Below are 56,902 nucleotides of genomic sequence, written 5' to 3'. Positions count from 1 at the left end.
CGAGTTAGATTTCCGATGTCCCGGCCGAGTACCGGGCGGGGGAAGGGAGACAGCGGTGAACGACCCGAACGGGAAGCGGATCGCGGAGCAGTTCCGCGCAGCCCTCGAACGCAAGAATCAGCACGCCCGCCACGGCACGGACCATCTCGACGGGAGGGCCAAGGCGCAGGCGCCGCACGGCAGCGCCGACCACCGCCGCAATTTCCGGCGCAAGAGCGGATGACGAGTACAGAACGACGAAGGTCCCTGCCGATCCGTGGATCGGCAGGGACCTTCGCGTGGTAGCCCCGACGGGATTTGAACCCGCGCTACCGCCTTGAGAGGGCGGCGTCCTAGGCCGCTAGACGACGGGGCCAGGAACTTTCACTGCTCGGAGAAGAACACCCTTCGACCTCGCGATCGAAGGATCTTCCGTGGTAGCCCCGACGGGATTTGAACCCGCGCTACCGCCTTGAGAGGGCGGCGTCCTAGGCCGCTAGACGACGGGGCCAGGAACTTTCACTGCTCGGAGAAGAACACCCTTCGACCTCGCGATCGAAGGATCTTCCGTGGTAGCCCCGACGGGATTTGAACCCGCGCTACCGCCTTGAGAGGGCGGCGTCCTAGGCCGCTAGACGACGGGGCCAGGAACTTTCACTGCTCGGAGAAGAACACCCTTCGACCTCGCGATCGAAGGATCTTCCGTGGTAGCCCCGACGGGATTTGAACCCGCGCTACCGCCTTGAGAGGGCGGCGTCCTAGGCCGCTAGACGACGGGGCCAGGAACTTCTTCTCCGTGCTCCCCCACCTTGCGGCGGAGGCTCAGCCAGCTTAACCGGCCGAGGCTCGGTGACAAAATCACCGGGCAGACGCTGGGGTACCAGGACTCGAACCTAGAATGGCTGAACCAGAATCAGCTGTGTTGCCAATTACACCATACCCCAATGGCTTGTTCCGGAGACCCGCCTCGCGGCGCTGCGGCCTCCGTTCCGAACCGAGAAGAAGGTTAGCACCATCGGTGCCCCCAATAACAAATCGCCTGGTCAAGCCGGGTGATGTGCCACCTGAGCCGGCCGCGGGAGGGCTCGCGGCCGGCCCGTGCACGACTCAGGCCGTGCGAGCGCGGGCGGCACGAAGCCGTGCCAGCGAGACGTCCCGGCCGAGCAGTTCCATCGACTCGTACAGCGGCGGACTGATGTGCGATCCCGTGAGGGCCACGCGCACCGGCGCGAAGGCCTTGCGGGGCTTGAGGCCGAGCTCGTCGATCAGCGCGGCCTTGAGGGCCTCTTCGAGGGCCGCCGCCTTCCACTCGGTCACGCCGCCGGCCGCAGCGATCGTCGCATCGAGCACGGGTGCGGCGTCGGGGCCGAGGTTCTTGGCTGCGGCCGCCTCGTCGAGGACGAAGTCGGCCTCGTCGACGTAGAGGAACTTCAGCAGGTCCCACGCGTCCGACAACACCACGATGCGGGTCTGGACCAGCTCGGCCGCCTCCGCGAACCGGGCGCTGTCGACATCCGCGCCGATGCGGCCGTGCTCCACGAGGAACGACTTCAGCCGTGCCGTGAAGTCGGCCGGTTCGAGCAGCCGGATGTGCTCGGCGTTGATGGCGTCTGCCTTCTTCTGGTCGAACCGCGCCGGGTTCGAGTTGACCTTGCCGATGTCGAAGGCGGCCACCATCTCGTCGAGCGAGAAGACGTCACGGTCGTCGGCCAGTCCCCAGCCGAGGAGCGCGAGGTAGTTGAGGAGCCCCTCGGCGATGAAGCCGCGGTCGCGGTGGATGAACAGATTGGACTCGGGGTCGCGCTTGGAGAGCTTCTTGTTGCCCTGCCCCATCACGAACGGCAGGTGACCGAACTCGGGCGTGAAATCGGTCACGCCGATGCGCTGCAGCGCCTCGTAGAGGGCGAGCTGACGCGGCGTCGACGAGAGCAGGTCTTCGCCGCGCAGCACGTGGGTGATCCGCATGAGGGCATCGTCCACGGGGTTGACCAGCGTGTAGAGCGGGATGCCGTTGCCGCGGGTCAGCGCGAAGTCGGGCACGGTGCCGGCCTTGAACGTGGTCTCACCGCGCACCAGATCGTTCCAGGCCAGGTCGTGATCGGGCATGCGCAGGCGCACCACGGGCTTACGCCCCTCCTCGCGGTACGCCTGCCGCTGCTCGGCGGTCAGATCGCGGTCGTAGTTGTCGTAGCCGAGCTTCGGGTCGCGGCCGGCAGCGCGGTGGCGTGCCTCGACCTCCTCCGGCGTGGAGAACGACTCGTACGCCTCGCCTGCGTCGAGCAGCCGGGCGACGACGTCGAGGTGCAGGTCGCGCCGCTGCGACTGCCGGTACGGCTCGTACGGGCCGCCCACCTCGGGGCCCTCGTCCCAGTCGAGCCCGAGCCACCGGAGCGCGTCGAGGATCGCCTGGTACGACTCCTCGGTGTCGCGGGCGGCGTCGGTGTCCTCGATGCGGAACACGAAGGTGCCGCCGTGGTGACGGGCGAAAGCCCAGTTGAACAGGGCGGTGCGCACGAGGCCCACGTGCGGGGTTCCGGTCGGGGACGGACAGAAACGAACGCGTACTTCGCTGTTGGTCATGGCTCACTCGGGTCGAGGGATCGAAAAGACCCCTCCAGGCTAGTCCCGACCGGTCGCGAAGCCGCGGCCTACCTGCGCTTGGCGGTCACCGGGTTCGTCAGCGTGCCGATGCCCTCGACGGTGATCGAGACGGTGTCGCCGTCGACGATCGGTCCGACGCCCTCCGGGGTGCCGGTGAGGATCACATCGCCCGGCAACAGGGTCATCACCGCCGAGACCCACTCGATCAGCTTCGGAATGTCGTGCACCATCAACGACGTTCGGCTGCGCTGACGCGTCTGTCCGTCGACCTGCGCGGTGATCTCGAGATCCGTGGGATCGATGTCCGTCTCGATCCAGGGCCCGAGGGGGCAGAACGTGTCGTGTCCCTTGGCTCGCGTCCACTGTCCGTCCTGCTGCTGATGGTCACGCGCCGAGACGTCGTTGGCCACCGTGTAGCCGAGGACCACGTCTTGCGCCTTCGCAGCCGGAACGTCCTTGCAGGGACGGCCGATGACGACGGCGAGTTCGGCCTCGTGGTGGACGAGGTTGCTGCTCGGTGGGAGCACGATCGGCGCCCCCGGGCCGACGATGGAGGTGTTCGGCTTGAGGAAGATCACCGGCTCGTCGGGGACGTCGTTGCCGGACTCGGCCGCGTGGGCGGCGTAGTTGCGGCCGACGCAGACCACCTTGCTCGCCAGGATCGGCGCAAGGAGCCGGACGTCGGCGAGCGGCCAGCTGCGGCCGGTGAAGGTCGGGGTGCCGAAAGGATGTTCGGCGATCTCCTTCGCGATCGCGGCGTCCCCCTCCCCCTCGATGCTGACGAAGGCGACACCGTCCGGGCTGGCAATTCGACCAAGGCGCATGCCGGGGAGTCTATCCGTGCGGCCGCCCGCGGCCCTGCGGACCACGTCGCGCAGGTATAGGCTCCCACGCAGAAGTTCATTCTACGGGATTTTCGTTTCAGATAGTGAGACAACATGACGGTTCGGGACATCGGCGCGCGGCGCTGGGTCATCCTGGCGCTCGGCGTGTTCGCGCAGGCGGCTCAGGCGGTCCTCGTCAACGGCGCCGCCTTCCTCATCCCCACGCTCCACGAGGATTGGGGCCTCACGCTTGCGCAAGCCGGAACACTTTCCGCTGCACCGATATTCGGAGTCGTCTTCAGTCTCGTTGCATGGGGCGCCCTTGCCGACCGGTACGGCGAGCGGCGGGTCCTGGCCGCAGGACTCGCCCTGGCCGCGGCGGCTGCGGCGGCGGCCGGTGTCAGCGGGACAGCGCCGATGCTCGCGCTCATGCTGGCCCTCGGCGGCGCCGCCGCAGCGAGTGCCAACGCCGCGAGCGGTCGCGTCGTCGTCGGCTGGTTCCCACCGCACCAGCGCGGTCTCGCCATGGGGATCCGGCAGATGTCGTTACCCCTCGGCGTCGCCGTCGCCGCGCTGACAATTCCCCCGCTCGCACGCGACCACGGGATCGGCGCTGCGCTGGCCTTCTCCGCGGTGGTCTGCGCCGCCGCGGCGGTCGCGTGCGCGATCGGCATCGTCGATCCACCGCGGCCGGAACGCGGCCGGGCCGCCGAACTCGGCCTGCTCGACAACCCCTATCGGGCCGGGCGGTCGCTGCAGCGGATACACGCGGCGTCGGTGCTGCTGGTGGTGCCGCAGTACGTGGTGTGGACCTACGCGCTGGTGTGGCTGATCTCCGAGCGCGGCTGGGCCGAGTCCGCGGCGGGCCTGGTCATCACCGCCGCGCAGTTTCTCGGTGCACTCGGCCGTGTCGGCGCGGGGATGTGGTCCGACCGGGCCGGCAGCCGCCTGCGGCCGCTGCGCATCGTGGCGCTGTCGGTGGTGCTGTCCATGGCCGTGTTCGCCGCCGCCGCACTCACCGATTCGGCGGTGGCCGTCGCGCTCCTGATCGTGGCTTCGGTGACGACGGTGGCGCCGAACGGGCTGGCTTTCACCGCGGTCGCCGAGATCGCGGGACCGTTCTGGGGCGGCCGCGCGCTCGGCATCCAGAACACCGGCCAGTTCGTTGCAGCGGCGTGCGTGGGACCCGCTTTCGGCGGACTCATCGCGCTGGCCGGCTTCCCCGCGGCGTTCGCGCTGGCCGCGCTGATCCCCGCCGCCGCGGTACCGCTGGTCCCCCGCACCTGAGCCGGTGCGGCCTTCCGGGCTCTCCGGGAGGCCGCACCGGGACGGGGTCAGAGGGCGGCAGCGATGCGGTCGCCGACCTCCGTCGTCACGATCGGACCCGTGCCGCGGGCGGCGAGGTCCGCCTCGACCGCACGCTCGACCCGGGTCGCCTCGTCCGCCCGGCCGAGGTGGCGCAGCAGCAGGGCGACCGACAGGATCGCCGCGGTCGGGTCGGCGATGCCCTTGCCCGCGATGTCCGGGGCGCTGCCGTGGACCGGCTCGAACATCGACGGGTTGGTGCCCGAGGCGTCGATGTTGCCGCTGGCCGCCAGCCCGATGCCACCGGTGACCGCACCGGCGAGATCGGTGACGATGTCGCCGAACAGGTTGTCGGTCACGATCACGTCGAACCGGCCCGGGTCGTCGACCATGTAGATGGTGGCGGCGTCGATGTGGCAGTAGGCCGTCTCGACGTCCGGGTACTGCGCACCCACCGTCTCGACCGCACGCGTCCAGATGGCACCGGCGTTGGAAAGCACGTTGGTCTTGTGGATCAGGGTCAGGTGCTTGCGGCGACTCTGTGCGAGCTCGAAGGCGTAACGCACGACGCGTTCGGCTCCGAACCAGGTGTTGATCGAGACCTCGGTGGCGATCTCGTGGGGGGTGCCGACGCGGATGGCACCGCCGTTGCCGGTGTAGGGGCCCTCGGTGCCCTCCCGCACCACGACGAAGTCGATTTCCGGCTGCGCCGCGAGCGGCGACTTCGCCCCCGGGTACAACCGCGACGGCCGCAGATTGACATGGTGATCGAGCGCGAACCGCATGTTCAGCAGCAGCCCCCGCTCCAGCACGCCCGGGGTGACGGAGGGGTCGCCGATGGCGCCGAGCAGGATTGCGTCGTGCGCGCGGATCGCCGCCAGGTCGGCGTCCGGGAGCAGTTCCCCGGTGGCGTTGTACCGCCGGGCACCGAGGTCGTACTCGGTGGTCTCGAGGTCGGGGACCAGCCTTCCGAGGACCTTGAGGGCCTCTGCCGTGACCTCGACACCGATGCCGTCACCGGGGATGACCGCTAGCTTCATGGACACACTCTCTTCCTCTTCGCGACGATGGCCGCGACCGTGTTCGACGATCGCGGCCATCGGGTACAGCGGGGGTGGTTCAGGACAGGTCGACCTGCGCGACGCGGGCGTCGAGCTGCTCCACGATCTGCGCGATCTCGGCGTCGCCGACGACCCGGTCGACCCGCAGGATCACCGTGGCGCCGGGTCCTTCGACGTCCTGGCTCAAGGCCGCCGCCTGGATGTCGATCCCGGCGTTGCCGAGGACCGTGCCGAGGACCCCGAGCACGCCCGGGCGGTCCTCGTAGTGGACGACGAGGTTGTGGCCCTCGGCACGCAGGTCGAAGCTGCGGCCGTTGATGTTGACGATCTTCTCGATCTGCTGCAGGCCGGTCAGCGCACCGGTGACCGTGGTGACGAGTCCGTCGGCGGCCACGGCGCGGACCTCCACGGCGCTGCGGTGCGTCGAGGCCTCGCTGTGCTTGTCGACCTCCACACTCACGCCGCGCTGTTCGGCGAGGGCGGGGGCGTTGACGAAGGTGACCGGCTCGTCGCTGCTGGCGGAGAACAGCCCGCGCAGTGCCGCAAGGCCCAGGATCTCGACGTTCTCTGCGGACAGCTCACCGCTGGCGACGACCTGCACGTTCTGCACGGCCTCGGGCGACAGCGTGCCGGCGATCAGACCCAGCTTGCGCACGAGCTCGAGCCACGGTGCGACCTCCTCGCCGACCGGGCCGCCGGAGACGTTCACGGCGTCCGGGACGAACTCGCCGGCCAGGGCCAGCAGCACACTCTTGGCGACGTCGGTGCCGGCGCGGTCCTGGGCCTCGGTCGTGGAGGCGCCGAGGTGCGGGGTGACGACGGTGTTGTCGAGGTCGAACAGCTTCGAGTCCGTGCAGGGTTCGGAGTGGAAGACGTCGAGGCCGGCGGCGCGAACCTTGCCGGAGACGAGGGCGTCGTGGAGGGCGTCCTCGTCGATGAGGCCACCGCGGGCGGCGTTGACGATGATGACGCCGTCCTTGGCCCGCGCGAGCCGCTCGGCGTTGATCAGGCCTGCCGTCTCCTTGGTCTTGGGCAGGTGCACGGAGATGAAGTCGGCGCGCTCGATCAGCTCGTCGATGTCGACCAGTTCGATCCCGAGCTGGGCGGCGCGGGCCGGCGGCAGATAGGGGTCGTAGGCGATGACGTGGGTCTCGAAGGCGGCGAGGCGCTGCGCGAACAGCTGTCCGATCCGGCCCAGGCCGACGACGCCGACGGTCTTGCCCAGGATCTCGGTGCCGTTGAAGCTCGACCGCTTCCAGGTGCGCTCACGCAGCGTGCGGTCGGCGGCAGGGATCTGCCGCGCCGTGGCCATCAGCAGCGCCACGGCGTGCTCGGCGGCCGAATGGATGTTCGACGTCGGAGCGTTGACGACCATCACACCGCGTTCGGTGGCGGCCGGGATGTCGACGTTGTCGAGGCCGACGCCGGCGCGACCGACGATCTTCAGCTTCGTGGCGGCGGCGAGGACCTCGGCGTCGACCGTGGTCGCCGAACGGACCAGCAGGGCGTCCGCCTCGGGCACCGCCGCGAGCAGCGCGGGACGGTCCGGGCCGTCGACCCAGCGCACCTCGACGCCGTCACCGAGCGCATCGACGGTCGACTGCGCCAGCTTGTCGGCGATCAGGACAACGGGACGGCCATTCTGGCTCACGTGCGAACTCCCCTGTGGTTGGTTTGTCTGACGGGTCGTCGACGGCGCCGCACCCCGAGGTGCGCGAAGCGGCCGTGACCCGGCTCAGTTTAGTGCGTACGTGTCGCTTCCGGACCGCCACCCTGCGAGCCGCAGTGGATTTCGCGGCGGACGCGCCGCCGCCGGGAACGCCCGATCGGCGGCGCGCGCCGGCCGGCACCGGCCCCGGGGGCTCAGCGCCGGCGATTCCTCCTGCGCGGCAGCGACTTCGGCGCCCGACCGGTGGTGTGATCAGGGTTACCGCGCGGCGCGGATCCCGGGGACGGCGACGACGCGCAGTGCCGGAACGCGACGACCGCTGTCCGCACAGTGGGATAGAAGCGGTCGGGGGTGAACCGGTCCCCCACTCCGAACTGCACGAGCCGGTCCTTGATGGGGCCTTTCATGGCGGCGAAGGCCAGGTGGATCTTCTTGCCGGCCAGGTATCGGTCCAGGTCGACGAGTTCGTCGACGGCGGTGGTGTCGAGCCCGGTGATCGGTTCGGCAGCGATCACGACCCATTCGACCGGCTCGGGCGATTTCGCAACCAGCGAGCGGACGTAGTCGTCGAAGATCGAACCGTTGGCGAAGAACAGCGGGGCGTCGAACCGCACGAGCAGCAGACCGGGGATGCGATGCCCTTCGGGGTGACGGTTGATGTCGTGGAAGCCCGCGACGCGGGTCAGCTCGACGAGCTCGGTGCGGTACGGCGACCATGCGTGCCACACGACGGCGACGAACGAGAGCCCGATGGCGACGAGAATCCCCTCCAGGACCCCGACGAGCGCCACCCCGAGGAAGGCTGCCGCCGCGAGACCGGCCTCGAGCCGGCTCATCCGCCACATGCGGATCACCCCGCGCACGTCGATGAGGGCCGACGCCGCGACCAGCACGACCGCCGCGAGTGTCGCCTCGGGCAGATAGGCGGTCACGCCGGGCGCGAGCAGCACGAACAGCAGGACAGCGACGGCACCGACCACCCCGACGAGCTGGGTGCGGGCGCCGTTCTGCTCGGCGACGGGCGTGCGGGACGAGCTGGCCGAGATGGGGAATCCCCCGAGCAGACCGGTCGCGACGTTGGCGGCGCCGATGGCCTTCATCTCGGTACTGCCGTCCACGTCGTCGCCGCGGCGGGCCGCGAAGGTCCGCGACAGCACCCCCGTGTCCGCGAACGCGATGAGCGCGATGCCGGCTGCCGGGCCGAGCAGCGCGAGCACGTCTTCCCAGCTCACCGCGGCCACGGCAGGTGCCGGCAACCCGGACGGCAGCGCGCCGACCATGGCGATCTGCTCCGGTAGGCCGAGCAGCGAGGACACCACACACGCTCCGGCCACCGCGACCAGGACACCCGGGATGCGCACCCGCAGGAGTCGGAACGCCACGATCACCGCCAGGGACACCACACCGACGGCGGTGGCGACGGGGTCGACGTCACCCGCGGCGACCGCCCGGACGATCGCGGCGAGGTCCTGAGCCAGCCCCGGTTCGTCGATCGCGAAGCCGAACAGTGTCGGCAGCTGCCCGACCACGACGACCAGCGCGATGCCGTTGAGGTAACCGAGCCTGATGGGTTTGGACAGCAGTTCGGTGACGAAACCGAGCCGCAGGAAGCCGGCGACGACGAGGATCACGCCCACGAGCAGGGCCAGGACTCCAGCGAGGGCAAGGGCTTCCTGCGGATCGCCCGTCGCGGCGAGCGGGAGCACCGCCGCGGCGATGAGCGGGGTGAGGGCCGAATCGGGGCCGAGCACAAGCACTTTCGACGGCCCCAGCAGGGCGTACACCAGCATCGGGACGATCGTGGCGTACAACCCGGCGTAGGCGGGCAACCCGGCCGCCGTCGCGTAACCCATGCCCGCGGGAACGAGCAGCGCGGTGAGCGCCAGGCCGGCGGTGAAGTCGGGGCGCAGCCACTCCCGCCGGTAGGTGCGGGCCGCGACGACCCCCGGCAGCTTTCCCAGACCCCAGGACATCAGGGCATTATCCACCCTCGAACGCCGACGGCCCGGCACCACAGCGGTGCCGGGCCGTCGAAGCGGCGGGATCCGATCAGGCGGTCTCGGTGATCGGCCGGTCCACCCAGCTCATCAGGTCGCGCAGCTGCTTGCCGACGACCTCGATGCCGTGCTCGGCGTTCTTCTTGCGCAGGCCCTCGAGCTCCTTGTTGCCACCCTCGACGTTGGCGACGAGACGCTTGACGAAGGTGCCGTCCTGGATGTCCTTCAGGATCTCCTTCATGCGCTCCTTGGTGCCGGCGTCGATGACGCGCGGGCCGGAGAGGTAGCCACCGAACTCCGCGGTGTCGGACACCGAGTAGTTCATGCGGGCGATGCCACCCTCGTACATGAGGTCGACGATGAGCTTGAGCTCGTGGAGAACCTCGAAGTACGCCATCTCGGGGGCGTAGCCCGCCTCGACCATGACGTCGAAGCCGGTCTTGACCAGTTCCTCGGTGCCACCGCAGAGGACGGCCTGCTCACCGAACAGGTCGGTCTCGGTCTCTTCCTTGAAGGTGGTCTTGATGACGCCGGCGCGGGTGCCGCCGATGCCCTTGGCGTAGGACAGCGCCAGCGCCTGGCCCTCGCCCTTCGGGTCCTGGTGCACGGCGATGAGCGCGGGCACACCCTTGCCGTCGACGAACTGCCGGCGCACGAGGTGGCCGGGGCCCTTGGGGGCGACCATGGCGACCGTGACGTTCTCCGGCGCCTCGATGAGACCGAAGTGGATGTTGAGGCCGTGGCCGAAGAACAGCGCGTCGCCGTCCTTCAGGTTGGGCTCGATGTCGTTCTTGAAGATCGACGCCTGCGCGGTGTCGGGCGCGAGCACCATGATGACGTCGGCCCACTCCGAGACCTCGGCGGGGGTACCGACGGCGAGGCCGGCCTCCTCGGCCTTGGCCCGCGACTTCGAGCCTTCCTTCAGGCCGATGCGCACCTCGACGCCGGAGTCGCGCAGGCTCAGCGAGTGCGCGTGTCCCTGGCTGCCGTAGCCGATCACCGCGACCTTGCGGCCCTGGATGATCGACAGATCGGCGTCGTCGTCGTAGAACATCTCGACTGCCACAGTTGTTACCTCTCTCAGCAAATAAGGGTGTGTTCAGGCTAACGGGTGGCCGTGATCGACTTCGGACCGCGTCCGACCGCGACGACCCCGGACTGCACGATCTCGCGGATGCCGTAGGGCTCGAGCATCCGCAGCAGGGCGTCGAGCTTGGAGCGGGTACCGGTGGCCTCGATGGTGAGCGATTCGGGTGAGACGTCGATCACCTTGGCGCGGAACAGATTCACCGTCTCGATGACCTGCGTGCGCACGCTCGCGTCCGCCCGCACCTTGATCAGCAGCAGCTCGCGGGCGACCGAGGCATCCTCTTCCTGCTCGACGATCTTGATGACATTGACGAGCTTGTTGAGCTGCTTGGTCACCTGCTCGAGCGGAAACTCCTCGACGGTCACGACGATCGTCATCCGGGAGATCTCCGGGATCTCGGTGCCGCCCACCGCGAGGGACTCGATGTTGAACCCGCGGCGGGAGAACAGGCTCGCCACGCGGGCCAGCACGCCCGGCTTGTCCTCGACGAGAACGCTGAGGGTGTGACTGGTGCTCACTGACGATCCTCTCCTGGTGCTGCGGCACCGCGCTGTTCCGGGTGCCGCTCGTGCTCGAGTGCCTCGTGGATGACGGCCGGCTCCGCGGCGGCCTCGTCCTCGTCGAAGAGCGGACGGATGCCCCGCGCCGCCATGATCTCGTCGTTGCTGGTACCGGCGGCGACCATCGGCCACACCTGGGCGTCCTGACCGACGATGAAGTCGATGACGACCGGCCGGTCGTCGATGGACTGCGCCCGGCGGATCGCCTCCTCGACGTCCTCCTCGCGCTCGACCCGGATGCCGACACAGCCGAGCGCCTCGGCCAGCTTGACGAAGTCGGGGATGCGCAGGGTGTGGGTGGACAGATCGGTGTTCGAGTACCGCTCCTCGTAGAACAGCGTCTGCCACTGCCGGACCATGCCGAGGTTGCCGTTGTTGATGAGCGCGACCTTGATCGGCACTCCCTCGACCGCGCAGGTCGCCAGCTCCTGGTTCGTCATCTGGAAGCAACCGTCACCGTCGATGGCCCACACCTCGGCGTCGGGCACGCCCATCTTGGCGCCCATGGCCGCCGGCACGGCGTAGCCCATGGTGCCCAACCCACCGGAGTTGAGCCAGGTGCGCGGCTTCTCGTAGTCGATGAACTGCGCAGCCCACATCTGGTGCTGCCCGACGCCGGCGCAGTAGATGGCGTCCGGTCCGGCGAGCTTGCCGACCATCTGGATCACGTACTCCGGCGAGAGCATGCCGTCGGCCGGCCGGTCGTAGCTGAGCGGGTAGGTGCGCCGGATCCCGTCGAGGTACTCCCACCACTGGGCGTAGTCGAGCGTCGTACCCGTCGCGAGATCCGCCCGGATCGCCTCGATCAGCTCGACGATCACTTCCTTGCAGTCACCCACGATCGGCACGTCGGCGTGCCGGTTCTTGCCGATCTCGGCCGGGTCGATGTCCGCGTGGATGACCTTCGCGTCGGGCGCGAACGAGTCGAGCTGACCGGTGACGCGGTCGTCGAACCGCGCACCGAGCGTGATCAGCAGATCGGATCGCTGGAGGGCGGCAACCGCCGCGACGGTGCCGTGCATGCCGGGCATGCCGCAGTTGAGCTGATGGGTGTCGGGGAAGGCGCCGCGGGCCATCAGGGTCGTGACGACCGGGATGCCGGTGAGCTCGGCCAACTCGAGCAGCTCCGGAGAGGCCTCCGCCTTGATGACGCCGCCGCCGATGTACAGCACGGGCGACTTCGCCTCGGCGATCAGACGGGCAGCCTCACGGACCTGCTTGCCGTGCGGCTTGGTGACGGGACGGTAGCCGGGCAGGTGCATCTCCGGCGGCCAGCTGAAGGTGGTCTGGGCCTGCAGGATGTCCTTCGGGATGTCCACCAGGACGGCACCGGGACGGCCGGAGGCGGCGAGGTAGAACGCCTCGGCGAGGACGCGGGGGATCTCGGCGCCGTCGGTCACGAGGAAGTTGTGCTTGGTGACGGGCATGGTGATGCCCGAGATGTCGGCTTCCTGGAAGGCGTCGGTGCCGATCAGACCGCGGCCGACCTGACCCGTGATCGCCACGACGGGAACGGAGTCCATCTGCGCGTCGGCGAGCGGCGTGACGAGGTTCGTGGCGCCGGGGCCGGAGGTGGCCATGCACACGCCGACCTTGCCGGAGGCCTGGGCGTATCCGGTCGCGGCGTGGCCGGCGCCCTGTTCGTGGCGGACCAGCACGTGCCGGACCTTCCGCGAGTCGAACAGCGGATCGTAGACGGGAAGGATCGCACCGCCCGGAATGCCGAAGACCGTGTCGACGTCGAGCTCCTCGAGGGCTCGGACCACCGACTGGGCGCCGGTGACCCGCTCGGGGGCGACCTGGCGTCGGGTACCGGGCTGGGCGGCCGCGGCCGCGGGCGACGGGGCTGCGGCCCCGGGCTTGCGCGGCGACGGTTGAGGCCTTGCGGTTGGTGCGCTCACTGCGATTCCTCTGGTTCTGGCTCCGGGCAACAAAAAACCCCCGTCAGCAGTATCTGCTGTACGAGGGTGGCGCGTCGTGGGCGAGTTGCGAGAAGCGGCTCAGGCGACGACGCGCCGGCCGATTACGAGCAACCCATTCTGATTCACGCGCTCGACGGTAGGCGCGCGAACGTCCGACAGTCAACTTGGTTCGGTCACCTGTCCCAGAATGTGAGATGCCTCGGCTGCAATGGGAAGATGGTGAGGTGTCATCTCCACAGCAGCCCGTGCCACCACGCCCATCATCCCATACGGCGGAACAGCAGCCGCAGGTCATCCAGATTTCCCGGCTCGCGCTGCTCGCGTGCGGGTTCGTGCTGCTCGGAGTGGCCTCCCCGGCCCTGGCCTGGCCCGCCGCGTTCGGCTGGATGGTGGTGATCCCGTTCCTCGTCGCCGCATGGGTGCTGCGGGTGCGCACCGTCGTCGGCCCCGAAGGCATCACGGCCCGATCCGCGTTCTCCACCCGGACGCTCGCCTGGGACGAGCTCGACGGCCTGCGGTTCCCCAAGCGGGGCTGGGCACGCGCCCGCCGCACCGACGGCACCGAGGTCCCCCTCCCGGTCGTCACGTTCGGCCGCCTCCCCCAGCTCGCCGCCGGCAGCGGCGGTCGCATCACCGACCCGTACGCCGCCGCGCACGACGCCCAGGCGCGGGAACAGGCCACAGACACCGAGCCGGACGCGGACGTCGAGTCGAAATAGCACACGGGTAGATTCGACGTCGCCCAGGCCTGCTCCCGCCCCGCCCGGGGGAGCCCGGCCCCCGGTGTCGCCGCGCCCGCGCAGCATGCAGCCCGAAGAGCCCTAGCCCCCGAGGAATCCGATGCCCCCGTTGAGGTCACGCACCACCACCGCCGGACGCAATGCCGCCGGGGCTCGCGCCCTGTGGCGTGCCACCGGCATGACCGACTCCGACTTCGGCAAACCGATCGTCGCGATCGCGAACTCCTACACGCAGTTCGTGCCCGGCCACGTGCACCTCAAGGACGTCGGCGACATCGTCGCCGAGGCGGTCCGGGCCGCGGGCGGTGTGCCGCGCGAGTTCCACACCATCGCCGTCGACGACGGCATCGCCATGGGGCACGGCGGCATGCTGTACTCCCTGCCCAGCCGCGAGATCATCGCCGATTCGGTGGAATACATGGTCAATGCGCACACCGCCGACGCGCTGGTGTGCATCTCCAACTGCGACAAGATCACCCCGGGCATGCTCAACGCTGCGATGCGCCTGAACATCCCGACGGTGTTCGTCTCGGGCGGTCCGATGGAGGCGGGCAAGGCGGTGGTCGTCGGCGGTGTCGCGCAGGCCCCCACCGACCTGATCACGGCGATCTCGGCGTCGGCCAACGACGCCGTCACCGACGAGGGCCTCGACGAGGTCGAGCGCAGCGCCTGCCCGACGTGCGGGTCGTGCTCGGGCATGTTCACCGCGAACTCGATGAACTGCCTGACCGAGGCGCTCGGACTGGCACTGCCCGGCAACGGCTCGACGCTGGCCACCCACGCGGCACGCCGCGCGCTGTTCGAGCGGGCCGGGACCACGGTCGTCGAGGCGGCGTTGCGCTGGTACCGGGACGAGGACGCGTCGGTCCTGCCGCGCAACATCGCCTCCCCCGCCGCGTTCCGGAACGCCATGGCGCTCGACGTCGCGATGGGCGGCTCGACCAACACCGTGCTGCACACGCTCGCCGCCGCGCAGGAGGGCGAGGTCGACTTCGACCTCACCACGATCGACGCGATCAGCCGCAAGGTGCCGTGCCTGTCGAAGGTCTCCCCGAACTCGGACTACCACATGGAGGACGTCCACCGGGCCGGCGGCATCCCGGCGATCCTCGGCGAGCTGCGCCGCGGCGGCCTGCTCGAGACGGACGTGACCACGGTCCACACCGCGAGCTTCGACGAGTGGCTCGACACGTGGGACATCCGTTCCGGTAAGGCCTCCGACGAGGCGATCGAGCTGTTCCACGCGGCGCCCGGCGGCGTCCGCACGACCGAGCCCTTCTCCACCGACAACCGCTGGTCGTCGCTGGACACCGACGCCGCAGGCGGCTGCATCCGGGACGTCGAGCACGCCTACACCGTCGAGGGTGGACTCGTCGTCCTGCGCGGCAACCTCGCCCCGGACGGTGCGATCCTCAAGACCGCCGGCATCGACGAGGATCTGTTCACCTTCGAGGGCCCGGCGCTCGTCGTCGAGTCGCAGGAGGAGGCCGTCTCGGTGATCCTCGGCAAGAAGGTGCAGCCCGGTGACGTGGTGGTGGTCCGCTACGAGGGACCCGCCGGCGGCCCCGGCATGCAGGAGATGCTGCACCCCACCGCATTCCTCAAGGGCGCGGGCCTGGGCAAGCAGTGCGCCCTGATCACCGACGGCCGCTTCTCCGGTGGCACCTCGGGGCTGTCGATCGGGCACATCTCGCCCGAAGCTGCGTCCGGTGGTGTGATCGGTCTGCTCGAGAACGGCGACCGGATCCGGATCGACGTTCCCTCCCGCACCCTCGAGGTCCTCGTCGACGAGGCCGTTCTCGCCGAGCGGCGCGCCAAGATGGAGGCGTCGGAGCGGCCGTGGCAGCCGGTCGACCGGCAGCGCACGGTCACCACCGCGCTGCGCGCCTACGCGGCGTTGGCCACCTCGGCCGACAAGGGCGCCGTCCGCCAGGTGCCGTAGGCACCGGTGTGTCCTTCGGGCTGCCGGGGCAACCCGAAGGACACACCGGCCGCGTCAGCGGCCGAACAGCCAGAGGCAGACCCCGCCGGCGACGCCGAGCAGCAGTGCGACGAAGGAGCCGAGGAACGGCCGGGTCGCCCAGCCGCGGGTGCCGTCGATCGCGATGCGGCCCGGGCCGGTCAGGACGATCACCGCCGCGGTGGCCGCGAGCAGGGTCTCGTACTCGACCCCGTCCGGTGCGAAGTACTGCAGTCCCGGCTCGGCGGACTGCCGGAACAGCCACGCGTTGATCATGATCGCCAGCACGGCGGCGGCGGCGAGCGGGGTGAGCAGGCCGAGGATCAGCAGCGCTCCGGCCGCCACCTCCCCCACCGCACCGAGCACCGCGAGCAGAGCCGGACGCTGGTAGCCGGCGTCGGCGAGCATCGCCTCGAACCCGTCCATACCGGGACCGCCCCACAGCCCGGTCAGCTTCTGCAGCCCGTGCACCACCATGGTGGCGCCGACGACCAGCCGCAGCACGAGCAGCCCCAGGTCCAGGCTGCCGCGACGCGCCTTCGCCGGACCGGTCGAGGCCCCCTCCTCCACGCCGACGGCAGCCGCGGTCGCGCCGCCCGGCTCGTACCGGTACAGCTGTTCGGTGGGCGCGACGCCGGAGTCGTCGTAGCCGTACTGCGCCGGTCGGTCGAAGGCGGAGTTGTCGAGGTCGAGGTCGTCGTCGGATTCGAGCATCGACGAACGGGGACGCCGCAGCTCCAGCGTGGGTTCGTCGTAGGGACTCGACACCGGCTCCGCGGCATTGTGCGGCGTCGGCTCCGGAAGGTGGTCTTTCGCCTTGTCGGTCACCGGACCAGGGTAGGTCGACCGGGAGGGCCGACCCGGGAACCGAGGCGGGGCGCGCCGCCCCGGTAACGTCATGGACATGACGAGGCGCGCGAGAGTCGGTGGGTCGCGACGGATGCGAACGGCGGTCGCGTCGATCGTGGGTCTGCTCGCCCTCACCACGTCGTGCGCCCGGTTCGACGACGCAACCACCACGCCGTTCACCCCGGAACCGAGTTTCGACGCGGGCGCCGAACTCGAACCGCTCGAACCCCCGACGGCAACCACGACGACGGGCGCACCGCCCACACCGCCGGGCCCGTGCCAGGACCCCGACCCCGCGGTGGTCGCCACCTGTCTCGATACCACGGGCGGGCTGGTCACCCTGCCCGACGGCGGCTCCGCGCTCGTCGCGGAGCGGCGCACCGGCCGGATCCTGCGGGTGGCGCCGCGAACGGAGCCGGTGGAGGTGGCGACCGTGCCGGTCGACGGATCCGGCGACGGTGGGCTCCTCGATCTCGCACTGTCGCCGACCTACGACGAGGACCGGCTGCTCTACGCCTACATCACCACCCCCACCGACAACCGCGTCGTGCGGCTCGCCGCGGGCGACGTCCCGAAGCCGGTGTTCACCGGCATCCCGCGGGGAGCGAGCGGGAACGCGGGGGCGCTCGAGTTCACCTCCCCCACCGACCTGGTGGTGCTGACCGGCAATGCCGGAGACGCGGCCGCGGCGGCCGATCCGGCCTCGCTCGCCGGAAAGCTGCTGCGCATGCCCGTGCCGGCGCCCGGTGCGGCTGCCGCGCCGTCGGTCGTGCTGTCCGGGATCGGGACGGCGGGCGACGTGTGCCGGGACCCCGCCGGGAACCTGTGGATCACCGACCGCACCGTCCTCGAGGACCGGCTGCAGCGTGTCGACGTGGACGGCGCGGTGAGCACATCCCCGGCGTGGACGTGGCCCGAACGTCCGGGCGTGGCCGGATGCGCGGCCGGTGCGGACGCGGTCGCGGTGTCGCTGACGGACGGCAAGGCGGTGGCGGTGGTCGCCGTCGACCCCGGAACCGGGGCGGTGACGGCCGCGCCCGTGACGGCCGTACAGGACCGCTACGGCCGACTCGGCGGCGCGGCGGTGGGCGGCGACGGGCAGCTGTGGGTGTCCACCGTCAACAAGTCCGGTGGCGACCCGGGCCCGAACGACGATCGGGTCGTGCTGATCCAGTTCCCCGCAGGCGGCGGCGGATTCGACTAGCCGGAACCGTCCGGCACGGGTCCTTCACGACAGCGTGAAGGGCGGCTCGGCCGCATCGGTGAACGCGCCGCTCACGTTGCCCAGCAGACCCGGTTTCGCCAGGTCGAGCCTGCGGCAGGTCGAGAAGTCCATGTCGGCCGACCGGGTCCACACGATGTTCGGGCTGAACGACGACTCGAACATGTACAGCCCCTCGGTGAGGTCCGTCAGCGTGCGCCAGATCGTCATCGAGATGTTCGGCCGCTGCGGATCCGGCTCGCCGAAAGGCTGTGCAACGTTGCGCATGACGCTCAGCAGCGCCGCATACGCGCGGGTCGGCGTCTCCACGGCGGGCAACCGGTCGAGGTAGTAGCCGGCCCGGACGAAGCGGTCGGACGCTTCCGTCGTGCCCGGCAGCGGCTCGGATCCCCCGAAGCCGGTGAAGTTCTTCCGGAGTTCGATCTGTTCGTCGTAGGGCGGCGAGTTGGTCATCACGGTGTGCGCGCGGTCGTGGTGCACCCGCAGCGTTCCCCCGATGTGCTCGAGGATCAGGGAGTCGCCGTTCGCGTCCTCGAGGGCCAGATGCACGGTTGCGGGACGCCGGGACCGCGGTTCGATCAGCGGACGGACCTGGAAGGGCCGGTCGGCCATCAGCGCGAGGCACTCGTCGACGGTCCCGCACAGGTCCAGGAAGATCTGCGGCCACAGGGACACGGCGAGCGCGGGAACATCCGGGTTCCGTTCCCCGAAATCGGCTTCCGCCAGCCACAGCACGTGGGCGGCCAGCCCGGCCTCGTTGATCCCGTCGCTCGTGGCGTTGTCCCAGACGGTGGCCACCAGGCTGCCGTAGCGGGCCGTCCAGGTCATGGGGTCGGGATCACGGTCGTGCCCGATCCGGCCGGCCCCGCGCGGCAGCGACCACAGGTTCGTGTCCATCTCCTCGCGCCAGTCCATGTTCCGGCCGACGAGAACGCCGTGCCCGCTTCCGGTCCACATCGCCCGAGTGCACATCGATCCTCCAGAATGCCCGAGGGGAAATCCGGCCGTCCGTGCCGTGAGCATCGACATGCCGCCCGCGACGGGAACGACGATACGGACATTTCGGTCCGATTCGAGCGTTTTCGCGAACCAATCGACCGGAACGGCGCCGATCCCGTTCCGCGCACACGACTTGCACTGTGCTGCAATGACTTCGGTTCTACGCCCACCTCCCGCGCGGGCCGGTGCGACAATATCGCCGATCGGTCCGACGCAGTGGTACGCCCGAGGGGGGCCCGAAATGACCACACGACTGAACCCGTACATCAGTTTTCGCGACAATGCCCGCCAGGCCATGGAGTTCTACCGGTCCGTGTTCGGCGGAGAACTGAACGTGAGCACGTTCGCAGAGATGCACGCGAGCGACGACCCGTCCGAGCAGGACAAGGTCATGCACTCGATGCTGTCGAGTCCGAACGGACTCGTCCTGATGGCGGCGGACACCCCCAGCCAGATGAGTTACAGCCCGGGGGACAACATCTCGATATCCCTCAGCGGCGACGACGAGACCGAGCTGCGTGGCTACTGGGACAAGCTCAGCGACGGCGGAACCGTCGCCATGCCGCTCGAGCGAGCACCGTGGGGCGACCACTTCGGCATGTGCACCGACAGGTTCGGCATCCAGTGGATGGTGAACATCGCCGGCGAATCGCAGTAGGCACACGCGAGGGGGCGGCTACCGTACCGGCGGGCCGCCCCCGACGAACTCAGCTGCAGGCAGCGAGGACGAGCTCCTTGACCAGGGCCGGGTCGGCCTGGCCGCGGGTGGCCTTCATCACGTCGCCGACGATCTTGCCGGCTGCCTGGACCTTGCCGCTGCGGATCTTGTCGGCGATGTCGGGGTTGGCGGCCAGCGCCTTCTCCACCTCCGACTTGATCAGCGAGTCGTCGCGCACGACCACCAGCTCGGGGTGGGCAGCGAGGATCTGCTTCGGGTCGCCCTCTCCGGCGAGCACGTAGTCGACGACCTTGCGCGCGAGCTTGTTGGTGAGCGTGCCGTCGGCGACGAGGGCGATCACCTCTGCGACCTGCGCCGGGGTGATGGGCAGCTCGCCGAGCTCGACGCCGCGGCTGTTGGCCTGCTGCGCCAGGTAGGCGACCCACCAGGACCGGGACTCCGAGGCCGGGGCCCCGGCCTCGGTGGTGGCGATGATCAGGTCCAGGGCGCCGGCGTTGACGAGGTCACGCATCTCCTCGTCGGAGATGCCCCACTCGGCCTGGATCCGGGCGCGCCGCAGCCACGGCAGCTCGGGCAGGGTCGCGCGCAGTTCCTCGACCCACTCCGTGCTCGGAGCGATCGGTTCGAGGTCCGGTTCCGGGAAGTAGCGGTAGTCCTCCGCGGTCTCCTTGCGCCGGCCCGGGGAGGTGGTACCGTCCGCCTCCTGGAAGTGCCGGGTCTCCTGCACCACGGTGTCACCCGCGGTCAGAACCGCGGCCTGGCGGCGCATCTCGTACCGCACGGCGACCTCGACCGACTTCAGGGAGTTGACGTTCTTCGTCTCGGTCCGGGTGCCGAACTCCGCCGCTCCGATCGGATTGAGCGAGACGTTGGCGTCGCACCGCATCGAGCCCTGGTCCATGCGCACGTCGGACACGTCGAGAGCCTTCAGCAGGTCCCGCAGTGCGGTGACGTAGGCGCGGGCGACCTCGGGGGCGCGCTCGCCGGCACCGACGATCGGCTTGGTGACGATCTCGATGAGCGGCACCCCCGCCCGGTTGTAGTCGAGCAGCGAGTGACTCGCCCCGTGGATGCGGCCCGTGGCGCCACCCACGTGCAACGACTTGCCGGTGTCCTCCTCCATGTGGGCGCGCTCGATCTCCACCCGCCACGTGGTGCCGTCGTCGAGGACCACGTCCAGGTGGCCGTCCGTGGCGATCGGCTCGTCGTACTGCGAGATCTGGTAGTTCTTCGGCTGGTCCGGGTAGAAGTAGTTCTTCCGCGCGAACCGGCCCCACGGCGTGATCGAGCAGTTGAGCGCCAGCCCGATGCGGATCGCCGACTCCACCGCCGCCTGGTTGACCACGGGCAGCGAACCGGGCAGACCGAGGCACACCGGGCACACCTGGGTGTTCGGTTCGGCTCCGAACGTGGTGGGGCACGGGCAGAACATCTTGGTGGCGGTGTGCAGTTCGACGTGCACCTCCATGCCCATCACGGGCTCGAACTTCGCGAGCACCTCGTCGTAGGCGAGCAGATCATCGGACATGGCGGCAGTCATGGGCTCGATTTTAGACGGTGCCGACATCCGGCGATCCGGCGCTCACGCCCGGCGTGAGCTCACCCGAAGATGATCCGCATCTCCTCGTAGCGGTCCTTCGGCACCCGCTTGTGGTTGGCGAGCGCCTCGTCGAAACCGACCCGGACGATGTCGGTTCCGTGCAGCGCCACCATGTGGCCCCACTCCTCGTCGGCGACGAGATCGGTGACCGCCATGCCCAGGCGGGTGGCGAGTACCCGATCGAAGGCCGTGGGCACGCCGCCCCGCTGGATGTAGCCGAGGATCGTGGCACGGGTCTGGATGCCCGTGCGCTCCTCGATCATCGGGGCGAGGACGTCGGCGATGCCGCCGAGCCGCGGCCGGTCGAACTCGTCGCGTCCCTTGTCGGAGTACGCCTCGGCCATGTCCGGCAGGGTGAATCCCTCCGCGACCACCACCATCGGGGCGCGGCCGCGGTCCCGGACACTGGTGACCCATTCGCAGATCTGTTCGATGCTCTCGGGTTGTTCGGGGATGAGGATGGCGTGGGCGCCCCCGGCGGTGCCGGAGTGCAGCGCGATCCACCCCGCCTCCCGGCCCATCACCTCGAGGACCATGCAGCGCTTGTGCGAGTTGCCGGTGGTGCGCAGCCGGTCGATCGCCTCGGTGGCGATCTCGACGGCGGTGTCGAATCCGAAGGTGTAGTCGGTTCGGCCGAGATCGTTGTCGATGGTCTTGGGTACCCCGACGATCCGGATGCCCTCCTCGAACAGCCGCTTGGACGCGGCGGCCGTGCCCTCGCCGCCGATGGCGATCACGGCGTCGACGCCCATGCGCTCGAGCGTGCGGGCGATGTTCTGCGCGCCGCCGTCCGGTCCCTGATAGGGGCCGAACCGGCTGGTGCCGAGGATGGTGCCGCCCTGATGCGACAATCCGCGAACTTTGCTGCGGTCCAAGGGGATTGCATCGCCTTCCACCAATCCGCGCCAGCCGTCGAGGAACCCGACGAATTCCTGGTCGTAGACGGTCCTGCCCTTGAGGACCGCTCCGCGGATCACCGCGTTCAGGCCGGGGCAGTCCCCGCCGCTGGTGAGAATGCCGATGCGCGTCATTCGTTCCTCCGTGCAGGTTGTCGGTGGTCCTCCCGGCAATACTGCCCCGGCACGGCGCCCGCGGCATCCCGATCGCCGGCGTCGCTCACCCCGGCACGACCAGTCCGGACTCGTATGCCAGCACCACCGCCTGTGCCCGGTCCCGCAGGTGCAACTTCCCGAACACCTTCCCCACGTGCGTCTTGACCGTCTGCTCGGCGACGAACAGGTGAGCGGCGATCTCCTGATTCGACAGTCCTCGGGCAATCAGCTCGAGCACCTCACGTTCGCGCGGGGTGAGCACGTCGAGTGCCCGGTCGCGGCCGCGGCGCGGCGATCGCCGGCGGGTGACGTCCGCGATGAGCCGGCGTGTGACGGTCGGGGCGAGCAGCGCCTGGCCGTCGGCGACGACGCGGACCGCCCGGACCAGTTCCTCGGCGGGCGCGTCCTTGAGCAGGAACCCGCTGGCGCCGAGGCTCAGCGCCTCGTAGACGTAGTCGTCGATGTCGAACGTGGTGAGCATCAGTACCCGCGTGGGCGGATCGGCCCGCCCGCCCAGGATGTGCCGGGCCGCGTCGAGTCCGTTCATCTCGGGCATCCGGACGTCCATCAGGACGACGTCGGGCCGCAGGCGGGCCGCCTCCGCGACGGCCCGCCGGCCGTCCGGAGCGTCGCCGACGACGCTGATGTCGGGTTGGGCGGCGAGCAGCGCGCCGAAGCCCTGCCGAACCATGGCCTGGTCGTCGGCGATCAACACGGTGATGGGGCTCGGGTCCGTCACGGCCTCAGCCTAGGCTGCCGGGACGCGCGGCAGCTGCGCTCGCACCTCGAAGCCACCGCCCGGGGCGGGATGGGCGACGAGGTGGCCTCCGACCGCCAGGGCCCGGTCGACCATGCCGCGGATGCCGTTGCCGCCGCTGCGGTCCCCCGGCCCGGGCCCCGCCTGCCCGGGGCCGTTGCACACGGTCACGCTCACCTCGTCCGGCCCGTAGCCCACGCGGACCCGCACCGGCGCACCGGAGGCGTGGCGGGCGGCATTGGCGAGCGATTCCTGCAGGATGCGGTACACCGTCAGGGCCGTGGCGTCCGAGACGCCGGACGGATCACCGTTCTCCGCGATGGACAGGACCATGCCGGCGCGCCGCGCCCCCTCGAACAGGTCCCCGAGCCGGTCCAGGCCGGGCTGCGGATCCTGCACCCGTTCGTCGTCGGCGCCCCTGTCGTCGGGGAGGCTGTCGCTCCGGAGCACCCCGAGCATGCCGCGCACCTCGTTCAGCGCCTCGCGCGCGGTCGCCCCGATGGAGTCGAACTCGGCGCGTACCGGCTCGGAGACGCCCGGCAGACGGTACGGGGCGCTCTGCGCCTGCACGACGACGAGGGACATGTGGTGCGCGACGATGTCGTGCAGGTCTCGGGCGATGCGGGCCTTCTCCTCGAGGATCGCCCGGCGGGCCCGTTCGAGTTCGCTGACCTCCTCCTGCCGGGCGAGCTGGCGGCGGGACAGCACGAGCCACCGCACGAGCAGGCCGAACACCGCCATCGCGGTCAGGCCGAGTGCCCACCCCCAGCCGTCCTGCCCCGGCACGTGAGTGAAGAACAGGACCACGGTGGCCGCCCACACGAGCCCGGCGACCTGCAGGGAAGCGCGCATGCTCACCGCGACGAGAAGCGCGCACAGCACGAGGATGTGCACCACCTGCCAGGGGTAGTCGTAGCCGGGGACGAGGTCGAAGGCGCGGGGGATGGCCAGCGCGGCCCCGGCCGAAACCGCCCAGCCGAGGGCGGGATCGGTCCGGATCGCCACGAACGGCCAGGCCGCGAGCGCCGCGACGACGGGCATCAGCGCGACGGGCACCTCGTGAGTGAGGTGCAGGGTGGGCCACGCGACCGCATACAGGATCAGGGTCACCGCCACGATCGCGATCGTCCCCCAACGGCCGCGGCCGTGTTCTCTCGTCCAGCGCACGGCACCACGGTAGGTCCGGGGCGTGTGCACTGTCGTCATACCGGGGAGTGAGATCCGCCTGGCCCCGTGGCGGCAGACGCTCGTGGCCGGACCGCTCCGTCGCGGGATCTCCGGCAGTCCCCGCCGTCCCTAACGTCCGCCACATGCGCAGACCACCCATGACAGCACTACTGGGCACGGCCGCAGCGCTGTGTCTGGGAACCACGTGGGCACAGCCCGCTCCGCCGACGCGGCCGGATCCGGACACCGTGACTGCGACAGTGGCGGCACTGTCCGAGGGCGACACCGCGGCGGCACTCGACACCTTCCCGGACGGCTTCGAGCCGGCGATACACTATCGACCGGTCACAGAGGACGGGATCCTGGTGGACCCGCTCGGCGGCTGCTCCTCCCCCGTCCCCCTGCCGGACTTCTTCGAAACTCCTTGCCGGGAGCACGATCTCGGATACGACCTGTTGCGGTACGCGCGGTCGTCGGGACACGAACCGGGTCCGCAGGCGCGGCGCGGCCTGGACGCCCGGCTGAGCCGGCAGCTGCACGAGGCGTGCCGCGCGACGGCGCCCGGCGACGACTGGTGCGACGTCACCGCGACTGTGACTTCGTTTGCAGTACGGGTGAATTCGTGGCGGCAACGCGACGGAGTCCCGATCCCCGAGTCACCGCTTCCGTACGCGGCCGCGGTGTGGGGGCTGGTTGCAGCGGCGCGATGGACGCCCCGATGAGGGGGCGCGCGACGTCGCAGGACTCGGGGTTCGACGCCCTCGCAGGGCGCTGCCCGCGGGTGGCGACGACCGCAGCCGTGACGGTGGCCGTGTGGGTCTCGCTCGCGCCGTCGCTGCTGCCCCGTCCGGCCCTGGCGCAGGCCGCGGTCTCCGGATGCGCCGCCGCAGCCGCGGCGGGAGCCGCCGGCCTGTGCCGCCGGCGGAACGCGGGATCCGCGTGCCCCGCAGCGCGGCTGGTGGCGCTGCTCGCCGCAGCCGTCGCGCTGGGGTGGACGGTTCTCGCTGCAGCGCAGTGGCAGGACGGGTTGCGGGCCGCGATGGGGCGGCCCCCGACGGGCCCGGCGCACTGGATCGTCGTGTGCGTGTGCTCCTCGTGCGTACTCGGCGCGGTGCGGGTGCTCGGCCGGGTTCGGGAGACGTGGCGGCGGGCGGGTGTCCGCGCGGCCGCCGCCACGGCCGTCGCGGTGATGCTGGGAGCGGTCGCCGCGGTCGCTCCCGTCGGGGCCGGGCAGGTGTATCCGGACGCGGCGCCCGTCGCCGCCACCACGGCCGGGGGTCCGTCGTCGCTGGTGGCGTGGCAGTCCCTGGGCGACGAGGGTCGCCGTTTCGTAAGCGCCGACGCGCGAGCGATCCGCACATACGTGGGGCTCGAATCCGCGCCGGACGTCCGTTCGCGCGCAGCGCTCGCCGTCCGCGAACTCGAGCGCGCGGGCGGGTTCGCACGCGCCCATGTCGTAGTGGTGGTGCCCACCGGCTCGGGGTGGGTCGACCCCGCCGCGATGCGGGGGTTCACCTCGCTGTTCGGCGGCGACGTCGCGCTCGTCGCGCAGCAGTACTCGGCCGCACCCAGCTGGGTGACCTTCCTGTTCGACCGGAACGCGGCGGCGGAGTCGGCCCGCGCCCTGCTCACGTCCGTGCGTTCCCGCATCGATGCCCTGGACCCGGTCCGGCGTCCACAGGTGCACGTGTACGGGCAGAGCCTCGGCTCGATCGGGGGCAGCGCCGCCCTCGCGGCGACCGTGACGGGTCCGTGCACGGCGATCTGGGCCGGTCCACCGGCAGGCGCGGTGCGCACGGACGGGGCGGTCGTCACCGCGAACACGTCGGATCCGGTGGTGTGGTGGCAACCGTCGCTGCTGTGGTCACCGCCCGACCTGTCCCGTGCGCGGCGCGACGCGCCCGTGCCGCGGTGGCTGCCGGTGGTCAGCTTCGTGCAGGCGACGCTGGATCTGCCGGTGGCGCTGGACGCACCTCCCGGGCACGGGCACCGCTACGGCCCGGACCAGGCCCGGTGCGACCGCCCCTGACGCGGCGGTCGCACCGGGAGCCGGACTCAGGCGACGATCGGGCCGCGGGCGGCCTCGAACGCGGCGCCGACGCGGTAGAGCCGCTCGTCGGCGAGGGCCGGGGCCATGATCTGCAGACCGACGGGCAGCCCGTCGTCGGCGGACAGCCCGGACGGAACGGACATCGCGCAGTGCCCGGCAAGGTTGGTCGGGAGCGTGCACAGGTCCGACAGGTACATCGCCAGCGGATCGTCGACCTTCTCGCCGATCTTCCACGGCGTGAAGGGACTGGTCGGCGAGACGAGGACGTCGACCTGCTCGTACGCCTTCTCGAAGTCCCGCGCGATGAGGCTGCGGACCTTGAGCGCCTGCCCGTAGTAGGCCTCGTAGTAGCCGGAGGACAACGCGTAGGTCCCGATCATGATGCGGCGCTTGACCTCCTTGCCGAACCCGGCGGCCCGGGTGGCGGCCATGACCTGCTCGGCGCTCATCGTGCCGTCGTCGACGCGCAGGCCGTAGCGCATGGCGTCGAAGCGGGCCAGGTTGGACGAGACCTCGGACGGCAGGATGAGGTAGTACGAGGCGAGCGCGTATTCGAAGTGCGGGCAGGAGACCTCGACGACCTCGGCGCCGAGCGCGGTCAGTTCGGCCACGGCCGCGTCGAACGACGCCAGCACGCCCGGCTGGTAGCTGTCCGAGTGCAGTTCCTTGACGACCCCGATGCGCAGCCCCTTCAGGTCGCCCTGCGCGCCCTGGCGGGCGGCCTCGACGACGGGCCGGACGGGCGCGTCCACCGACGTGGAGTCGCGCGGGTCGTGGCCGGCGATCACCTCGTGCAGCAACGCGGTGTCGAGCACGGTGCGGCCGCACGGGCCGCCCTGGTCGAGGGACGACGCGCACGCGACGAGACCGAACCGGGAGACCGTGCCGTAGGTGGGTTTGGTGCCGACCGTGGCGGTGACGGCGGCCGGCTGGCGGATCGACCCGCCGGTGTCGGTGCCGATCGCCAGCGGCGCCTGGTAGGAGGCCAGCGCGGCGGCCGAACCGCCACCGGACCCACCGGGGATGCGGGTGGTGTCCCACGGGTTGCGGGTGGGGCCGTACGCGGAGTTCTCGGTGGACGAGCCCATGGCGAACTCGTCCATGTTGGTCTTGCCCAGGATCGGGATGCCCGCCTGCCGCAGCTTCGTCGTCAGGGTCGCGTCGTACGGCGACATCCAGCCCTCGAGGATCTTCGAGGCACACGTGGTGGGCATGTCGGTCGTGGTGAACACGTCCTTGAGGGCGATCGGGACCCCGGCGAGCGGCGAGGCCGGGCTCTCCCCCGCCGCGACCACGCGGTCCACCTCGGCTGCCGCGGCCAGCGCCTGGTCGCCCGCCACGTGCAGGAAGGCGTGGTACTCGCCGTCGACCTCGGCGATGCGGTCGAGGTGCGCACGAGTCACCTCGACCGACGACAGGTCGCCGGAGTGGATGCGTTCGGCGAGATCGGCCGCGGACAGCCGGGTGAGGTCGGTGCTCATTCGCCCTCCCCCAGGATCTGCGGGACGGAGAAGCGGCCGTCCTCGACCAGCGGGGCAGCGGCGAGCGCCTGCTCCGGGGTCAGGCCCGGGTGCACCTCGTCGGGGCGGGTCACGTTGGTCACCGCGTTCGGGTTGGCCATCGGCGCCACATCGTCCGCGGCCACCTCCGACACAGCCTTGACGTGGCTGAGGATCGTATCCAGCTGGCCGGCGAACTCGTCGAGTTCGGCGTCGGTCAGCGCGAGCCGGGACAACCGGGCGAGGTGCGCGACCTCGTCACGGGAGATGGCAGGCACCTTCGGTGACCCCTTTCCGATGAAGAAACGAACGTGCCGTCCAGGGTAGTGCGTGCCGAACGGCACGGTTTCGCCGGTTCCCCGGACCGTCGCCGGCCGCCGGCCGTGTTGCAGTTCGGAGAAACACCTGTGTCGTTCGTGTGACAAGGGGCGCGTGACCGGCGGTTTCCCGGCAGGTCTCGGCGCCGCTGTGCCGGAGCGGCGTCCGGTAGGGGTTCGGGGGTGAAAAGATGGTGTCCGTCGCAGGCCGGCCGCCTCGGCCGTGACTTCGGAACCGGGAAAGGACGCTCGTGTCGTACCTGTTACGCGTCCAGCTTCCCGATCGCCCGGGCAGCCTCGGCTCACTCGCCGTCGCGCTCGGGTCGGTCGGTGCGGACATCCTCTCGCTCGACGTCGTCGAGCGCGGCGCCGGCTTCGCGATCGACGATCTCGTCGTCGACGTCGATGCCGGTTCGCTGCCGGACACGCTCATCACGGCCGCCGAACGCCTCGAGGGCGTGACGGTGGACTCGATCCGGCCCTATGCGGGAATCCTCGACACCCACCGCGAACTCGAGCTGATCGACCAGGTTGCCACCGCACGCCACGACCGGTTGCAGGTGCTCGTCGACGGCGCACCCCGGGTGCTGCGGGTCGGCTGGGCGACCGTCGTGGACACCGGCCCGCACGGCGCGTACCGGGTGGTGGGCAGTTCCGGTGCCCCCGAGACCCGGCCGGCGGAGGTGCCGTGGATGCCGCTCGAGAAGCCCATGCTGCTCGACCACGAGGGCGAGTGGGTGCCCGACCTGTGGCGGACGATGAACACGACTCTGGCGGCGGCGCCGCTGGGCACCCACGGGCGGGTGCTGATGCTCGGCCGGCCCGGCGGCCCGGAGTTCCGCCCGTCCGAGGTGGCCCGGCTCGGCTACCTGGCCGGCATCATCGGCACGGTCCTCGGCTGACCGGACGGCTCAGACCAGTTCGCGTACCAGGGTGGTCAGCTCCACGCCGGGCACCGGCGCCCAGTCGCGCTCGGTGACCGGGACGAATCCGTTGCGGTCGTAGATGCGGCGCGCCTCGACCATGTCCGGCTGGGTGGAGAGCACCACCGCGCGGTCACCGCGGTCGTAGGCGGTGTCGAGGACGTGCCGCACCAGCGCCGACCCGACACCGCGCCCGCGCGCCGACGCCGCGACGGCCAGCATCCGGAACTCGAGTTCGCCCTTCTCGGCGACGTTCGCGAAGCGCGATGCCGGCTCGGCCAGCGTCACCGACCCGACGATCTCGCCGTCGACGAGCGCGATCACCACCTCGGCGTGTTCGTCGCGGGCGGCGGTGTCGCGCAGACGCACGGCGTACGGGTCGTCGGGCTCGACGAATCCGCCGCCGACGTACACGTCGACGGTGAGGGCGCCGACGGCGTCGTACTCGTCCGGGCTCACGCGTCTGATCTCGATCACTCGAGGACTATCGCAGTGCCCACCCCTTCCGCCCAAACGGTTCCCGAGCGATCCTCGTCACACCGGCACCGGCCGCCGGTCAGCTCTCGAGCTCGCCGAACTCCTCCTCGATCGCGTCGGTGCCCTCCGTGACGCCGGCCGGGCCGAGCTCGAGCAGGCGGCGGAACCCCTCCTCGTCGAGGACAGGGACGCCCAGCTCGGCCGCCTTGTCGGCCTTCGTTCCCGGCGCGTCCCCGACGACGACGAACGCGGTCTTCTTCGACACCGAGCCGGCCGCCTTGCCACCGCGGAGCAGGATCGCCTCCTTGGCCTGGTCCCGGGAGAACCCCTCGAGCGAGCCGGTGACGACGATCGACAGGCCCTCGAGGGTGCGTTCGACGGATTCGTCGCGCTCGTCGAGCATGCGCACCCCCGCCGCGCGCCACTTCTCGACGATCGCGACGTGCCAGTCGACCGCGAACCATTCGCCCAGCGCCGCTGCGATGGTCGGTCCGACCCCCTCCACTGCGGCGAGCTCGTCGACGGACGCCTCCCGGATCCGGTCGAGGCTGCCGAACTCGGTGGCCAGCGCCCGCGCGGCGGTCGGACCGACGTGCCGGATCGACAGCGCGACCAGCACCCGCCACAGCGGCTTGTCCTTGGCCGCACGAAGATTCGTGAGCAGCCGGGCGCCGTTGGCGGACAGCGCCCCGGCCTTGGTGCGGAAGAGCGACGTGCGCAGCAGGTCGTCGGCGGTCAGGTCGAACAGGTCGCCCTCGTCGGCGATGACCCCGGCCTCGAGCAGCGCGGTGGCCGCCTCGTACCCGAGGGCCTCGATGTCGAACGCGCCGCGGCCCGCGACGTGGAAGACCCGCTCGCGCAGCTGCGCCGGGCAGTACCGCTGGTTGGGGCAGCGCAGGTCCACGTCGCCTTCCTTGGCGGGGGCGAGCGGTGTCCCGCACTCGGGGCATTCGGTGGGCATGACGAACTCGCGTTCGGTGCCGTCGCGCAGGTCCACGACCGGCCCGAGCACCTCGGGGATGACGTCACCGGCCTTGCGCAGCACCACGGTGTCGCCGATCAGCACCCCCTTGCGTGCGACCTCCGACGCGTTGTGCAACGTGGCGAGGGAGACGGTCGATCCGGCGACCGTGACCGGTTCCATGTAGGCGAACGGGGTGACCCGGCCGGTACGGCCGACGCTGACCCGGATGTCGAGCAACTTGGTGGTCACCTCCTCCGGCGGGTACTTGTAGGCGATCGCCCACCGGGGCGCGCGCGAGGTGCTGCCGAGCCGCCGCTGCAGGGACACCTCGTCGATCTTGACCACGAGCCCGTCGATCTCGTGCTCGACGTCGTGGCGGTGCTCACCCCAGTACCGCATCCGGGCGAGGACCTCGTCGACGCCGACGACGCGGGCGGTGTGCCCGGAGACGGGCAGCCCCCAGGCGGCGAGGGCGGCGTAGGACTGCGACAGCGACACCGGCTCGAATCCCTCGACGTGGCCGAGCCCGTGGCAGATCATCCCGAGGCGCCGCCGCGCGGTCACCGCAGGGTTCTTCTGCCGCAGCGATCCGGCCGCCGTGTTGCGCGGATTGGCGAACGGGGCCTTGCCCTCGGCGACGAGGGCGGCGTTGAGCGCGTGGAAGTCCTCGAGCCGGAAGTACACCTCACCCCGCACCTCGAGCACGCGCGGAATCGGGAATTCGTCTGTCGCGGTGAGCCTTTCGGGGATGTCGTCGATCGTGAGGGCGTTGAGCGTGACCTCCTCGCCGGTGCGGCCGTCGCCGCGGGTGGCGGCCCGGCGCAGCCGGCCGTCCTCGTACACCAGGCTCAGCGCGACGCCGTCGATCTTCACCTCGCACAGGTAGTGCAGGTCCGGGCCGGTCTCGGCTTCCACGCGGGAGGCCCAGGCCCGCAACTCGTCCTCGGTGAAGACGTTGTCGAGGCTGAGCATCCGTTCGAGGTGGTCGACGGCGGTGAAGTCGGTGGCGAAGCCACCCCCGACGAGCTGGGTCGGGGAATCGGGGACGCGCAGGTCGGGGTAGTCGTCCTCGAGCTGCTTCAGCGTGCCGAGCAACTGGTCGAAGGCACCGTCGGAGATGATCGGCGCATCGCGCACGTAGTAACGGAACTGGTGCTCGCGCACCTCCTCCGCGAGTTGCTGCCAGCGCTCGCGCACCTCGGGCGGAGCTTGGGTGGGCGCGTCCGTCGATTCACTCACGCCGGAAAGACTAGTCGAGCGATACGACGTTCCCGGCCGCTCCGGACCGCAGCGAGTCGGGATCGTCGGTGAATGCGGCGGCGATGTCGCGGGCGAGGCGCAGCGCCCGCCGCGCCCATGTGGGATCGGCGCCGGCCAGGCCGCAGCGCGGGGTGACCCCGACCGAGCGCAAGGTGGCACGGCCGAAGCCCAGCCGATCGATCAGCGCGGTCGCGGGGTCGGCGAGCTCACGCCAGGTGGGAACGGCGGAGTCGGGCGCGGTGGAGGGCACGAGCCCGAGCAGGAGGGTCGTTCCGGCGTCGATCAGCTCACCGATGCCGTCGAGGTCGGCGGCGGTGAGCTGGGCGACGTCGAGTGCGACGGCGTCGACACCGCTGCGACGCAGCATCCCGGCCGGTACGCCCGGGGCGCAGCAGTGCACCGCGACGGGCCGCCCGATCGCCGCCAGTGTGGTCTCGAGGAGGTGCTGCGCCTCCGGCTCGGGGAGCGCGGGCACCGACTCGAGGGTCGTGCGCCCGGTCAGGGTTCCGGCCAGGACGGCGGGCAGCGCGGGCTCGTCCAGCTGCACCACCACGTCCGCGCCGAGACGACGAGTCAGTTCCGCGGCGTGCCGCGCCAGACCCTCACCGAGGGACTCTGCGACGTCGCGCACGGCGCCGGCATCGGTGAGCACGCGCCGGCCCCCGGCCAGCTCGGTGTACGCGGCGAGGGTGAAAGGTCCGGCGGCCTGCACCTTCAGAGTCCGGCCCGGACCGAGTCCTGCTGTCTCCCAAGCCTCTTCGAGTGCATCGAGATCTCGGCGCAGCAGATCGCCGGCGCGGGCGGCGACCACGCCGCGACGACCGCCGAGCCGGTATCCGGTGGTGGACGTGTCGAGATGCAGGTCGACCAGCAGCGCGCCGGTACGGCCGACGAGATCGGCCCCGAGGCCCCGGGCCGGCAGCTCGACCAGGTGCGGCAGCGCCTCGAGCTCGCCGAGCACGGTCGCCGCCGACTCCCGGGCGTCGACGCCGGGCCACGAGCCGATGCCGGTGGCGACACCGGACCAGGATTCCGCACTCACCGGGCTGTCGCCGTACCGGTGCCGGCGATGGTGCCGCTGCCGAGGACGATGTCGCCGGCCGCGTCGGGCCGGTACAGCACCACGGCCTGTCCGGTGGCCACGCCCGTGAGGGGTTCGCGCAGGGTCACCTCGAGTCCGGTGCCGACGGTCTCGGCGACGGCCGCGGCGACACCGCCGTGGGCGCGCACCTGCACGACGCATTCGAGCGGTCCGGCCGGCGCGGTGCCGCTGGTCCAGACCGCACGCTCGGCGCGGATCGTCCACACCTTCAGGTCCTCCGCGGAGCCCACTTTCACGGTGCCGGTGTCCGGCTCGATCGCGGTGACGTAACGGGGGCGGCCGTCCGCGCCGGGGCCGGCGATGCCCAGGCCCTTGCGCTGCCCGACCGTGAAACCGTGCACCCCTTCGTGTTCGGCGAGCACGGCGCCGGACCGTGCGTCGACGACCCGGCCGGGACGCACCCCGATGCGGGCGCCGAGGAAGGCGCGGGTGTCACCGGAGGGAATGAAGCAGATGTCGTGGCTGTCGGGCTTGTCCGCCACCGCGAGACCCCGCTCGGCCGCTTCGGCGCGGATCCGTTCCTTGGGGGTGTCCCCGACGGGGAACATCGCACGCGCGAGCTGATCCGCCGTCAGCACGCCGAGCACGTACGACTGGTCCTTGCCGGCGTCGACCGCGCGTCGCAGGACGCCGTCCTCGAGCCGGGCGTAGTGACCGGTGGCGACCGCGTCGAAGCCGAGGGCCACGGCCCGGTCGGCGAGGGCCGCGAACTTGATCTTCTCGTTGCAGCGCAGGCACGGATTCGGGGTGTGGCCGGCGGCATAGGACTCGACGAAGTCGTCGATGACCTCTTCCTTGAACCGGTCGGCGAAATCCCAGACGTAGAACGGGATTCCGAGCACGTCAGCGGCCCGGCGGGCGTCGCCGGCATCCTCCTTCGAGCAGCAGCCCCGCGACCCGGTCCGCAGCGTCCCCGGCGCCGTGGACAGCGCCAGGTGCACGCCGACGACGTCGTGGCCGGCATCGACCGCGCGGGCCGCGGCCACCGCCGAGTCCACGCCACCGCTCATCGCCGCGAGCACCCTCATCGATGTCACCTCTCTCGACTACCGGCGCCGGCCAGTCCGGCGGCCCGCGCCCGTCCCACCACCTGCGGCAGTGCCGCTACGACGGCCTCCACGTCGGCACGAGTCGACGTGTGGCCCAAGGAGAATCGCAACGACCCGCGGGCCGTGCGGGGGTCCGCACCCATCGCGACCAGCACGTGGCTGGGCCTGGCCACGCCGGCGGTGCAGGCCGAACCGGTCGAGCACTCGATCCCGGCCGCATCCAGCAGCATGAGCAGCGAATCACCCTCGCAGCCGGGGAAGGTGAAGTGCGCGTTGCCGGGCAGGCGGTCCGCACCGCGCGGGCCGTTGAGGATCGCGTCCGGTACCACGCCCGTCACGCCGGCGATCAGGTCGTCACGCAGCGCCGTGAGGACGGCGGCGCGTTCGCCGAGTTGGGCCGTCGCATCGCGCAGCGCCGCGGCCATGCCGGCGATTCCGGCCGTGTCGTGCGTTCCCGACCGGACGTCGCGCTCGTGCCCGCCGCCGTGCGTCAGCGGCACGCACGGCACCTGCCGGCCCAGCAGCAGGGCACCGACGCCCTGGGGACCACCGAACTTGTGCGCGGCGATCGTCATGGCGGCGAGCCCGCTCGCGGCGAAGTCCACCGGCAGATGACCTGCCGCCTGCACGGCGTCGCTGTGCACCGGAACCCCGTACTCGGCGGCGACGGCGGTGAGTTCGGCGACGGGCATCACGGTGCCCACCTCGTTGTTGGCCCACATCACCGACACGAGGGCCGTCTCGTCGGCGTGCTCGGCCAGGACCCGGCGCAGCGCATCCGGTTCGACCCGCCCGTCGGCCTCGACAGGCAGCCAGGTGACCTCGGCATCCTCGTGGGCGACGAGCCATTCGACGGCATCGAGCACCGCGTGGTGCTCGACGGCGCTCGCGATCACCCGGCGACGGCGCGGATCGGCGTCGCGGCGCGCCCAGTAGATGCCCTTGACCGCGAGGTTGTCACCCTCGGTACCACCCGAGGTGAAGACGACCTCCGAGGGACGGGCGCCGAGGTCGGCGGCGACGGACTCCCGGGCCTCCTCGACGCGGCGGCGCGCCGCGCGTCCCGACCCGTGAAGGGAGGAGGCGTTGCCGACCGTCGCGAAGACCTCCGTCATCGCCGACACGGCCGCGGGCAGCATCGGCGTGGTCGCGGCGTGATCGAGGTAGACGGTCTTCGAGGTGCCGGAGGCTCCGGCGGGGTTCGAGGTCATGACCGGACCAGGATAGCGGGTCGGGCTCCGCGCCCGCCGACCTCACCGTCCGGCCCGGAGTTCCTCACGACCGGCGATGTCGTGGACGGCGCGACCGAGCCCGGCGAGTTCGGCGTCGTCGTTCCGCCGCACGGCCCGTTCGCACCGTGCGGCGAGGTCTCGTCGATCGGAGCCGGGCCGCTCGAGCGGGGCGAGCACCACTTCCACCACGACGCCCCGGTGCCGCAGCAGCCGCCGCAACGAGGCGCCCATCGTCTCGTCGCCGACGAACGCCGGGACGGTGGCGATCGTCCCGGCGGCGTCGGCGTACCGGAGCCCGACCGGTTGCACCGGGCGCTGGGCGTCGATCGCGGCCTGGAACAGCGCCGGACGGAATCCGCCGTACGCCCTGCCGCACCACGTCGTGCCCTCCGGGAACGCCGCGACCTTCTCCTCCGCCACGAGACGGTCACGGATTCGTGAGACCACGACGGGCAGCTCTCGCAGGCGCTCGCGCTCGATGGGAATGATCCGCATCCGCCGGGCCAGCGTGCCGAGGAGTCCCCACTCCAGCAGGTCGCTGCGGGCGACGAACCCCGCGGGGGCGACGGCGGTGAGCACGAGCACGTCGGTCCAGGACACGTGCGGGGCGACGACGAGCACGCCCCCGCCCTCGTCACCCCGGTCCCGCAGGTCGGTCACCGTCAGCCGCAGCCCGGCGCACCGCAGCAGCACCCGGGCGAACGCGCGCTGGGTGGCGAGGCGCCCGCGGCGGGGCAGGAGCCGGCCGGCAGTAAGGAACGGGGCGGTCACCAGCACCGCCACGACGAGCATCCACCGGCCGGCCGCCGTGACGAAATTCACGCGCCTCGGATCGGCCGGGAGGCAGCCCGCGCCGCAGGGACTGGCCGGCATCCAGGCGTGAGCGCGGGTGTTCACGGCTGTCCTCCCGCGGCGTTCACGGCTGTCCTCCCGCGGCGTTCACGCCCGTGCTCCCGCGGCGTTCACGCCCGTGCTCCGGCGGCCGCCTCGGCGTTCTCGGCGGCGTTCCGCAGCCTGTCGAGGTAGCGCGCGTCGGCGCCGGCGAGGCTCTGCAGCGCCACGAAGTCGGCCACGCCGAACTCGGGGTCGTGGGCGGGTTCGCCGCAGATGCGGGCACCGAGCCGCAGATATCCGCGCAGCAACGGCGGCAGCACCGGTCGCGCGGGTGGGGCAATCTCCTCGAGGGTGCGGCCGTCGAGGACGACCGGGTTCCGGGGAAGCACCCGCCGGACCGGCTCGACGGCGTGCCGGGCGAGCAGCACGTCGCGCACTGCCCGTACGTTGGCGCCGGGCACGTCGGCCGGGTGGGTGCGGATCGGAACCGACACGCACCCCATCACCCAGTTGTGCCCGGTGAGCTGCAGGTAGCGCAGGATCCCGGCCCACATCAGCGACAGGACCGAACCGGAACGGTGGGCGGGGTCGACGCAGGCGCGCCCCATCTCCACCGCCCGCAGTCCGTCGGGATCGAGGGCGGTCAGGTCGAATTCGGTGGCGGTGTAGTAGCCCCCGGCGGCGCGGGCGGCATCCGGCGGCAGCATCCGGTAGCAACCCACCACCGCGCCGGTACGGTTCTCGCGCACCAGCAGGTGGTCGCAGTACTCGTCGAAACGGTCGGCGTCGATGCCCGGCGGCATGCCTGCGGGAAGGCGGAACCCCGGTTCTGCGGCGAAGACGCGGTAACGCAGCCTCTGGGCGGCCTCGCGGTGTTCGCGGTCGGCGGACACGAGAAGGGAGTAACGCGGCCCCGACAGCATCGCCTCCGGCTTCGGGTTCCGGGCCGGCGCCAGCAAAGTGGTCATGGCGCAATGTGTATCGAGCCGGTACGTCGCGGCAGGGGCGGCACGGTGTCGCCTCCGTGCACGTCCGGTGAACATGCCCCGGCACGCGCGCGGCCCCGCACCCGGACGGGTGCGGGGCCGCGGCAGGACCTCGGCGATCAGCCCTTGTGCTTCTTGATCTCCTCGGTCAGCTGCGGAGCGACGTTGAACAGGTCGCCCACGACGCCGTAGTCCGCGATCTCGAAGATCGGGGCCTCTTCGTCCTTGTTGACCGCGACGATCGTCTTCGACGTCTGCATGCCGGCCCGGTGCTGGATGGCGCCGGAGATGCCCAGCGCCACGTACAGCTGCGGCGAGACCGTCTTGCCGGTCTGACCGACCTGGAACTGGCCCGGGTAGTACCCGGAGTCCACGGCGGCGCGGGAGGCACCGACGGCCGCACCGAGCGAGTCGGCGAGCTCCTCGACGACGGTGAACTTGTCGGCGCTGCCGACGCCGCGGCCGCCGGAGACGACGATCGACGCCTCGGTCAGCTCGGGACGGTCGCCGCCCACGATCGGGTTGCGTGCGGTGACCTTGACCGCGTTCTCCTCCTGCGCCGGAACCTCGACGTCCACGCGCTCGGCGGCGCCGGCCTGCGGCTGTGCCTCGACGGCACCGGGGCGCACGGAGACGACGGGCACCTCACCGTTGGCCTTGGCGTCGACGGTGTACGCGCCACCGAAGATCGAGTGCACGGCCGAACCGTCGGACTTGACGTCGATGACGTCGCAGAGCAGGCCGGAACCGATACGCGCGGCGAGGCGGCCCGACACCTCCTTGCCCTCGACGCTGGCGGCGGTGATCACCGCGGCGGGGCTGGCGGACTCCACGAGCGAAGCCAGCACGTCGACCTTCGGGGTCACCAGGTAGCCGTCGATGTCGTCGGACTCGGCAACGTAGACCTTGGCGGCGCCGGCGGCGGCGAGCGCGTCCTGCAGCTTGTCGGCGGTGCCGGCCGGGCCGGTCACGACCGCGGCGGGCTCACCCAGTGCACGGGCGGCGGTGATCAGCTCGGTGCTGACCTTCTTCAGCGCACCCTCGGCGTGCTCGACGAGCACGAGTACTTCTGCCATTGCTCTTTCTCTCCCTTGGTATGTCTGCGGTGTCGCGTGGGTGCGATCAGATGATCTTCTGGCCGACGAGGTACGCGGCGATCTTGCTGCCGCCGTCACCCTCGTCCGCGACGCGCTCACCAGCGGTACGCGGGGGCTTCGGGCTGACACCGGTGACGGTGCTGCCGGCGTTGGCCACGCCGAAGATCTCGGGATCGAGCCCGATGTCGGCGAGAGTGAGGGCCTGAACTTCCTTCTTCTTCGCGGCCATGATGCCCTTGAAGGACGGGAAGCGGGGCTCGTTGATCTTCTCGGTGACCGAGACGATGGCCGGGAGCGCGGCCTCGAGGGTGAAGACACCCTCGTCGGTCTCGCGCTCGCCGCTGACCTTGCCGTCGGCGACGTTGAGCTTGCGCATGTGGGTCAGCTGCGGCAGGCCGAGGTACTCGGCGATGATCGCCGGCACGGCACCCATCCGGCCGTCGGTGGCCTCGTTGCCGGCGATGACCAGGTCGACGCCCTCGATCTGGCCGAGAGCCGCCGCGAGCGCGTACGCGGTCTGGATCGCGTCGGAGCCGTGGATGGCCGGGTCGTTGAGGTGGATTGCCTTGTCGGCACCCATGGACAGCGCCTTGCGGATCGCGTCGGTGGCGCGGTCCGGACCGGCGGTGAGCACGGTGACCTCCCCGCCGTCGCGCTCCTTGATGAGCAGGGCTTCCTCGACGGCGCGCTCGTTGATCTCGTCGAGCACCGCGTCGGCGGCCTCGCGATCGAGCGTGAAGTCGCCGTCGCTGAGCTTGCGCTCGGACCACGTGTCGGGGACCTGCTTGATCAAAACGACGATGTTCGTCATGGGTCTACGTCGACCTCCTGTGTATGACTTCCTTGGATCGGCGAGGCGCAACGCCTTGACCGAGCTCTCGTGCTTCGCACGGGGGTGTGCGATAGATTACCTCACGCTAAGTTACCCGCTGGTAACTTGGATGGAAACCTCGTCCACCATAACCACACGAAGGGAACCGCACGGCTGTGATCTGGACCACCGACGCCGAGGTCGACAAAGGTGGGGCTAATGTCGGGGCGGTGAGCGAATCCACCGTCCCCGCCGGCGACGCCCCTCGACTGCCCCTCACCGGTGAACGCACCGTTCCCGGCATCGCAGAGGAGAACTACTGGTTCCGCCGCCACGAGGTGGTCTACCGCGACCTGCTCCCCCGGTGTGCGGGCCGCACCGTGCTCGAGGCGGGCGCCGGCGAGGGCTACGGCGCCGACATGATCGCGGAGGTCGCGACCGCCGTCGTCGGACTCGACTACGACGAGAGTGCCGTCGCGCACGTGCGTGCCCGCTACCCGCGCGTGGACATGCGGCACGCCAACCTCGTCGAACTGCCGCTCCCCGACGCGTCGGTGGACGTCGTCGTCAACTTCCAGGTCATCGAGCACCTGTGGGACCAGTCCGGGTTCCTGCGCGAATGCCATCGGGTGCTCCGGGACGGCGGCGAACTGCTGATCAGCACCCCCAACCGCATCACGTTCTCCCCGGGCCGCGACACCCCGCTCAACCCGTTCCACACCCGGGAACTGAACGCCGCCGAGCTCACCGAGCTCCTCGAGGCAGCCGGCTTCCGCGTCGCCCTCACCACCGGAGTGCACCACGGGCCCGTCCTGCGCGCCCTCGACGCGAAGCACGGCGGCTCCTTCATCGACGCCCAGATCGAGCGCGCCCTCGCCGGCGAGCCCTGGCCCGCGGACCTCACCGCGGACGTCGCCGCGGTGACGGTCGACGACTTCCTCCTCGCGCCCGAGAACATCGACGCCAGTCTCGATCTCGTCGCGATCGCGGTGAAGGATCCGGCGCGGTGACCACTCCCGCCGCCCGGCGGGAACCGGGTCTGTTCGCGCTCGTGCTGCACTCGCACCTGCCGTGGCTCGCCCACCACGGTCGCTGGCCGGTCGGTGAGGAATGGCTCTACCAGTCCTGGGCCGCAACGTATCTCCCGGTCACCGATGTCCTGCGCCGCCTCGCCGCCGAGGGCCGCACCCACCTGGTCACCCTCGGGGTGACACCCGTGCTGGCCGCGCAACTCGACGATCCGTACTGCCTGACGGGGATGCATCACTGGCTCGGCAACTGGCAGTTGCGGGCCCACGAGGCCGCGGGCATGCGGGAGCCGTCCTACCGCGCGCTCGGAGCCCGTGAACACCGACAGGCTGCCGCTGCCCTCGAACAGTTCGAAACCCGTTGGCGCCACGGCGGATCGCCCGTGTTCCGCGAACTCGTCGACGCCGACGCGGTCGAGTTGCTCGGCGGGCCCCTGGCCCACCCGTTCCAGCCTCTGCTCGACCCTCGGCTGCGGGCATTCTCCCTCGCCGAGGGCCTGGCGGACGCACACGCCCGCTGGGCGCACACACCGGCCGGAATCTGGGCTCCCGAGTGTGCCTTCACCCCCGGCATGGAGACCGGATACGCCGCCGCCGGGGTCGGGCACTTCATGGTGGACGGTCCCGCTCTGCGCGGTGACACGTCCCTCGGGCGGACCGTGTGGGACTCCGACGTCGTCGCCTTCGGCCGGGACCTGCAGGTGTCCTACCGGGTGTGGTCGCCGAAGTCCGGCTACCCGGGCCATGCCGCCTACCGCGACTTCCACACCTACTGCCACGACACCGGGCTCAAGCCCGCCCGCGTGACCGGCCGGACCGTCGCCCCCCAGGACAAGGCGCCCTACGACCCCGACCTGGCGTCTGCGGCCGTCGACCGGCACGTGGCCGACTTCGTCGACACGATCCGCCTGCGACTGCGCCGCGAGTCCGAGCGCATCGGACGCGACGCCCTGGTGGTCGCCGCATTCGACACCGAACTGTTCGGTCATTGGTGGCACGAGGGCCCCCTGTTCCTGGAACGACTGCTGCGAGCACTGCCGGCCGCGGGCATCGAGGTGGGCACTCTGGCCGACGCACGCAACCGCGGGTACGTGGGCGCCCCCGTCGAACTGCCCGACACCTCGTGGGGATCCGGGAAGGACTGGCGGGTGTGGGCCGGCGAGCAGGTGCGCGACCTCGTCCAGCTCGACGAGGAAGTCGTGCGCACCACCCTCGACACCCTCGACAAGGCCCGCTCCGGGTCCCGGGGCCCCGCGCTGCGCAACCGGGCGCACGACCAGATGCTGCGCGAGGCGCTGCTGACGGTGTCGAGCGACTGGGCGTTCATGGTCAGCAAGGACACCGCGGCCGGCTACGCGCGGGACCGGGCCCACACGCATGCCCACGCGTTGCGGGAGATCGCCGCCGCGGTCGCCGCGGGCCGCGACGAGACGGCGGCGCAGCTGGCCGCCGGCTGGAACCGAGCGGACAATCTGTTCCCCGGGCTCGATGCCCGCCGCCTGCCCGATCGGATGGGAGCCCCGTCGTGAAGGTACTGATCGTCTCCTGGGAGTACCCGCCGGTCGTCGTCGGCGGCCTGGGCCGGCACGTGCACCACCTCGCCACCGAACTCGCCGCCGCCGGCCACGAGGTGGTCGTGCTCTCGCGCCGACCGTCCGGCACCGATGCCGGCACCCACCCCACGATCAGCCACATCGCCGAGGGTGTGCTCGTCGTCGCCGTCGCCGAGGATCCGCCGCACTTCGAGTTCGGCGAGGACATGCTGCCCTGGACGCTCGCCATGGGCCATGCGATGGTGCGGGCGGGGCTGGATCTGACCAAGGCCGGAATCGGCGACGGCTGGTACCCGGACGTGGTGCACGCGCACGACTGGCTCGTCGCACACCCGGCCGTGGCGCTCGCCGAGTTCTTCGACGTGCCGCTCGTGTCCACCCTGCACGCGAGCGAAGCGGGCCGGCACAGCGGCTGGCTGTCGAGCCGCATGAACCGGCAGGTGCACTCGATCGAATGGTGGCTCGCCAACGAGTCCGATCGGCTCATCACGTGTTCGGCCTCGATGAACGAGGAGGTCGTCGCGCTCTACGGACCGGAGCTGCCGCCGGCGACGGTGATCCGCAACGGAATCGACGTCACCGCGTGGTCCTACCGGGAGCGGGCGCCGCGCTCCGGGCCGCCGCAGCTGCTGTTCGTCGGCCGGCTCGAGTACGAGAAGGGGGTGCAGGACGCGATCGCCGCCCTGCCCCGGATCCGGCGCACGCACCCCGGAACCACGCTCGTCGTCGCCGGGGAGGGCACCCAGTTCGAGTGGCTGCGCGAGCAGGCACGGGTGCACCGCGTCGCGCGGTCGGTGACGTTCGTCGGCAACCTCGACCGCACCGAACTGCTCGGCCGGCTGCACCGCGCCGACGCGATCGTGCTGCCGAGTCGCTACGAGCCGTTCGGGATCATCGCGCTCGAGGCCGCAGCCGCCGGGACGCCACTCGTCGCATCGACGGCCGGCGGGCTCGGCGAGGCGGTGGTCGACGGCGAGACCGGACTCGCGTTCGCCCCGGGTGACGTCGCCGGGCTGGCGTCGGCGGTCCGGCGGACCCTCGACGATCCCGCCGCCGCCCAGCAGCGGGCACGGGCGGCGCGCGAGCGTCTCACGGAGGACTTCGACTGGCGGTTGGTGGCCACCGAGACCGCCCGGGTGTATGCGGAGGCGAAACGCCGTGTGCGCCATCCACTTCCCCGGCCTTCTATTCCTCAGCGCCCCCTGCCCGACCGGTGACCGACAGCGCCGGCCCGCCTCACCGGGCCGGCAGCAGCGGGGGTTCGCGGTGCGCCCAGGGGCGGGCCTGCTCGAGCTGGCCCGCGAGCGAGAGCAGCAGCCCCTCCGAGCCGAGCGGCCCGAGAAACTGCACGCCCAGCGGCAATCCCGCCGCGGTCCAGTGCAGTGGCACCGAAATCGCCGGGCGCCCAGTGATGTTCGCGAGCTGGGTGTACGGCGTCCGGGCCAGGTTCTCGTCGACGATGCGGTCCATCAGCCCGGCCCACCGCGCCGCACGGCCGAGTCGCGCCGTCACGATCAGGCGCGCGGCCCGCTGCAGCGCGGGCGGCGTGGCCAGTTCCCCCACGCGCGCCGGCGGATACGCCAGGGTCGGGGTGAGCAGCAGGTCGTACCGCTCGTGGAAGTCGCCGAGTTGCTGCGTGTACCCGTTCCACCGGCGCAGCGAAGCGAGATAGTCCGAGGGTCGGACGGAGTCGCCGAGCGCGGCGAGGAACCGCGTGTCCGGCTCGAACGCGTCGGGCGCGCACCCGGTGCTGCGGCGCGCCTGCCGGACGTCGGCGGCGAGCCAGGCGAACCACATCGTCAGCCAGTCGGTGGACAACCGTCGCTCGTCGATCCCCGTCGCGGCGGGTTCGACGACGTGGCCGAGCCCGTCGAGCAGCGCCGCGGCGTCCTCGACCGCCGCGACGGCCTCCGGGTCGACCCCGGTGCCGATCGGCGAATCCGTCGCGAATCCGATGCGCAGCGCCCTCGGGGGGACGCTCGCCGCGGAGGCGTACGACTCCTGCGGTACCGCCGCGAGATAGGGCCCGTTCGGGTCCGCGCCGGCCAGGACGTCGAGCATGACTGCCGCGTCGCGCACCGTCCGGGTGACGACTCCGTTGCTGACCGCCCCGTGCCGGTCCTCGTCCACCGCGGGACCGCTCGGCACCAGGCCCCGGCCCGGCTTCAGGCCGACCAGACCGCAACAGGCGGCAGGGATGCGGATCGAGCCGCCGCCGTCGTTCGCGCCGGCCGCCGGGACCACGCCGGCGGCGACCGCCGCCGCCGACCCGCCGGAGGACCCACCCGGCGTGTGCGCGGGATTCCACGGATTGCGGGTAGGGCCGTTCGCCTCGGGCTCGGTGATCCCCTTCGTCCCGAACTCCGGGGTGTTCGTCTTGCCGAACACGACGAGGCCCGCGCCCAGCCAACGGTCGACGACCACCGCGTTGCGCGCGGCGGGCAGCGTCGCCAGGGACCGGCTCCCACTGCCGGTCGGTAACCCGGCGATGTCCTGGAGCAGATCCTTGACCAGGAACGGAACACCCGCGAACGGCCCCTCGAGCGGCTCACCGGCCCGGCGGCGCGCCTGCTCGTCGAGCCGGCGCACGACGGCGTTCAGCGTCGGTTCCACTGCCTCGAGGCGGGCGAGAGCCACGTCGAGCAGTTCGTGTGGCGTGACCTCACGACGGGCGACGAGCTCGGCGAGCCCCACGGCGTCGTAGCGGCGGTAGTCGGCGTAGTCCATCGCAGGGCTCCTGTCAGGAACCGGGTTCCGCTGCCGGTTCGCGTCCGGCCTTCTTGCGCGCGATGTCCTCGAGCGCGGCGACATAGGCGGCGCGGTCGGCGGCGCCGGACTCCCAGTCCGTGCGGCGGTTCCTGACCACCTTGGCCGGCGCGCCGACCGCGATGCTGTAGTCCGGGATGTCGCCCTTGACCACCGCGTGCGCGCCGAGGACGCAGCCGCGTCCGGTGCGGGTGCCGCGCAGCACCGTGACCTTCGTCGCGATCCAGGTGTCGGGTCCGATGCGCACCGGGCCCTTGACGATCCCCTGGTCCTTGATCGGATAGGTGATGTCCTCGGTGCGATGGTCGAAGTCGCAGATGTAACACCAGTCGGCGACGAGCGTCGAGGCGCCGATCTCGATGTCGAGGTAGGTGTTGACGACGTTGTCCTTGCCGAAGACCACCTTGTCGCCGATGCGCAGCGACCCCTCGTGGCAGCGGATGGCGTTGCCGTCGCCGATGTGCACCCACCGCCCGATCTCGAGCCTGGACAGCTCCGGGGTGGAGTGGATCTCGACGTTCTTGCCGAGGAACACCATGCCGCGCAGCACGACGTGCGGGTTGGCGAGCCTGAACTTGGCCAGACGGTAGTACCGGACCAGATACCACGGCGTGTACGCCTTGTGCGCCAGCACCCATCGCAGCGAGGCGACGGTCAGGAATCGGGCCTGGTCGGGGTCCCGTCGCCGGGACCCGCGCCACCTCGTACGCAACGGTGCGCCCCACATGCTCGTCATGGTTGCCAGCGTACGGTCCGCCTCGTGCGCGGAGTGCGCCACCCGGCCCGATAGTGTGGCACATCGGGTCATTCGAGCCACGGCGAGGAGATGAGTGATGCGGGCTGCCCTGCGGACGGTGATGCTGACGACCTCGGCGGCACTGGTGCTGACCGGATGCGGCAGCAGCAGCGGCCCGGTCGACGTCTTCGCCGCCGGGGCCTGGCCGGGGCGGTACGCCGACGCCCGCAACAGCAGCACCGCGCAGGCCGACGGGCTGCGCGACGTCGCGCCCGCGTGGTCGCGTCCGCTCGGCGGCGCCGTCACCTCCCCGGCGAGCGTCGCAGCCAACGGGCAGATCTTCGTCACCGGCGCGACCACCGTGGGCTGCAACCTCGTCTCGTTCCAGATCGACACCGGCCGCAAGCGCTGGTGCACCCGCCTGGCGCCGGGGGTCGCCGGGGTGACTCCCGCCGTCGACGGTGTGGCCAACATCTACGTCGGCGAAGAGGGCGCGATGGTGTCGTTCAACGAGCACGGCCAGCGGCGGTGGCGAATTCCGGTGAGCGGCACGCCGGGAACCGCCCAGTTCACCGGTGACGGAAACCTGGTGTTCGTCACGCATTTCGGGCAGGTCAACGTACTCGACCCGCAGACCGGCAAGCACGCGGCACCGATCTTCGACCTCGTGCCCACTCCCGCGGTGACGGACGGGGCGAACGTGCCTCGGTTGCCGAACGACCACGGTCTGGCCGCCTGCTTCGGCGGATCGGAGGACTGCCCGGTGGCCACCACCCCGGCGGTCGATCTCGATACCGGCCGGATTCTGGTGACGCTGTGGCGGCCCGGCGCCGATCGAGCGGCTGTCGTGTCGATGCGCTACACCGGCGGCGACGATGCGCGCGTGGTCGAGGAATGGTCGCAGACGGAGCTGCCGGGCGGCGCGGCCACCAGTCCCGTGCTGTCCGCGGACGGTGCAACGGTGTACGTGCACGACGGTGAGGGAGCCCTGTGGGCCCTCGACGCCGGGTCCGGTGCGCCCCGGTGGAGTCACGACCTCGGGTACGTGGCCTCCGCCGGCCCCGCGGTGTCAGCCGAGGGACTGCTGGTCCTCGCACCGGGAGGCCGGACCGGGGACCTGGTCGCGCTGCGCGACACCGGCGAGGCGGCCGAAACCGTGTGGCGCCGCGGCGACGTGCGTCAACTGGGAGTGCCGGCGCTGACCGCCGACGGCACCGGGTACACGGTGGCCCGTGCCGACGACGGCTTGGCCGCCCTCGTGTTCGACGCCGCGAGCGGGGAGACCCTCGACGAGGAGACCCTGCCCGGTGCAGCCGGATTCTCGGTCGGCACCGCGGTCGGGCCGGCCGGTGAGTTCGTCACGACGACCCTGCCGGGCGAGGTGTACGTGCTCCGCTGACCCGCGCTCAGCCGGCGATCTGAATGAGATTGCCGCAGGTGTCGTCGAATACGGCGGTGGTGATGCCGCCCATCTCGAGAGGCTCCTGGGTGAACCGCACCCCGAGGCCGCGCAGCCGCTCGTACTCGGCGTGCACGTCGTCGACGGCGAACGAGGTGAACGGGATGCCGTCGGCGACGAGGGCTTCCTTGAAGGGGCGGACGGCGGGATGCCCGTCGGGTTCGAGCACCACTTCCGGCCCGTCCGGTTGCTGCGGCGAGACCACGGTGAGCCACCGCGCCTCGCCCAGGGGGATCTCGGTCTTCTTCACGAAGCCCAGGACATCGGTATAGAAGGCGAGCGCCTTGTCCTGGTCGTCGACCAGGACGCTGGTGAGAGTGACCTTCACTGCGACTCCTTTCGTTGCGCGACCGTCCATCGGTCGGCGAGGCCGTGCAGTGGTGCGACGTCCACGTGGTGGAACTTCGATCGCCCCTCCCGACGGGTCCGGACCAGACCGGCCTCCTCGAGGATTGCCAGGTGCTGCGAGATCGCCTGCCGGGACGAACCCAGACCGTGCCGCGAGATCAGCCGGGTGCACAGCTCGAACAACGTCTGCCCGTCCCGCTCGACGAGCTCGTCGAGGATGGCCCGGCGGGTCGGATCCGCCAGCGCTTTGAAGACGTCGACCACACCGCCCATGATACGCAAGTGTTTGCTTGCATATCAATGGTCGCACGAGATCTCGCCGGGCGAACTCAGCGACTGGGCTCGCAGACGAATGCCGTCGGGGTGCGGCCGATCCGCGTCAACACGACGCTCAGCGACCGCGGACCACGGAGCTTGAGACGCGGCCGGAGCACCGCCGGATCGACGTCCACCCCCCGCACGAGGATCTCCGCCACCCCGCAGTCCATCGACGAAAGGGCTTGCCGCAGCGACTTTTCCGAGTACTTCAGCCGATCGAGGATGCGGAATCCGCGCAGGCCCGCAGGGAGTACGTCGCCGGTGAGATACGCGATGCGCGGATCGAGTTGCCACAGACCGTGCGCGGCCGCGTAGTGCCGCACCAGTCCCGCGCGCACGATCGCCCCGTCCGGATCGACGATCCACTCCCCCGGTTCCCGCTCGGGAAGCTCGTCCGGTTGCGCGTCGGTGATCTCGAACCCGGCACCATCCGAACGCAACACACTCGCCCGTCGACGCACACCCGGCGCCGCGAGACCCGGCGAGTACAGGCACGCCTCACGGACACCCCCGTCGAGCGACACCACCTCGACCTCCCCTGCCCAGTCCAGCGCCTCGAAATCCAGCCCCGGGGCGCACTTGACGGCCAGGTCGCGCCCGGCATAGACGTCGAGCAGGTCGGGCAGCGGCGGCATCAGTGCCGCCGGATCGTGGGTACGCCGCCCGTCGGAACGACGGGCCGGATCGGCGATCACGGTGGTACCACGGGTGACCGGCCGCAGCGCGTCGGCACGGACCAGCGCCACTCCGGGAACGTTGTGCTCGGCCATCGCCAGACGAACCGGGTCGACGTCGCTGCCGATCACCATCTCGGCGACTCCGGCCAGGGCCGCGAGTTCCGCCCCGATCGAACACGTCACGTCGTGAACCCGCCGGCCGGCGAGCCGGTGTGCCCGGTGCGCGGCGACGGGTGCCGGCGTCGCCTGTTGCAGCGCGTCGTCGGTCGACAGCCAGCCACCGGCGGCGGGCAGCTTCGCGACCGCCTTGCGGCGCAACAGCACGGTCTCGATCAGCGGAGCGGTCCTGTCAGCGAAACGCGTACGCGCCCAGTCGATATCGACCAGGCGCGTACGCGTGGACAGCTCCCGGGCGGCCACCTCCGCGAGATCGGCCGCCCCCTGCGCCGAACGCAGGTACGCGACGTCGGCGAGGGTGAACGCGTATCCCACCCTACGGCTTCACGCCGGTGATCATGACGTTGTAGAAGAAGCTGCGCGGGACGACGTGTCTGAGGACGTTCTCGTCCACCCAGCTGAGCGTCCGCCACCCCCCGAACGCGAAGCGCGCCCAGCCCCAGCCCAGCTTCTCCGCGGGCACCGCGGCCTCGAAGGTGCGGACCGGCCAGCCCAACAGCGCCGCCGCGAACTCCTCGCTACTGGCCTTCACCTGCACCGCGCCGGCCGAGGCCGCCATCCGTTCCAGGTCCGACGGGTCGAAAGTGTGCAGATCGACGACCGCCTCGAGCGCCGCGGCACGTGAGGATTCGTCGAGTTCGGCCTGCGGCCGCCGCCATTCCCGCAGGAACGGCAGCTTGGTGACGGTCGTGGTGGCCTCCCACGTGAGACGGCCGAGCCAACGCGCGTAGAAGTTCCCGACCGTGCTGGGCTCGCCGGCGAACACGAACCGGCCACCCGGCTTCAGCACCCGCAGCACTTCGCGCAACGACTGCTCGACATCGGGGATGTGGTGCAGCACCGCGTGCCCGACGACGAGGTCGAAGGTGTCGTCGTCGTACGGGATCGTCTCGGCGTCGGCCACCCGGCCGTCCACCTCGAGGCCGAGATGCTCGGCGTTGCGCAGCGCCACCTTGACCATGCCGGGCGACAGATCGGTGACCGACCCGGTCCGCGCGACTCCGGCCTGCATGAGGTTCAGCAGGAAGAAGCCGGTGCCGCAACCGAGTTCGAGGGCCCTCTCGTACGGAAGGGGCTGCTCGCCGGCGGCCGCGTCGAAACGGCCCTTCGCGTAGTCGATGCAACGCTCGTCGTAGGAGATCGACCACTTCTCGTCGTAGGTCTCGGCCTCCCAGTCGTGGTAGAGCACCTGTGCGAGCTTGGTGTCCTGGAGGGCGGCCGCAACCTCCTCGGCAGTGGCGTGCGGGTTCGGCGCGGGGTCGGCCCCGTCGGTCCTGCTTGCAGTCATGAAGGGCATCCTACCCATCGGTAAGCTGTGAACAAGTTCCAGTTCCGGGGTGCTACTCCCCGACGAACTCGGCCTTCCCCGGACCGTTGGCCACGAAAGACTCCATGCCGATCGTGCGGTCCTTCGTGGCGAACAGACCCGCGAAGACGTGCTGCTCGATCTTCAAGCCCGTGTCCAGGTCGGTATCGAGACCCTGGTCGATCGCCGCCTTCGCCGCCGCGAGTGCGCGGGTGGCGCCCCGGGTGAACTGCGATGCCCACGTGCGCGCCGCGGCGTACACCTCGTCCGGGGCGACGACCTCGTCGACCAGTCCCATCTGCAGAGCCTCGTCCGCGCCGACGAAGCGGCCCGTGAACACGAGGTCCTTGGCCTTGGACGGGCCGATCAGGCGAGCCAGGCGCTGGGTTCCACCGCCGCCCGGGATGATGCCGAGCAGGATCTCCGGAACGCCCACCTTCGCGTTGTCGCCGGCGATCCGCCGGTCCGCACCCAGTGCGAGTTCCAGACCGCCTCCCAGCGCATAGCCGGTGATCGCAGCGACCGTCGGCTTCGGGATGTCCGCCACCGACCCGAGCGCCGACTGCAGGTCCGCGATGATCTCGCTCATCTGCACGTAGCTCAGTTCCGCCATCTCCTTGATGTCCGCGCCGGCCGCGAACACCTTCTCTCCGCCGTAGACGATCACGGCCTTGACGTCGGAGTTGACCGTCGCCTCGCGCGCAGCTGCCCGGATCTCCTCCTGAACCTGGCGGTTGAGTGCGTTCATCGGCGGCCGGTCGAGCCGGATGGTGCCGATACCGTCGGAGACCTCGAGTGTCACGAATTCAGCCATGAGGCACAGGCTAGTTGGCGCCCCGGGCGGCCCACGGATGCGGCCCCGCCTCGTAGTACCCGTCCTGCTCGGGGAACTCCACCCGAAGTTCTCCGTCCCCCGTGACCAGGGTCGGCAGAATCGGCGTGATCTGCGGTTCCGCAGCAAGGATCTCCGCGACCGAACCGAACCGCGACAATGCCGTCAACTGGCTCCAGGTCGGGGGCAGCAGCACGCTCCCACCGTCCTGCCAGTGCGCGATCGCCTCCTGGGGAGTCTGCCACCGCACCGCGTCGGCCTCGCTCGTGTCACCGTCGGCGATCTGTCCCTCCGGGGCCGCCGCGACGAAGAACCTGGTGTCGTACCGACGGCCCTCCCCGACCGGCGTGATCCAGTTCGACCACGGCCGCAGCAGGTCCGCCCGCAGCACCAGGCCCTCGCGCTCGAGGAACTCGCCGAAGGTGAACTCCCGAGCCTCGAGCTGCCGACGTGCCGGACCGAACGCGGTCGTGTCCGCCACCACAGTGTCCGGCGTAGGACCGGCGAGGAGGACGCCGCACTCCTCGAACGTCTCGCGCACCGCCGCGAGAACGAGCGCCTGTGCCAGACTCTCGGAGGTGCCGAACCGCTCCGACCACCACCGCACCGGCGGGCCCGCCCACGCCACCGCTGCAGCGCTGTCCGACGGGTCGACGCCGCCTCCGGGGAACACCGTCATGCCGCCCGCGAACGCCATGCCGCGCACGCGCTGCAGGAGGAACACCTCGACGCCACGGTCGCCGTCCCGGACGAGGATCACCGTCGAGGCATCCTTGAGCGGCACCGCCGGCGCGAGTTCTCCCGAACGTTCGATAGCCATACGCACAAGTTACGGCATGACGTGACCCACGACTCATCCACCTGCCGGCTCCCGCTGCGCTACGCGCGGCAGTGTCCTGGACCGCGGCTCCGCTGCGCTACGCGCGGCAGTGTCCTGGACCGCGGCTCCGCTGCGCTACGCGCGGCAGTGTCCTGGACCGCGGCTCCGCTGCGCTACGCGCGGCAGTGTCCTGGACCGCGGCTCCGCTGCGCTACGCGCGGCAGTGTCCTGGACCGCGGCTCCGCTGCGCTACGCGCGGCAGTGTCCTGGACCGCGGCTCCGCTGCGCTACGCGCGGCAGTGTCCTGGACCGCGGCTCCGCTGCGCTACGCGCGGCAGTGTCCTGGACCGCGGCTCCGCTGCGCTACGCGCGGCAGTGTCCTGGACCGCGGCTCCGCTGCGCTACGCGCGGCAGTGTCCTGGACCGCGGCTCCGCTGCGCTACGCGCGGCAGTGTCCTGGACCGCGGCTCCGCTGCGCTACGCGCGGCAGTGTCCTGGACCGCGGCTCCGCTGCGCTACGCGCGGCAGTGTCCTGGACCGCGGCTCCGCTGCGCTACGCGCGGCAGTGTCCTGGACCGCGGCTCCGCTGCGCTACGCGCGGCAGTGTCCTGGACCGCGGCTCCGCTGCGCTACGCGCGGCAGTGTCCTGGACCGCGGCTCCGCTGCGCTACGCGCGGCAGTGTCCTGGACCGCGGCTCCGCTGCGCTACGCGCGGCAGTGTCCTGGACCGCGGCTCCGCTGCGCTACGCGCGGCAGTGTCCTGGACCGCGGCTCCGCTGCGCTACGCGCGGCAGTGTCCTCGACCGCGGCTCCGCTGCGCTACGCGCGGCGGTGCCGCCCGGGCTGGTATTTGCGGCGCGCGAAGAACCGGCCGTCCACCTTGTCCAGGGCGATCGCCTGACTGAACGCCTCACTGAGGTTCTCGCCCGTGATCACGTCGTCGAGTAGACCCTGCGCAACCACCTGCCCCTCCTTGAGGAGCATCGCGTGGGTGAAGCCCGGCGGGATCTCCTCGACATGATGGGTGATCAGCACAATCGCCGGAGCGTCCGGATCGGCCGCCAGCACACCGAGCCGCGCCACGAGCTCCTCACGCCCCCCGAGGTCCAGGCCGGCCGCGGGCTCGTCGAGCAACAGCAGTTCCGGATCCGTCATCAACGCGCGGGCAATGAGGACGCGCTTGCGCTCCCCCTCGGAGAGGGTGCCGTAGGTGCGGTCGGCCAGGTGCTCGGCGCCGAGGCTTTCGAGCATCTCCACGGCACGGGCGTTGTCCATCTCGTCGTACCGCTCGCGCCAGCGCCCGAGCACGCCGTACCCCGCAGAGATCACCAGGTCCACGACCTTCTCGTCGGACGGGACGCGGTTCGCCAGCGCCGACGACGACATCCCGATCCGAGGTCGCAGCTCGGACAGGTCGGTCTTCCCGAACGTCTCCGTCAGTACGTGCGCCGTCCCCGATGTGGGGAATGTCTCAGCCGCAGCGACTCTCAGCAGCGACGTCTTACCCGCACCGTTCGGTCCGAGGATCACCCAACGTTCGTCGAGTTCCACCTTCCAGGACACGGGACCGACGAGGACGTTGCCGCCCCGCCGCACGAGCACGTCGTCGAATTCGATGAGCAGATCGGGATCAGGTTTGGCCACGCCGACCATCTTTGCGTACGCGCGAGCCCGGTTCACGGCAGGATCGCTTCCGTGTCGTACCCCTCGTCTTCTCCGCACCCCTCACCGGCACCCGGCGAGCCGTCGGTGCGTCCTGCCGTCGCCCGGTCCGGCGCCGGTCCCTTTCCTCTGGGCGCCTTCCCCGGCGACGACGGGACACGGTTCGCGGTGCACGCGCCCCACGGCAGCCGCGTCCAGCTCTGCCTGATCGACGACGCGGGTCGCGAGGACCGCATCGACCTGCCGGACAAGACGTACGGCATCTGGCACGGCGAGGTGCCGGGAGTCCGCCCGGGCCAGCGCTACGGATACCGCGTGCACGGTGCGTGGCAGCCCCGGACCGGGCTCCGCGCCAACCCGCACAAGCTGCTGCTCGACCCGTGGGGCCGGCAGCTGACCGGCGACATCGGCGACTTGAGCCGCCTCCTCGGCTACGAACGCACTCCGTTCGGTGAGGCATCGACCGTGGACTCGCTCGGCCACACACCGCTGTCGGTGGTGACCGGCACCCCCACCGCGTCCCGGCACGACCGCCCGGGCACCCCGTGGGAGCAGACGGTGATCTACGAACTGCACGTCGGCTCCTACACCGCCCGCCATCCCGATGTTCCCGAACAGTGGCGTGGCACCTATCTGGGACTGACGGCGCCCGCCGTCCTCGACTACCTCGTCGGCCTCGGTGTCACTGCCGTCGAACTCCTACCCGTGCACGCCTTCCTCACCGAGCCACCCGTACGGATCCGCGGCATGCGTAACCACTGGGGTTACTCCACGGCGTCGTACTTCGCACCGCACCCGGGCTACGCGACCACGCCCGGCAACGAGATCGCGGAGTTCCGGACGATGGTCGACGCGCTGCACGCAGCGGGGCTCGAGGTGATCCTCGACGTTGTCTACAACCACACCTGCGAATGGTCGGTCGACGGCCCGCACGTGTCCTGGCGTGGCTTCGACGCGCCTGGCTACTACCTCCTCGACGCCACCGGCCACGACATCGATCTGACGGGATGCGGCAACACCGTCGACGGCAGCTCCCCGGTAGCGGTGCGGATGATCTGCGACAGCCTGCGGTACTGGGCCACGGAAATGGGCGTGGACGGCTTCCGGTTCGACCTTGCCAGTGCACTGGCCCGCCCCCGGGGTGGCGACTTCGACCCCCGCGCGGCCGTGTTCACCGCGATCACCACCGATCCTGTCCTCACCCGGCTCAAGCTGATCGCCGAACCCTGGGACGCGACCCTGCCCGGCTACCAGCTCGGCAACATCGGTCCCCAGTGGTCGGAGTGGAACGATCGCTACCGCGACTCGGTACGGCGCTTCTGGGCGCGCGGGGCGGGAATCCGGGAAGTCGCCTCCCGGCTCGCGGGCTCGGAGGACCTCTACGGCCGGCACACCCGCCGCCCGTGGATGTCGATCAACTTCGTCACGGCGCACGACGGCTTCACGATGGCCGACCTCGTCAGCTACCGGCGCAAGCACAACGAGGCCAACGGTGAGCAGGGCCGGGACGGCAGTGACAACAACGAATCCGTCGACCACGGCGTCGAAGGGCCCACGGACGACCCCTTCGTCGTGGCTGCCCGCGCCCGACACGTGCGTGCGCTCCTCGCGACCCTGCTGCTGTCGACCGGCACCCCGATGCTGCTCGCCGGGGACGAGTTCGGGCACTCCCAGGGCGGCAACAACAATGCCTACTGTGTGCCTGCCGACGTCCCGGTCCGCGACGCCTGGCCGCTCGACTGGGAGCACGCGGACCGGGACCTGGTGGAGTTCGTGCGGCAGGCGTTGCGTCTGCGCAAGGTGGTCCCGGTGCTGCGGCAGGGCCGATTCTTCGACGGCCGGGCCCGTCAGGTCGGGTACCCCGACCTGGTGTGGTTCGGCGCGGACGGGCGAGAAATGCAGGATGCGGACTGGCTCGACGAAGACCGGCGGACGCTGCAGGCCTGGGTGGACGGCTCCCAGCTGGGCACGGTCACCCGCGCGGGCGTCCCGCTGGCGGACAGCAGTGGTCTGCTCGTGCTCCACGCGGGCGGACCCGCCACCGTCACACTCGGCCGCGCCGAGTGGTACCGCGGCGAGATGGTGTGCGTCTTCGACTCGAGCTCCGTCGACGGAGAACCCGCAGACCTCACACCATTGCCCGCCGGTTCGACACTGCCGGTGACGGGGCCGACCCTGCTGGTTTTCAGAATCACGACGTGATCAGCCCGGGACGGCGATCACCGTCACCGACCCCGGAGCCACTTCGGTGAAGCCGGCGTCGCGCACCGCCACGGCAGTGCCGTCCGCTACCCGCTTCGTCAGGTGCCGCCACCGGACGGGGTCGGCGTCACGCACGGCACACACGAAACCGGACTCGGCCCAGGCGCCGGCGTGCTCGGCGTCGAGGCTCCCGGCGAACAGCATCGCGGCGTGGCCGACCTGCGCCGCGGCCTTCCCGACGGTCATGTCGAGCGCAGCATCGATCCACAGCACCGGAACGCCGGCGGGCGGATCGTCCGGAGTGTCGTGCGGCAGATCCGTGCCGCCGATCTGCAGCCTCGAGATGCGGGGATCCAGAAGTCCCACGGGCCCGGGGACCAGCGCGCGGGCCTGCGCCCCGCGGTGTTCGACGGTGATCCCGTCGACCTCCTGCGCGGCGCGCCACTGGGCGCCGCGGGCACGGCGGCTGACCTTGCGGATTCGCGCATCGGTCCACGCGAGATAGGACTCGCGCCACGGTCCTGGTTCGCCGTCCGGTCCGGTCCCGACGCGTGGGTCCAGGCACAACGCGACCGTCGCCATCGCAGCGGCCTCGAGGAGTGCGCTCCGGGCGGGCGGATCCTGCTTGGGGATGTGGAGCACAATCGGCATCGCGAGCACTGCCCCAGGGTCGTCCGGGTCGGGTCGATGCCCGTAGCCGCGGGTGAGGACACCGTGGCGAGCCACGAAATCCGCACCGTGGCGAGCCACCACATCGGCACCGTGGCGAGCCACCACATCGGCACCGTGGCGAGCCACCACGCCGGCACCGTGGCCTGCCGCGACGTCGGCACCGTGCGGTGCGGTCGTTTCAGGCACCGGTGTCGAGGGGCACGCGGCGCAGTGTGCCGTCGACCCGATCGGCGGCCTCGACCTCGTCGCGGGTGACGCCGAGGACGAACAGCACCGCGTCCAGGTACGGGTGGGACAGAGCCGTGTCCGCGACCTCCCGCAGTGCCGGCTTGGCGTTGAACGCGATGCCGAGTCCGGCCGCGCCGAGCATGTCGATGTCGTTGGCGCCGTCGCCGACGGCGACGGTCTGCTCGATCGGCACGCCGGCCTCGGCGGCGAACTCCCGCAGGGCACGTGCCTTCGCAGCCCGGTCTACCACCTCGCCGACGACGCGGCCGGTGAGCTTGCCGTCGACGATCTCGAGCGTGTTGGCCCGGACGAAGTCCAGTTCGAGTTCGTGGGCGAGACCGTCGATGACCTGGCGGAAGCCACCGGAGACGACGCCGCAGCGGAACCCGAGACGCCGCAATGTGCGGATGGTGGTCCGGGCACCCGGGGTGAGTTCGAGGTTCTCGGCGACCTCGTCGATGACCGATGCGGGCAGGCCGGCGAGGGTGGCGACCCGCTGGTTCAGCGACTCGGTGAAGTCGATCTCGCCGCGCATCGCTGCCTCGGTGACAGCGCGGACCTTGTCCTCCACGCCGGCGTGTGCGGCGAGCATCTCGATCACCTCGCCCTGGACGAGGGTGGAATCGACATCGAACACGATCAGCCGCTTCGAACGACGGGCGAGACCGGCGCGTTCCACGGCGATGTCGACCTCGAGGCCGGCGGCCACCTCGGCGAGCCCTGCGCGCAGTCGGACGTCGGCCTCGGCGCCGGGGTCGGCAGCGGTGACCATGAGTTCGAGTCCGGTCACCGGGTAGTCGGCGATTCCCCGGATGGAGTCGATGTTGGCGCCCTGCCGTGCAAGCTCACGGCCCACCGAGCGCAGGGCTCGGGCACTGACGGGGCTGCCGAGGACCACGAGGGCGTGTGTGGACACGGACGAGCCGATACCCGGTTCGACTCCGGTCTGTACCTGGGCGTGCATGCCGATGGTGGCCATGGCGGCCTCGATCTCGTCCTGCAGCGCGTCGGGATCCGCCGGGCAGGAGACGAGCACCCCGAGGGTGAGCCTGCCTCGGATCACGACCTGCTCGACGTCGAGCAGATCGACGTCGTGCCGGGTGAGCGCCGCGAAGAGCACCGAGGTCACGCCGGGATGGTCCGGCCCCGTCACAGTCACCAGCATCGCGGTGTCAGACGCCACCTACGTCTCCGATCCTTCGTCAGTCGCGGCACTTGCCCACCCATTGTGGCAGGTGAACGGGGTGCCGAGTGAGCAGGGGTCCTTTCGGTAGGACGCACGAGGCCCCGCCCGTCGGGGACGGGCGGGGCCTCGGGAGGCGTCGATCCGAGGGACGGATCAGCGGTCGGCGGGGGTCCTTTCGGCACCCTCGCTCAGCGCCACATGGTTGTGCTTGTTGCTGCCCGGGCCGACGTGGGCTTCGGCCCGCATGCGGTCCACCATGTGCGGGTAGTGCAGCTCGAACGCGGGCCGCTCGGAGCGG

At 71.0% G+C, this 56,902-nt stretch carries 51 protein-coding genes and 5 tRNA genes (1 of these 56 cut by a window edge); 15 read left to right on the top strand and 41 right to left on the bottom strand.

All coding sequences use genetic code 11. The features are described from left to right. Together QYS60_RS03575 and QYS60_RS03570 are read left to right on the top strand one after the other, a co-directional pair. Positions 1-8: the end of a pyridoxamine 5'-phosphate oxidase family protein gene (locus tag QYS60_RS03575; RefSeq protein WP_003936999.1), read on the top strand. 535 nt of this gene lie to the left of the window's left edge; only the last 8 of its 543 coding nucleotides appear in the window; the start codon falls outside the window, past its left edge; it ends in the stop codon at positions 6-8. A 47-nt stretch (positions 9-55) separates the two neighbouring features. Then, positions 56-223, top strand: coding sequence for a DUF5302 domain-containing protein (locus QYS60_RS03570; RefSeq protein ID WP_003936998.1), 168 nt, complete (start codon positions 56-58; stop codon positions 221-223). A gap of 56 nt (positions 224-279) precedes the next feature. On the opposite strand, the gene QYS60_RS03565 is transcribed toward QYS60_RS03570, so the two are convergent. The 7 genes from QYS60_RS03565 to QYS60_RS03535 all read right to left on the bottom strand — a co-directional run bounded on the left by QYS60_RS03565 (position 280) and on the right by QYS60_RS03535 (position 3,404). Further along, positions 280-355, bottom strand: a tRNA-Glu gene (locus QYS60_RS03565). Positions 356-414: 59 nt separating this feature from the next. Next, positions 415-490 (bottom strand) — tRNA-Glu (locus QYS60_RS03560). Positions 491-549: 59 nt separating this feature from the next. Beyond that, positions 550-625, bottom strand: a tRNA-Glu gene (locus QYS60_RS03555). A 59-nt stretch (positions 626-684) separates the two neighbouring features. Further along, positions 685-760, bottom strand: a tRNA-Glu gene (locus tag QYS60_RS03550). A 91-nt stretch (positions 761-851) separates the two neighbouring features. Further along, positions 852-923, bottom strand: a tRNA-Gln gene (locus QYS60_RS03545). 163 nt (positions 924-1,086) lie between these two features. Then, positions 1,087-2,559, bottom strand: coding sequence for a glutamate--tRNA ligase (gltX, locus tag QYS60_RS03540; RefSeq protein ID WP_371382455.1), 1,473 nt, complete (start codon positions 2,557-2,559; stop codon positions 1,087-1,089). Positions 2,560-2,627: 68 nt separating this feature from the next. Beyond that, the gene (locus QYS60_RS03535) at positions 2,628-3,404 is read right to left on the bottom strand and encodes a fumarylacetoacetate hydrolase family protein (protein WP_371382454.1); all 777 of its coding nucleotides are present in this window, start codon (positions 3,402-3,404) and stop codon (positions 2,628-2,630) included. A gap of 114 nt (positions 3,405-3,518) precedes the next feature. Here QYS60_RS03535 and QYS60_RS03530 point away from each other — a divergent pair, with 114 nt between their 5' ends. After that, positions 3,519-4,691, top strand: coding sequence for an MFS transporter (locus QYS60_RS03530; RefSeq protein WP_054373635.1), 1,173 nt, complete (start codon positions 3,519-3,521; stop codon positions 4,689-4,691). A gap of 47 nt (positions 4,692-4,738) precedes the next feature. On the opposite strand, the gene QYS60_RS03525 is transcribed toward QYS60_RS03530, so the two are convergent. From QYS60_RS03525 to QYS60_RS03500, 6 genes are all read right to left on the bottom strand, one after another. Continuing rightward, on the bottom strand, positions 4,739-5,749 hold the full coding sequence (locus tag QYS60_RS03525) for a 3-isopropylmalate dehydrogenase (protein WP_003936994.1): 1,011 nt from the start codon (positions 5,747-5,749) through the stop codon (positions 4,739-4,741). A 79-nt stretch (positions 5,750-5,828) separates the two neighbouring features. Beyond that, a complete protein-coding gene (serA, locus tag QYS60_RS03520) occupies positions 5,829-7,421 on the bottom strand; it encodes a phosphoglycerate dehydrogenase (protein WP_054373636.1) in 1,593 nt (530 codons plus the stop codon). 212 nt (positions 7,422-7,633) lie between these two features. Next, a complete protein-coding gene (locus tag QYS60_RS03515; protein WP_371382453.1) occupies positions 7,634-9,412 on the bottom strand; it encodes a SulP family inorganic anion transporter in 1,779 nt (592 codons plus the stop codon). 76 nt (positions 9,413-9,488) lie between these two features. Continuing rightward, entirely contained in the window at positions 9,489-10,490 is a 1,002-nt protein-coding gene (ilvC, locus tag QYS60_RS03510; protein WP_193788782.1) for a ketol-acid reductoisomerase, read from the bottom strand. A 50-nt stretch (positions 10,491-10,540) separates the two neighbouring features. Next, positions 10,541-11,044, bottom strand: a complete 504-nt coding sequence (gene ilvN, locus QYS60_RS03505; protein WP_003936990.1) for an acetolactate synthase small subunit — start codon at positions 11,042-11,044, stop codon at positions 10,541-10,543. Continuing rightward, complete coding sequence (locus QYS60_RS03500; protein ID WP_081005260.1) at positions 11,041-12,987, bottom strand: acetolactate synthase large subunit; 1,947 nt, start codon at positions 12,985-12,987, stop codon at positions 11,041-11,043. The genes ilvN and QYS60_RS03500 overlap by 4 nt, the downstream gene beginning before the upstream one ends. 266 nt (positions 12,988-13,253) lie before the next feature. Between QYS60_RS03500 and QYS60_RS03495 the strand changes: the two genes are divergently transcribed. Then, positions 13,254-13,727 carry a PH domain-containing protein gene (locus tag QYS60_RS03495; RefSeq protein WP_040782613.1) on the top strand — a complete coding sequence of 158 codons (474 nt, stop codon included), beginning with the start codon at positions 13,254-13,256 and terminating at the stop codon, positions 13,725-13,727. 121 nt (positions 13,728-13,848) lie between these two features. Next, a complete protein-coding gene (ilvD, locus tag QYS60_RS03490) occupies positions 13,849-15,690 on the top strand; it encodes a dihydroxy-acid dehydratase (RefSeq protein WP_371382452.1) in 1,842 nt (613 codons plus the stop codon). A 54-nt stretch (positions 15,691-15,744) separates the two neighbouring features. Here ilvD and QYS60_RS03485 read toward each other — a convergent pair whose 3' ends face one another. Next, positions 15,745-16,536, bottom strand: a complete 792-nt coding sequence (locus QYS60_RS03485; RefSeq protein WP_003936986.1) for a DoxX family protein — start codon at positions 16,534-16,536, stop codon at positions 15,745-15,747. A gap of 112 nt (positions 16,537-16,648) precedes the next feature. Between QYS60_RS03485 and QYS60_RS03480 the strand changes: the two genes are divergently transcribed. Beyond that, complete coding sequence (locus QYS60_RS03480; RefSeq protein WP_371382484.1) at positions 16,649-17,761, top strand: PQQ-dependent sugar dehydrogenase; 1,113 nt, start codon at positions 16,649-16,651, stop codon at positions 17,759-17,761. A gap of 24 nt (positions 17,762-17,785) precedes the next feature. Here QYS60_RS03480 and QYS60_RS03475 read toward each other — a convergent pair whose 3' ends face one another. Then, positions 17,786-18,736 (bottom strand): linear amide C-N hydrolase, encoded by a 951-nt coding sequence (locus tag QYS60_RS03475; protein WP_371382451.1) that lies wholly within the window; start codon positions 18,734-18,736, stop codon positions 17,786-17,788. 283 nt (positions 18,737-19,019) lie between these two features. Between QYS60_RS03475 and QYS60_RS03470 the strand changes: the two genes are divergently transcribed. Then, positions 19,020-19,436 carry a VOC family protein gene (locus QYS60_RS03470; protein WP_371382450.1) on the top strand — a complete coding sequence of 139 codons (417 nt, stop codon included), beginning with the start codon at positions 19,020-19,022 and terminating at the stop codon, positions 19,434-19,436. A gap of 49 nt (positions 19,437-19,485) precedes the next feature. On the opposite strand, the gene gatB is transcribed toward QYS60_RS03470, so the two are convergent. The 4 genes from gatB to QYS60_RS03450 form a co-directional block, all read right to left on the bottom strand. Continuing rightward, positions 19,486-20,997, bottom strand: coding sequence for an Asp-tRNA(Asn)/Glu-tRNA(Gln) amidotransferase subunit GatB (gene gatB / locus QYS60_RS03465; protein ID WP_371382449.1), 1,512 nt, complete (start codon positions 20,995-20,997; stop codon positions 19,486-19,488). A gap of 59 nt (positions 20,998-21,056) precedes the next feature. Next, entirely contained in the window at positions 21,057-22,088 is a 1,032-nt protein-coding gene (locus tag QYS60_RS03460; protein ID WP_003936981.1) for a 6-phosphofructokinase, read from the bottom strand. A gap of 85 nt (positions 22,089-22,173) precedes the next feature. Beyond that, positions 22,174-22,848, bottom strand: coding sequence for a response regulator transcription factor (locus QYS60_RS03455; RefSeq protein WP_003936980.1), 675 nt, complete (start codon positions 22,846-22,848; stop codon positions 22,174-22,176). A 9-nt stretch (positions 22,849-22,857) separates the two neighbouring features. Continuing rightward, positions 22,858-24,072: a sensor histidine kinase gene (locus tag QYS60_RS03450; protein WP_371382448.1), complete on the bottom strand. Its 1,215-nt coding sequence runs from the start codon at positions 24,070-24,072 to the stop codon at positions 22,858-22,860. A 104-nt stretch (positions 24,073-24,176) separates the two neighbouring features. Between QYS60_RS03450 and QYS60_RS03445 the strand changes: the two genes are divergently transcribed. Both QYS60_RS03445 and QYS60_RS03440 read left to right on the top strand, forming a co-directional pair. Beyond that, on the top strand, positions 24,177-24,755 hold the full coding sequence (locus QYS60_RS03445; protein WP_371382447.1) for a hypothetical protein: 579 nt from the start codon (positions 24,177-24,179) through the stop codon (positions 24,753-24,755). Further along, entirely contained in the window at positions 24,752-26,062 is a 1,311-nt protein-coding gene (locus tag QYS60_RS03440; RefSeq protein ID WP_289378601.1) for an alpha/beta-hydrolase family protein, read from the top strand. Before QYS60_RS03445 ends, QYS60_RS03440 begins: the two co-directional genes overlap by 4 nt. Before the next feature lie 26 nt (positions 26,063-26,088). Here the strand turns inward: QYS60_RS03440 and gatA are convergent, their stop codons facing one another. Next, positions 26,089-27,564, bottom strand: coding sequence for an Asp-tRNA(Asn)/Glu-tRNA(Gln) amidotransferase subunit GatA (gene gatA / locus QYS60_RS03435; RefSeq protein WP_371382446.1), 1,476 nt, complete (start codon positions 27,562-27,564; stop codon positions 26,089-26,091). Further along, positions 27,561-27,860: an Asp-tRNA(Asn)/Glu-tRNA(Gln) amidotransferase subunit GatC gene (gene gatC, locus QYS60_RS03430; protein WP_003936975.1), complete on the bottom strand. Its 300-nt coding sequence runs from the start codon at positions 27,858-27,860 to the stop codon at positions 27,561-27,563. Before gatC ends, gatA begins: the two co-directional genes overlap by 4 nt. 290 nt (positions 27,861-28,150) lie before the next feature. Between gatC and QYS60_RS03425 the strand changes: the two genes are divergently transcribed. Then, a complete protein-coding gene (locus QYS60_RS03425; RefSeq protein ID WP_003936974.1) occupies positions 28,151-28,801 on the top strand; it encodes a hypothetical protein in 651 nt (216 codons plus the stop codon). Between the two features lie 9 nt (positions 28,802-28,810). On the opposite strand, the gene QYS60_RS03420 is transcribed toward QYS60_RS03425, so the two are convergent. The 9 genes from QYS60_RS03420 to QYS60_RS03380 all read right to left on the bottom strand — a co-directional run bounded on the left by QYS60_RS03420 (position 28,811) and on the right by QYS60_RS03380 (position 38,634). Continuing rightward, complete coding sequence (locus tag QYS60_RS03420) at positions 28,811-29,299, bottom strand: GNAT family N-acetyltransferase (RefSeq protein WP_371382445.1); 489 nt, start codon at positions 29,297-29,299, stop codon at positions 28,811-28,813. A gap of 79 nt (positions 29,300-29,378) precedes the next feature. Continuing rightward, the gene (ligA, locus tag QYS60_RS03415) at positions 29,379-31,502 is read right to left on the bottom strand and encodes an NAD-dependent DNA ligase LigA (RefSeq protein ID WP_054373648.1); all 2,124 of its coding nucleotides are present in this window, start codon (positions 31,500-31,502) and stop codon (positions 29,379-29,381) included. 10 nt (positions 31,503-31,512) lie between these two features. After that, complete coding sequence (locus QYS60_RS03410) at positions 31,513-32,565, bottom strand: methionine synthase (RefSeq protein WP_371382444.1); 1,053 nt, start codon at positions 32,563-32,565, stop codon at positions 31,513-31,515. Continuing rightward, positions 32,562-33,653, bottom strand: coding sequence for a tRNA 2-thiouridine(34) synthase MnmA (mnmA, locus tag QYS60_RS03405; RefSeq protein WP_371382443.1), 1,092 nt, complete (start codon positions 33,651-33,653; stop codon positions 32,562-32,564). Before mnmA ends, QYS60_RS03410 begins: the two co-directional genes overlap by 4 nt. 5 nt (positions 33,654-33,658) lie before the next feature. Continuing rightward, on the bottom strand, positions 33,659-34,885 hold the full coding sequence (locus tag QYS60_RS03400) for a cysteine desulfurase family protein (protein WP_289378595.1): 1,227 nt from the start codon (positions 34,883-34,885) through the stop codon (positions 33,659-33,661). Between the two features lie 42 nt (positions 34,886-34,927). After that, on the bottom strand, positions 34,928-35,803 hold the full coding sequence (locus QYS60_RS03395; protein WP_371382442.1) for a lysophospholipid acyltransferase family protein: 876 nt from the start codon (positions 35,801-35,803) through the stop codon (positions 34,928-34,930). 65 nt (positions 35,804-35,868) lie between these two features. Then, the gene (locus tag QYS60_RS03390; RefSeq protein WP_003936967.1) at positions 35,869-36,708 is read right to left on the bottom strand and encodes a GNAT family N-acetyltransferase; all 840 of its coding nucleotides are present in this window, start codon (positions 36,706-36,708) and stop codon (positions 35,869-35,871) included. Between the two features lie 137 nt (positions 36,709-36,845). Continuing rightward, positions 36,846-37,802, bottom strand: coding sequence for an electron transfer flavoprotein subunit alpha/FixB family protein (locus QYS60_RS03385; RefSeq protein ID WP_003936966.1), 957 nt, complete (start codon positions 37,800-37,802; stop codon positions 36,846-36,848). Between the two features lie 46 nt (positions 37,803-37,848). Beyond that, entirely contained in the window at positions 37,849-38,634 is a 786-nt protein-coding gene (locus tag QYS60_RS03380) for an electron transfer flavoprotein subunit beta/FixA family protein (protein WP_003936965.1), read from the bottom strand. 230 nt (positions 38,635-38,864) lie between these two features. On the opposite strand from QYS60_RS03380, the gene QYS60_RS03375 reads away from it, so the two are divergent. Genes QYS60_RS03375 through QYS60_RS03365 form a run of 3 tightly spaced genes read left to right on the top strand, consistent with a single transcriptional unit; the run spans position 38,865 to position 42,432 of the window. Next, positions 38,865-39,644 carry a bifunctional 2-polyprenyl-6-hydroxyphenol methylase/3-demethylubiquinol 3-O-methyltransferase UbiG gene (locus QYS60_RS03375; protein WP_235157353.1) on the top strand — a complete coding sequence of 260 codons (780 nt, stop codon included), beginning with the start codon at positions 38,865-38,867 and terminating at the stop codon, positions 39,642-39,644. After that, a complete protein-coding gene (locus QYS60_RS03370) occupies positions 39,641-41,191 on the top strand; it encodes a glycoside hydrolase family 57 protein (RefSeq protein ID WP_003936963.1) in 1,551 nt (516 codons plus the stop codon). Before QYS60_RS03375 ends, QYS60_RS03370 begins: the two co-directional genes overlap by 4 nt. Then, complete coding sequence (locus QYS60_RS03365) at positions 41,188-42,432, top strand: glycosyltransferase family 4 protein (RefSeq protein WP_289378589.1); 1,245 nt, start codon at positions 41,188-41,190, stop codon at positions 42,430-42,432. The genes QYS60_RS03370 and QYS60_RS03365 overlap by 4 nt, the downstream gene beginning before the upstream one ends. Before the next feature lie 19 nt (positions 42,433-42,451). Here QYS60_RS03365 and QYS60_RS03360 read toward each other — a convergent pair whose 3' ends face one another. Both QYS60_RS03360 and QYS60_RS03355 read right to left on the bottom strand, forming a co-directional pair. Continuing rightward, entirely contained in the window at positions 42,452-43,942 is a 1,491-nt protein-coding gene (locus QYS60_RS03360; RefSeq protein WP_289378588.1) for an amidase, read from the bottom strand. Positions 43,943-43,955: 13 nt separating this feature from the next. Beyond that, positions 43,956-44,717, bottom strand: a complete 762-nt coding sequence (locus QYS60_RS03355; protein ID WP_010596600.1) for an acyltransferase — start codon at positions 44,715-44,717, stop codon at positions 43,956-43,958. A 97-nt stretch (positions 44,718-44,814) separates the two neighbouring features. Between QYS60_RS03355 and QYS60_RS03350 the strand changes: the two genes are divergently transcribed. Continuing rightward, positions 44,815-46,116 (top strand): PQQ-binding-like beta-propeller repeat protein, encoded by a 1,302-nt coding sequence (locus tag QYS60_RS03350; RefSeq protein WP_371382441.1) that lies wholly within the window; start codon positions 44,815-44,817, stop codon positions 46,114-46,116. A gap of 7 nt (positions 46,117-46,123) precedes the next feature. Here QYS60_RS03350 and QYS60_RS03345 read toward each other — a convergent pair whose 3' ends face one another. The 7 genes from QYS60_RS03345 to QYS60_RS03315 form a co-directional block, all read right to left on the bottom strand. Next, positions 46,124-46,504: a VOC family protein gene (locus QYS60_RS03345; protein ID WP_003936958.1), complete on the bottom strand. Its 381-nt coding sequence runs from the start codon at positions 46,502-46,504 to the stop codon at positions 46,124-46,126. After that, a complete protein-coding gene (locus QYS60_RS03340) occupies positions 46,501-46,797 on the bottom strand; it encodes a helix-turn-helix transcriptional regulator (protein WP_017680832.1) in 297 nt (98 codons plus the stop codon). Before QYS60_RS03340 ends, QYS60_RS03345 begins: the two co-directional genes overlap by 4 nt. A 56-nt stretch (positions 46,798-46,853) precedes the next feature. Beyond that, on the bottom strand, positions 46,854-48,011 hold the full coding sequence (locus QYS60_RS03335; RefSeq protein ID WP_371382440.1) for a class I SAM-dependent methyltransferase: 1,158 nt from the start codon (positions 48,009-48,011) through the stop codon (positions 46,854-46,856). A 1-nt stretch (position 48,012) separates the two neighbouring features. Further along, positions 48,013-48,984, bottom strand: coding sequence for a class I SAM-dependent methyltransferase (locus QYS60_RS03330; protein ID WP_289378583.1), 972 nt, complete (start codon positions 48,982-48,984; stop codon positions 48,013-48,015). Positions 48,985-49,036: 52 nt separating this feature from the next. Continuing rightward, positions 49,037-49,816, bottom strand: coding sequence for an enoyl-CoA hydratase/isomerase family protein (locus QYS60_RS03325; protein ID WP_289378580.1), 780 nt, complete (start codon positions 49,814-49,816; stop codon positions 49,037-49,039). Between the two features lie 10 nt (positions 49,817-49,826). Then, positions 49,827-50,654 (bottom strand): NUDIX domain-containing protein, encoded by an 828-nt coding sequence (locus QYS60_RS03320; protein ID WP_289378579.1) that lies wholly within the window; start codon positions 50,652-50,654, stop codon positions 49,827-49,829. A gap of 819 nt (positions 50,655-51,473) precedes the next feature. Next, positions 51,474-52,307, bottom strand: a complete 834-nt coding sequence (locus QYS60_RS03315; RefSeq protein ID WP_040782650.1) for an ABC transporter ATP-binding protein — start codon at positions 52,305-52,307, stop codon at positions 51,474-51,476. 96 nt (positions 52,308-52,403) lie between these two features. On the opposite strand from QYS60_RS03315, the gene glgX reads away from it, so the two are divergent. Continuing rightward, the gene (gene glgX, locus QYS60_RS03310) at positions 52,404-54,518 is read left to right on the top strand and encodes a glycogen debranching protein GlgX (protein ID WP_289378610.1); all 2,115 of its coding nucleotides are present in this window, start codon (positions 52,404-52,406) and stop codon (positions 54,516-54,518) included. Here glgX and QYS60_RS03305 read toward each other — a convergent pair whose 3' ends face one another. Next, positions 54,519-55,295, bottom strand: coding sequence for a peptidyl-tRNA hydrolase (locus QYS60_RS03305; protein WP_371382483.1), 777 nt, complete (start codon positions 55,293-55,295; stop codon positions 54,519-54,521). Positions 55,296-55,368: 73 nt separating this feature from the next. Beyond that, positions 55,369-56,583 (bottom strand): phosphoserine phosphatase SerB, encoded by a 1,215-nt coding sequence (gene serB, locus QYS60_RS03300; protein ID WP_193788801.1) that lies wholly within the window; start codon positions 56,581-56,583, stop codon positions 55,369-55,371. Positions 56,584-56,902: the final 319 nt, after the last annotated feature.

Source organism: Rhodococcus sp. GXMU-t2271, from assembly GCF_041414735.1.
In the GTDB taxonomy this organism is placed as follows: domain Bacteria; phylum Actinomycetota; class Actinomycetes; order Mycobacteriales; family Mycobacteriaceae; genus Rhodococcus; species Rhodococcus indonesiensis.
Note: the sequence above shows the minus strand (reverse complement) of the source record. Positions and strands in the feature narration are given on the sequence as shown.

Excerpts from the sequence above, each read along its gene's own strand:
- gltX (WP_371382455.1), bottom strand. The coding sequence starts at position 2,559 with ATGACCAACAGCGAAGTACGCGTTCGTTTCTGTCCGTCCCCGACCGGA.
- QYS60_RS03535 (WP_371382454.1), bottom strand. The coding sequence starts at position 3,404 with ATGCGCCTTGGTCGAATTGCCAGCCCGGACGGTGTCGCCTTCGTCAGC.
- QYS60_RS03530 (WP_054373635.1), top strand. The coding sequence starts at position 3,519 with ATGACGGTTCGGGACATCGGCGCGCGGCGCTGGGTCATCCTGGCGCTC.
- QYS60_RS03525 (WP_003936994.1), bottom strand. The coding sequence starts at position 5,749 with ATGAAGCTAGCGGTCATCCCCGGTGACGGCATCGGTGTCGAGGTCACG.
- QYS60_RS03515 (WP_371382453.1), bottom strand. The coding sequence starts at position 9,412 with ATGTCCTGGGGTCTGGGAAAGCTGCCGGGGGTCGTCGCGGCCCGCACC.
- ilvC (WP_193788782.1), bottom strand. The coding sequence starts at position 10,490 with ATGTTCTACGACGACGACGCCGATCTGTCGATCATCCAGGGCCGCAAG.
- ilvD (WP_371382452.1), top strand. The coding sequence starts at position 13,849 with ATGCCCCCGTTGAGGTCACGCACCACCACCGCCGGACGCAATGCCGCC.
- QYS60_RS03480 (WP_371382484.1), top strand. The coding sequence starts at position 16,649 with ATGCGAACGGCGGTCGCGTCGATCGTGGGTCTGCTCGCCCTCACCACG.
- QYS60_RS03475 (WP_371382451.1), bottom strand. The coding sequence starts at position 18,736 with ATGTGGACCGGAAGCGGGCACGGCGTTCTCGTCGGCCGGAACATGGAC.
- QYS60_RS03470 (WP_371382450.1), top strand. The coding sequence starts at position 19,020 with ATGACCACACGACTGAACCCGTACATCAGTTTTCGCGACAATGCCCGC.
- gatB (WP_371382449.1), bottom strand. The coding sequence starts at position 20,997 with ATGACTGCCGCCATGTCCGATGATCTGCTCGCCTACGACGAGGTGCTC.
- QYS60_RS03460 (WP_003936981.1), bottom strand. The coding sequence starts at position 22,088 with ATGACGCGCATCGGCATTCTCACCAGCGGCGGGGACTGCCCCGGCCTG.
- QYS60_RS03450 (WP_371382448.1), bottom strand. The coding sequence starts at position 24,072 with ATGACGACAGTGCACACGCCCCGGACCTACCGTGGTGCCGTGCGCTGG.
- QYS60_RS03445 (WP_371382447.1), top strand. The coding sequence starts at position 24,177 with ATGCGCAGACCACCCATGACAGCACTACTGGGCACGGCCGCAGCGCTG.
- QYS60_RS03440 (WP_289378601.1), top strand. The coding sequence starts at position 24,752 with ATGAGGGGGCGCGCGACGTCGCAGGACTCGGGGTTCGACGCCCTCGCA.
- gatA (WP_371382446.1), bottom strand. The coding sequence starts at position 27,564 with ATGAGCACCGACCTCACCCGGCTGTCCGCGGCCGATCTCGCCGAACGC.
- mnmA (WP_371382443.1), bottom strand. The coding sequence starts at position 33,653 with ATGAGGGTGCTCGCGGCGATGAGCGGTGGCGTGGACTCGGCGGTGGCC.
- QYS60_RS03400 (WP_289378595.1), bottom strand. The coding sequence starts at position 34,885 with ATGACCTCGAACCCCGCCGGAGCCTCCGGCACCTCGAAGACCGTCTAC.
- QYS60_RS03390 (WP_003936967.1), bottom strand. The coding sequence starts at position 36,708 with ATGACCACTTTGCTGGCGCCGGCCCGGAACCCGAAGCCGGAGGCGATG.
- QYS60_RS03385 (WP_003936966.1), bottom strand. The coding sequence starts at position 37,802 with ATGGCAGAAGTACTCGTGCTCGTCGAGCACGCCGAGGGTGCGCTGAAG.
- QYS60_RS03380 (WP_003936965.1), bottom strand. The coding sequence starts at position 38,634 with ATGACGAACATCGTCGTTTTGATCAAGCAGGTCCCCGACACGTGGTCC.
- QYS60_RS03360 (WP_289378588.1), bottom strand. The coding sequence starts at position 43,942 with ATGGACTACGCCGACTACCGCCGCTACGACGCCGTGGGGCTCGCCGAG.
- QYS60_RS03355 (WP_010596600.1), bottom strand. The coding sequence starts at position 44,717 with ATGACGAGCATGTGGGGCGCACCGTTGCGTACGAGGTGGCGCGGGTCC.
- QYS60_RS03350 (WP_371382441.1), top strand. The coding sequence starts at position 44,815 with ATGCGGGCTGCCCTGCGGACGGTGATGCTGACGACCTCGGCGGCACTG.
- QYS60_RS03340 (WP_017680832.1), bottom strand. The coding sequence starts at position 46,797 with ATGGGCGGTGTGGTCGACGTCTTCAAAGCGCTGGCGGATCCGACCCGC.
- QYS60_RS03330 (WP_289378583.1), bottom strand. The coding sequence starts at position 48,984 with ATGACTGCAAGCAGGACCGACGGGGCCGACCCCGCGCCGAACCCGCAC.
- QYS60_RS03325 (WP_289378580.1), bottom strand. The coding sequence starts at position 49,816 with ATGGCTGAATTCGTGACACTCGAGGTCTCCGACGGTATCGGCACCATC.
- QYS60_RS03320 (WP_289378579.1), bottom strand. The coding sequence starts at position 50,654 with ATGGCTATCGAACGTTCGGGAGAACTCGCGCCGGCGGTGCCGCTCAAG.
- QYS60_RS03315 (WP_040782650.1), bottom strand. The coding sequence starts at position 52,307 with ATGGTCGGCGTGGCCAAACCTGATCCCGATCTGCTCATCGAATTCGAC.
- serB (WP_193788801.1), bottom strand. The coding sequence starts at position 56,583 with ATGCTGGTGACTGTGACGGGGCCGGACCATCCCGGCGTGACCTCGGTG.